General features: G+C 32.5%; 48 protein-coding genes, 7 tRNA genes and 1 pseudogene. 50 read left to right on the top strand and 6 right to left on the bottom strand.

Going from position 1 to position 45,656, the window contains the following annotated elements:
• Positions 1-58: 58 nt before the first annotated feature.
• The 24 genes from RWL86_RS04150 (at position 59) to RWL86_RS04035 (ending at position 17,150) form a co-directional block, all read left to right on the top strand.
• Positions 59-131: transfer RNA gene (locus tag RWL86_RS04150), tRNA-Phe, on the top strand.
• A gap of 3 nt (positions 132-134) precedes the next feature.
• Positions 135-215: transfer RNA gene (locus RWL86_RS04145), tRNA-Tyr, on the top strand.
• Positions 216-239: 24 nt separating this feature from the next.
• A tRNA-Trp gene (locus RWL86_RS04140) sits at positions 240-310 on the top strand.
• 13 nt (positions 311-323) lie between these two features.
• Positions 324-396, top strand: a tRNA-His gene (locus RWL86_RS04135).
• Between the two features lie 9 nt (positions 397-405).
• Positions 406-477, top strand: a tRNA-Gln gene (locus RWL86_RS04130).
• A gap of 18 nt (positions 478-495) precedes the next feature.
• Positions 496-566, top strand: a tRNA-Cys gene (locus RWL86_RS04125).
• 6 nt (positions 567-572) lie between these two features.
• Positions 573-656: transfer RNA gene (locus tag RWL86_RS04120), tRNA-Leu, on the top strand.
• 93 nt (positions 657-749) lie between these two features.
• Positions 750-1,655 carry a phosphotransferase gene (locus tag RWL86_RS04115; protein WP_314077310.1) on the top strand — a complete coding sequence of 302 codons (906 nt, stop codon included), beginning with the start codon at positions 750-752 and terminating at the stop codon, positions 1,653-1,655.
• A gap of 23 nt (positions 1,656-1,678) precedes the next feature.
• Complete coding sequence (locus tag RWL86_RS04110) at positions 1,679-2,362, top strand: methyltransferase domain-containing protein (RefSeq protein WP_314077311.1); 684 nt, start codon at positions 1,679-1,681, stop codon at positions 2,360-2,362.
• A 72-nt stretch (positions 2,363-2,434) separates the two neighbouring features.
• Positions 2,435-3,088, top strand: a complete 654-nt coding sequence (locus RWL86_RS04105; RefSeq protein WP_314077309.1) for an NAD(P)H-dependent oxidoreductase — start codon at positions 2,435-2,437, stop codon at positions 3,086-3,088.
• 607 nt (positions 3,089-3,695) lie between these two features.
• Positions 3,696-4,256 carry a sigma-70 family RNA polymerase sigma factor gene (locus tag RWL86_RS04100; RefSeq protein ID WP_314077308.1) on the top strand — a complete coding sequence of 187 codons (561 nt, stop codon included), beginning with the start codon at positions 3,696-3,698 and terminating at the stop codon, positions 4,254-4,256.
• A 95-nt stretch (positions 4,257-4,351) separates the two neighbouring features.
• Positions 4,352-5,395 carry a rod shape-determining protein gene (locus RWL86_RS04095; RefSeq protein WP_314077307.1) on the top strand — a complete coding sequence of 348 codons (1,044 nt, stop codon included), beginning with the start codon at positions 4,352-4,354 and terminating at the stop codon, positions 5,393-5,395.
• A gap of 18 nt (positions 5,396-5,413) precedes the next feature.
• Positions 5,414-6,262, top strand: a complete 849-nt coding sequence (gene mreC / locus RWL86_RS04090; protein WP_314077306.1) for a rod shape-determining protein MreC — start codon at positions 5,414-5,416, stop codon at positions 6,260-6,262.
• Complete coding sequence (gene mreD, locus RWL86_RS04085) at positions 6,262-6,846, top strand: rod shape-determining protein MreD (protein WP_314077305.1); 585 nt, start codon at positions 6,262-6,264, stop codon at positions 6,844-6,846. Before mreC ends, mreD begins: the two co-directional genes overlap by 1 nt.
• Positions 6,847-6,956: 110 nt before the next feature.
• Positions 6,957-7,295, top strand: a complete 339-nt coding sequence (locus tag RWL86_RS04080; RefSeq protein ID WP_314077304.1) for a YlbF family regulator — start codon at positions 6,957-6,959, stop codon at positions 7,293-7,295.
• 110 nt (positions 7,296-7,405) lie between these two features.
• On the top strand, positions 7,406-8,620 hold the full coding sequence (locus RWL86_RS04075; protein WP_314077303.1) for a DNA repair exonuclease: 1,215 nt from the start codon (positions 7,406-7,408) through the stop codon (positions 8,618-8,620).
• Positions 8,610-11,294: an AAA family ATPase gene (locus tag RWL86_RS04070; protein ID WP_314077302.1), complete on the top strand. Its 2,685-nt coding sequence runs from the start codon at positions 8,610-8,612 to the stop codon at positions 11,292-11,294. The genes RWL86_RS04075 and RWL86_RS04070 overlap by 11 nt, the downstream gene beginning before the upstream one ends.
• A 15-nt stretch (positions 11,295-11,309) precedes the next feature.
• Positions 11,310-12,266: an HD domain-containing protein gene (locus RWL86_RS04065; RefSeq protein WP_314077301.1), complete on the top strand. Its 957-nt coding sequence runs from the start codon at positions 11,310-11,312 to the stop codon at positions 12,264-12,266.
• 122 nt (positions 12,267-12,388) lie between these two features.
• Positions 12,389-13,753, top strand: a complete 1,365-nt coding sequence (locus tag RWL86_RS04060; protein WP_314077300.1) for an FAD-dependent oxidoreductase — start codon at positions 12,389-12,391, stop codon at positions 13,751-13,753.
• A gap of 10 nt (positions 13,754-13,763) precedes the next feature.
• Positions 13,764-14,198 carry an Rrf2 family transcriptional regulator gene (locus RWL86_RS04055; RefSeq protein WP_314077299.1) on the top strand — a complete coding sequence of 145 codons (435 nt, stop codon included), beginning with the start codon at positions 13,764-13,766 and terminating at the stop codon, positions 14,196-14,198.
• Between the two features lie 24 nt (positions 14,199-14,222).
• A complete protein-coding gene (locus tag RWL86_RS04050) occupies positions 14,223-14,492 on the top strand; it encodes a GNAT family N-acetyltransferase (protein ID WP_314077298.1) in 270 nt (89 codons plus the stop codon).
• 292 nt (positions 14,493-14,784) lie between these two features.
• Complete coding sequence (locus RWL86_RS04045) at positions 14,785-15,393, top strand: class I SAM-dependent methyltransferase (RefSeq protein ID WP_314077297.1); 609 nt, start codon at positions 14,785-14,787, stop codon at positions 15,391-15,393.
• Between the two features lie 11 nt (positions 15,394-15,404).
• On the top strand, positions 15,405-16,148 hold the full coding sequence (locus tag RWL86_RS04040; RefSeq protein WP_314077296.1) for a class A sortase: 744 nt from the start codon (positions 15,405-15,407) through the stop codon (positions 16,146-16,148).
• A gap of 15 nt (positions 16,149-16,163) precedes the next feature.
• A complete protein-coding gene (locus RWL86_RS04035; RefSeq protein WP_314077295.1) occupies positions 16,164-17,150 on the top strand; it encodes a LacI family DNA-binding transcriptional regulator in 987 nt (328 codons plus the stop codon).
• A gap of 8 nt (positions 17,151-17,158) precedes the next feature.
• Here RWL86_RS04035 and RWL86_RS04030 read toward each other — a convergent pair whose 3' ends face one another.
• A complete protein-coding gene (locus RWL86_RS04030) occupies positions 17,159-18,037 on the bottom strand; it encodes a cation diffusion facilitator family transporter (RefSeq protein ID WP_314077294.1) in 879 nt (292 codons plus the stop codon).
• Positions 18,038-18,234: 197 nt separating this feature from the next.
• Between RWL86_RS04030 and RWL86_RS04025 the strand changes: the two genes are divergently transcribed.
• From RWL86_RS04025 to RWL86_RS04015, 3 genes are all read left to right on the top strand, one after another.
• Complete coding sequence (locus tag RWL86_RS04025; protein ID WP_314077293.1) at positions 18,235-18,681, top strand: flavodoxin; 447 nt, start codon at positions 18,235-18,237, stop codon at positions 18,679-18,681.
• A gap of 54 nt (positions 18,682-18,735) precedes the next feature.
• Positions 18,736-18,966: a hypothetical protein gene (locus RWL86_RS04020; protein WP_314077292.1), complete on the top strand. Its 231-nt coding sequence runs from the start codon at positions 18,736-18,738 to the stop codon at positions 18,964-18,966.
• A gap of 163 nt (positions 18,967-19,129) precedes the next feature.
• Positions 19,130-19,657, top strand: a complete 528-nt coding sequence (locus tag RWL86_RS04015; RefSeq protein ID WP_314077291.1) for a low temperature requirement protein A — start codon at positions 19,130-19,132, stop codon at positions 19,655-19,657.
• 260 nt (positions 19,658-19,917) lie between these two features.
• Here the strand turns inward: RWL86_RS04015 and cadX are convergent, their stop codons facing one another.
• Positions 19,918-20,256: a Cd(II)/Zn(II)-sensing metalloregulatory transcriptional regulator CadX gene (cadX, locus tag RWL86_RS04010; protein WP_040802757.1), complete on the bottom strand. Its 339-nt coding sequence runs from the start codon at positions 20,254-20,256 to the stop codon at positions 19,918-19,920.
• 11 nt (positions 20,257-20,267) lie between these two features.
• Positions 20,268-20,882 carry a CadD family cadmium resistance transporter gene (locus RWL86_RS04005; RefSeq protein ID WP_314077290.1) on the bottom strand — a complete coding sequence of 205 codons (615 nt, stop codon included), beginning with the start codon at positions 20,880-20,882 and terminating at the stop codon, positions 20,268-20,270.
• Between the two features lie 28 nt (positions 20,883-20,910).
• On the opposite strand from RWL86_RS04005, the pseudogene RWL86_RS04000 reads away from it, so the two are divergent.
• Positions 20,911-21,040, top strand: a pseudogene (locus RWL86_RS04000) (FanG protein).
• Positions 21,041-21,076: 36 nt separating this feature from the next.
• Here the strand turns inward: RWL86_RS04000 and RWL86_RS03995 are convergent.
• Complete coding sequence (locus RWL86_RS03995) at positions 21,077-22,570, bottom strand: flavocytochrome c (RefSeq protein WP_314077289.1); 1,494 nt, start codon at positions 22,568-22,570, stop codon at positions 21,077-21,079.
• Between the two features lie 438 nt (positions 22,571-23,008).
• Here RWL86_RS03995 and trpX point away from each other — a divergent pair, with 438 nt between their 5' ends.
• From trpX to pepF, 7 genes are all read left to right on the top strand, one after another.
• A complete protein-coding gene (trpX, locus tag RWL86_RS03990; RefSeq protein WP_314077288.1) occupies positions 23,009-24,049 on the top strand; it encodes a tryptophan ABC transporter substrate-binding protein in 1,041 nt (346 codons plus the stop codon).
• A 178-nt stretch (positions 24,050-24,227) separates the two neighbouring features.
• The gene (locus RWL86_RS03985; RefSeq protein WP_314077287.1) at positions 24,228-25,118 is read left to right on the top strand and encodes an ABC transporter permease subunit; all 891 of its coding nucleotides are present in this window, start codon (positions 24,228-24,230) and stop codon (positions 25,116-25,118) included.
• A gap of 10 nt (positions 25,119-25,128) precedes the next feature.
• Positions 25,129-25,914, top strand: a complete 786-nt coding sequence (locus tag RWL86_RS03980) for an ATP-binding cassette domain-containing protein (RefSeq protein ID WP_314077286.1) — start codon at positions 25,129-25,131, stop codon at positions 25,912-25,914.
• A 135-nt stretch (positions 25,915-26,049) separates the two neighbouring features.
• A complete protein-coding gene (locus RWL86_RS03975) occupies positions 26,050-27,597 on the top strand; it encodes a ClC family H(+)/Cl(-) exchange transporter (protein WP_314077285.1) in 1,548 nt (515 codons plus the stop codon).
• Between the two features lie 52 nt (positions 27,598-27,649).
• Positions 27,650-27,931 carry a hypothetical protein gene (locus RWL86_RS03970; protein ID WP_314077284.1) on the top strand — a complete coding sequence of 94 codons (282 nt, stop codon included), beginning with the start codon at positions 27,650-27,652 and terminating at the stop codon, positions 27,929-27,931.
• A gap of 240 nt (positions 27,932-28,171) precedes the next feature.
• The gene (locus RWL86_RS03965) at positions 28,172-28,372 is read left to right on the top strand and encodes a cold-shock protein (RefSeq protein WP_006703068.1); all 201 of its coding nucleotides are present in this window, start codon (positions 28,172-28,174) and stop codon (positions 28,370-28,372) included.
• A 136-nt stretch (positions 28,373-28,508) separates the two neighbouring features.
• Positions 28,509-30,296 (top strand): oligoendopeptidase F, encoded by a 1,788-nt coding sequence (pepF, locus tag RWL86_RS03960; RefSeq protein ID WP_314077283.1) that lies wholly within the window; start codon positions 28,509-28,511, stop codon positions 30,294-30,296.
• 109 nt (positions 30,297-30,405) lie between these two features.
• Here the strand turns inward: pepF and zwf are convergent, their stop codons facing one another.
• Entirely contained in the window at positions 30,406-31,866 is a 1,461-nt protein-coding gene (zwf, locus tag RWL86_RS03955) for a glucose-6-phosphate dehydrogenase (protein ID WP_314077282.1), read from the bottom strand.
• A gap of 191 nt (positions 31,867-32,057) precedes the next feature.
• Here zwf and RWL86_RS03950 point away from each other — a divergent pair, with 191 nt between their 5' ends.
• Entirely contained in the window at positions 32,058-32,846 is a 789-nt protein-coding gene (locus RWL86_RS03950) for a DUF1189 family protein (RefSeq protein WP_314077281.1), read from the top strand.
• A gap of 38 nt (positions 32,847-32,884) precedes the next feature.
• Here the strand turns inward: RWL86_RS03950 and RWL86_RS03945 are convergent, their stop codons facing one another.
• Positions 32,885-34,216 carry a DEAD/DEAH box helicase gene (locus tag RWL86_RS03945; RefSeq protein WP_314077280.1) on the bottom strand — a complete coding sequence of 444 codons (1,332 nt, stop codon included), beginning with the start codon at positions 34,214-34,216 and terminating at the stop codon, positions 32,885-32,887.
• Positions 34,217-34,413: 197 nt separating this feature from the next.
• Between RWL86_RS03945 and RWL86_RS03940 the strand changes: the two genes are divergently transcribed.
• The 14 genes from RWL86_RS03940 to RWL86_RS03875 all read left to right on the top strand — a co-directional run bounded on the left by RWL86_RS03940 (position 34,414) and on the right by RWL86_RS03875 (position 45,529).
• Complete coding sequence (locus RWL86_RS03940; RefSeq protein ID WP_314077279.1) at positions 34,414-35,022, top strand: superoxide dismutase; 609 nt, start codon at positions 34,414-34,416, stop codon at positions 35,020-35,022.
• A gap of 365 nt (positions 35,023-35,387) precedes the next feature.
• On the top strand, positions 35,388-36,614 hold the full coding sequence (locus RWL86_RS03935) for a glycosyltransferase family 4 protein (RefSeq protein WP_314077278.1): 1,227 nt from the start codon (positions 35,388-35,390) through the stop codon (positions 36,612-36,614).
• The gene (locus tag RWL86_RS03930) at positions 36,611-37,483 is read left to right on the top strand and encodes an NAD(P)-dependent oxidoreductase (RefSeq protein ID WP_314077277.1); all 873 of its coding nucleotides are present in this window, start codon (positions 36,611-36,613) and stop codon (positions 37,481-37,483) included. Before RWL86_RS03935 ends, RWL86_RS03930 begins: the two co-directional genes overlap by 4 nt.
• 98 nt (positions 37,484-37,581) lie before the next feature.
• Positions 37,582-37,812, top strand: coding sequence for a YkuJ family protein (locus tag RWL86_RS03925; protein ID WP_006703055.1), 231 nt, complete (start codon positions 37,582-37,584; stop codon positions 37,810-37,812).
• 83 nt (positions 37,813-37,895) lie between these two features.
• On the top strand, positions 37,896-39,116 hold the full coding sequence (locus RWL86_RS03920) for a homoserine dehydrogenase (RefSeq protein ID WP_314077276.1): 1,221 nt from the start codon (positions 37,896-37,898) through the stop codon (positions 39,114-39,116).
• 3 nt (positions 39,117-39,119) lie between these two features.
• Complete coding sequence (gene thrB / locus RWL86_RS03915; protein WP_314077275.1) at positions 39,120-40,010, top strand: homoserine kinase; 891 nt, start codon at positions 39,120-39,122, stop codon at positions 40,008-40,010.
• A gap of 16 nt (positions 40,011-40,026) precedes the next feature.
• Positions 40,027-40,557 (top strand): YqeG family HAD IIIA-type phosphatase, encoded by a 531-nt coding sequence (locus RWL86_RS03910; protein ID WP_314077274.1) that lies wholly within the window; start codon positions 40,027-40,029, stop codon positions 40,555-40,557.
• Positions 40,550-41,665 (top strand): ribosome biogenesis GTPase YqeH, encoded by a 1,116-nt coding sequence (gene yqeH, locus RWL86_RS03905; RefSeq protein ID WP_314077273.1) that lies wholly within the window; start codon positions 40,550-40,552, stop codon positions 41,663-41,665. The genes RWL86_RS03910 and yqeH overlap by 8 nt, the downstream gene beginning before the upstream one ends.
• Before the next feature lie 15 nt (positions 41,666-41,680).
• Positions 41,681-42,007 (top strand): ribosome assembly RNA-binding protein YhbY, encoded by a 327-nt coding sequence (yhbY, locus tag RWL86_RS03900; protein ID WP_006703050.1) that lies wholly within the window; start codon positions 41,681-41,683, stop codon positions 42,005-42,007.
• 1 nt (position 42,008) lies between these two features.
• Positions 42,009-42,635, top strand: a complete 627-nt coding sequence (locus tag RWL86_RS03895; protein ID WP_314077272.1) for a nicotinate-nucleotide adenylyltransferase — start codon at positions 42,009-42,011, stop codon at positions 42,633-42,635.
• Complete coding sequence (gene yqeK / locus RWL86_RS03890; RefSeq protein WP_314077271.1) at positions 42,632-43,234, top strand: bis(5'-nucleosyl)-tetraphosphatase (symmetrical) YqeK; 603 nt, start codon at positions 42,632-42,634, stop codon at positions 43,232-43,234. The genes RWL86_RS03895 and yqeK overlap by 4 nt, the downstream gene beginning before the upstream one ends.
• The gene (rsfS, locus tag RWL86_RS03885; RefSeq protein ID WP_314077270.1) at positions 43,231-43,593 is read left to right on the top strand and encodes a ribosome silencing factor; all 363 of its coding nucleotides are present in this window, start codon (positions 43,231-43,233) and stop codon (positions 43,591-43,593) included. The genes yqeK and rsfS overlap by 4 nt, the downstream gene beginning before the upstream one ends.
• The gene (locus RWL86_RS03880) at positions 43,590-44,345 is read left to right on the top strand and encodes a class I SAM-dependent methyltransferase (RefSeq protein WP_314077269.1); all 756 of its coding nucleotides are present in this window, start codon (positions 43,590-43,592) and stop codon (positions 44,343-44,345) included. The genes rsfS and RWL86_RS03880 overlap by 4 nt, the downstream gene beginning before the upstream one ends.
• Before the next feature lie 8 nt (positions 44,346-44,353).
• On the top strand, positions 44,354-45,529 hold the full coding sequence (locus RWL86_RS03875) for a nucleotidyltransferase (RefSeq protein ID WP_314077268.1): 1,176 nt from the start codon (positions 44,354-44,356) through the stop codon (positions 45,527-45,529).
• The last annotated feature ends 127 nt before the right edge of the window (positions 45,530-45,656 follow it).

Raw genomic sequence — 45,656 nt, 5'->3', positions numbered from 1 at the left:
TGCCTGCCTGTCACGCAGGAGATCGCGGGTTCGATTCCCGTCGGGACCGCTTTTTCCAGGCTCGGTAGCTCAGTTGGTAGAGCATTTGATTGAAGCTCAAAGTGTCGGCAGTTCGATTCTGTCCCGAGCCATCTGGAGGGGTAGCGAAGTGGCTAAACGCGGCGGACTGTAAATCCGCTCCTTAGGGTTCGGCAGTTCGAATCTGCCCCCCTCCATTCATTAAATAGTTTTAACTATTTAGGGGTATAGTTTAAAGGTAGAACAGCGGTCTCCAAAACCGTTAGTGTGGGTTCGATTCCTGCTACCCCTGTTATCATATTATGGCGATCGTGGCGAAGTGGTTAACGCATCGGTTTGTGGCACCGACATTCGGGGGTTCGATTCCCCTCGATCGCCCTTTTTTCTTGGGGTATAGCCAAGCGGTAAGGCAACGGACTTTGACTCCGTCATTCGTTGGTTCGAATCCAGCTACCCCAGTTTTTTTTATATAGAAATGGCGGTATAGCCAAGTGGTAAGGCAGAGGTCTGCAAAACCTTTATCATCGGTTCAAATCCGTTTACCGCCTTTATATGCCGGCGTGGCGGAATTGGCAGACGCGCTGGACTCAAAATCCAGTGCCCGCGAGGGCGTGCCGGTTCGACCCCGGCCGCCGGTACTACGTTAAAGCTAGAGATGTTGTTAAAGCAGCATTTCTAGTTTTTTTATATATAAAATTTTGTGAATCGAGTCTATATAAAGGAGGTAAACAATGAAAATACTAGATCAAATTGATAAATATCCAAAGGAGTTAGTTTCAAAAGGATATTCTGAAGAAGTGAAGTACAAAGTTATAGCTGATAAGAAATACTTTCTAAAAATCTCTCCTCAATCTTTTACTATGAAGAAGGAGTTAGAATTGAAATATATTTCAGATTTAAAAAATGAAATGAAATTTCCAAAATTAATAGAAATTAAGTATGAAAGTGATTCAATTCTTAGTTTATATGAATGGATTGATGGTGTTGATTTTCGAGAATACGTGACTCAACTAACGGATAAAGAACTCTATCTATATGGTATTCAAGCAGGCGAATTTCTAAAAAAGATTCATTTGATTTCTATTGAAGAATACTCAGACAATTGGGAAGACTATTATGTACAGAAATCAATGAAGAAGATTGACTCTTTTAGAAGGACGAATATAAATTTTCCTGAAATTGAAACTTTTATTGATTATATTGTTACTCATCAGTATTTATTACAGGATAGACCAATTTCATTATGTCATGGGGATTATCATGTTGGGAATATGATGATTGATTTGGAAACAAAAGAACTTGTTATTATTGATTTTGGCTCTTTAGAAATCGGTGATCCTATGGAAGAGTTTAATCGCATGATTTGGAATGCACAATTATCTGAGGAGTTTGCAACTGGATTAATTAATGGTTATTTTAATGGGAAGAATATTCCTGATGACTTTTGGAAATTAATGACTTATTATATGGCTTGTGATGTTGTGGGGTCTATTCCTTGGGCAGTAAATTATGGAAATGATCAGTTGACAATTATGCTTGAAAGGGCAAAAATAGTATTAGATTGGTTTGATAATTTTGAGCGTGTGATTCCAAAGTTTTATAAAAAATCTAAGTCTAAAAAGGATGATAATTTATAGTGAATATTCAACAATACAAACAAATGTTAGAGCAACCTTGGGGAAAGATTCAATATGAAATTACTTTTGCCCAATTGGTTCATTTAAAAAATAAAAAAATTTTAGATTTTGGTTCAGGATTTGGTTTAGTAAGTCAGTTTTTAGGAGAAAATAATGAAGTTGTTGCGATTGAACCAGAGAAAGAAATGCTGTTTGCTTATCCTAATCATACTTATAAGAAAATTTTAGGTAGCTTAGAGCAAGTGGAAAAATTTGAATCGGAATCTTTTGATATTGTTTTGTGTCACAATGTGCTAGAGTATATCGAAGAAAATAATCGAGAAAACTATCTTGCTGAATTAAAACGTGTTTTAAAACAAGATGGAAAATTATCTATTATCAAACATAACCAGGTTGGTAAAATTATGCAAGCAGTTGTATTTTCTAATGATGTAGATCAAGCATTGGAGTTATTGAAAGGAAATGAATTTAGAAGCGTCTCATTTAATTCTGGTACAACTTATACTATTGATAAATTATTAGAGATGTCAAAAATGAAATTGGAAAACTATCAAGCTATCCGTACATTTTATAGTCTACAGATGAATGAAGTAAAAACGAAAGATAACTGGTTAGAAAAGATGACTGAAATGGAACTTGCAGTATGTGATTTGTATCCGTATAAAGATATTAGTTTCTTACAACATATATGGCTAGTGAAGGAATAGAAGTCAAAGTTTCTTGTAAGTACTACGATCGTATGGTAGTGTTTTATTAACGAATTTAAAGGAGAATTTTTAATGAATAGAAATGAAGTTATTGAATTACAACATAAACGTTTTGCAGTAAAGAAATATGATCCGAATCGTCGTATTTCAGATGAAGATTGGGATGCATTAGTGGAAGTAGGACGTTTAGCTCCATCATCTCTTGGATTTGAACCTTGGAAAATGCTTCTATTAAAAAATGAACAAATGAGAGAAGATTTGAAGGAAATGACATGGGGTGGAATTAATAGTTTAGAAACTGCGAGTCATTTTGTTATTTATCTTGCTCGAAAGGGAGTTACTTATGATAGCCCTTATGTTGCAAAGTTGATGAAGGAAGTAAAAAATCGTGATTATGATTCAACTTCACGATTCGCATCACGTGTGAAGAGTTTTCATCAAATAGATGCTGATTTAAATGATGAAAGAACATTATTTGACTGGGCTAGTAAACAAACATATATTCAAATGGCAAATATGATGTCTGCAGCAACACTTCTAGGAATTGATTCTTTACCGATTGAAGGGTTTAATAGAGAAAAAGTAGAATCTTATTTAAAAGAAAAAGGTTACTTAAATACGGATGAATTTGGTGTATCCGTAATGGCAAGTTTTGGATATCGTGATCAAGAGATTACTCCTAAAGTTCGTTGGAATAAAGAAGTAATTTATGAGGTAATTGAATAGCTTGTAATTCCAACTTTAAACTGTTTAGAGAAATAGTAGAATTTCTTTAGACAGTTTTTTTGATTTTCAGAATATTTTTTTCTCTTCAAAATAGTATAGTTTGTGAATCAAAATATCATTTAAATAGAGTATCAAAATTATTTAATAACCAGATTAATTCCGAAAAATATTCAATATTGTATGTTGCATTAAAATTATTTTCTATTTTTTATTTGTTTCTAAGAGATTTTCTGGGAAATTATCCAATTTTTTGCTAGAATTTGTGAAAACTTTGTGAATAACTACGGATTCACAAATAGAATTTCGTATTTTTGAAAATTTTAACAAATCTTAAGAAATTAAAAGAGTCAATTTTCTACCCCGCAAGAAATCAATGATAAAAAATGATATATTCTCATATTTTTTCAAAATATTATTTATAAGTTTCTTTTTGAAGAATACTTAGAAATGAAAACAATTAATGAAAGATATTGTTTCGGATTAATTACCCTTCAACTTTCATTTTCATAATTTCAACGGTAATATTTCTACAAAAATACAGAAATATTCTTGAAGCTTTTCATACAAATATTATAATTAAAGTGAAGAAAAAATAGGAGGGATTCATATGTGTAGTATAGAGAAATTAGTTTTGGAAATTCAAAACGGGAATAATGAAGAAGCTTTTCCTCTTTTAATAGGAAAGATTAAACCTTTAATGTATAGCATTTATTATCGTCATTTTTATTACTGTGTTGAATTAGAAGATTTTATTCAAGAAGCTAGTTATTTATTGTTTTACACGGCAAAGAAATTTGATTTCAAAAAAGGTAAAGTATTTATTTCTTATTATGAACGTGCGTTAAAAAACTATGCTATACAATTAGTACGTCATGAACATAGAGAAAGAGTTGTTCCCGGTTCTTGCTTATGTAAGTATGATATTTCTAATCTTAAGTATCATGTGTCTGTTGAAGAAGAATTTTTATTAAAAGAAGAAATTCCAAATTATTGGCATTCTCTATCTTCGTTTGAAAAAGCAGTATTATTTCATTATATGAAAGGATATACATTTGAAGAAATTTCTAAAAAATCAAATAAATCTTTATCAGCCATTAAGAGTGCATTTAATCGTTGCCATAAAAAATTCAAATTGTTTTACGACAAAATACAGGAAGAAGAAATGTAAAATGGTAGCTAACTTTACAGAAAACTTTCTCTAGATTACCACAGGGACTAATATTTATTATTGCTCTATTGTATGATATACTATACAAGGTATATATGGTGTCTTTTAGGACACAAAAAGGAGGACCAGTTGTGGTTGCATTAAGTTTAAGAGCACAAAATATTGGAATTGATTTAGGTACAGCCAATACAATTGTCTATCTTGAAAATGAAGGAATTGTGACACGTGAACCATCAGTTGTCGCAAAAAATACAATTACTGAAGAAATTATAGCCGTTGGGCAAAATGCATTTGATATGATTGGTCGTACACCAGAAAATATTGTGGCAGTTAGACCAATGAAAGACGGTGTTATTGCAGATTATAATACAACAACAGCTATGTTAAAATATTTTGTACAATCAATTGTCGGCCGTTCTTTCTTTAAACCGATTGTAATGATTTGCGTCCCAAGTGGAATTACGGATGTTGAAAAAAGAGCAGTATTAGATGCTACTAAATATGCAGGTGCTAAAGAAGCATATGTTGTTGAAGAACCATTTGCAGCAGCAGTAGGAGCAGGCTTACCAGTTCAAGAGCCAACAGGAAGCATGATTGTAGATATTGGTGGAGGAACAACAGATGTAGCAACAATTTCATTAGGTGGAATTGTTAATAGTCAATCTATCCGTATCGGTGGTGACGAATTAAATGAAGCGATTATTTTACATGTTCGTAAAAAATATAATTTATTAATTGGTGAAAGAACTGCCGAAGATTTAAAAATTCAATTAGGATCTGCTTCAGTTGAAAAAGCCTCTGCTTATGGAAGTATGCAAGTTCGTGGACGTGATATGGTTACTGGATTGCCAAGAATTATTGAAGTTGAAGCTGTTGAAATTGCAGAAGCAATGAGTGAAATTATTACGCAAATTATCGATGCCGTAAGAGACGTTCTTGAACAAACTCCACCAGAAATTGCATCAGATGTCATTGATCATGGTATCGTATTAACAGGTGGTGGTGCCTTGTTAAGAAATTTAGCCGAAGTAATTTCTGACTATACTCAAGTACCAGCCTTTGTAGCAAATGATCCATTGGATTGTGTAGCATTAGGAACTGGAAAAATTTTAGCAAATCCGCTATTAATGAAAAAATAATGAAAAGGAGACTGAACAGTGAATCCAATATTTTCGAATAAGAAATTAATTGGTTGGGTTTTAGGTGGAATTGTAACACTTTTACTCATTACCTTTTCACTCACTGTTGGTAGTACTATTGTTTCGCAAGGTGTCAATGATGTGACGAATATTTTAGGAAGAATGCTTGCGTATCCTGCCAATAGTGTGAATGATTTTATGGAAAGTATTTCTAATTTGACAAATACTTATCAAGAAAATCAGACGTTAAAACAAAAAGTAGAAACAATCTATGAATTAGAAGTTCAACTAAATGACTTAAAAAAAGATAATGAAAAAATGAAGGAAGCATTGAAGTTACAAGATACTTTAAACGACTATACTTTAATTAACGCAACAGTCATTGCAAGAAATCCAGATACTTGGAGAGATATTGTTACGATTAATAAAGGAGCAAATGATGGATTAATTCCTCAAATGTCAGTTATGAGTGATAATGGTCTAGTAGGTAAAGTATTAGATGTAAATCCTACTAGTGCAAGAGTTGCATTATTATCGAATAATGATAATACATTAGTTCGTGTTGCAGCGATGATTCAAGGAGAAAAAGAATCGATTTATGGAACATTAACAGGGTATGACCATGAAAAAAATATTTTAATTATGAGTCAAATTCAAGCAACTCAAGAAATTAAAGTTGGAGATAAAGTTGTTACATCCGGTTTAGGAGGCGTATCTCCAAGCTCGTTATATATTGGTACAGTTGAAGAAGTTGCAATGGATCGTTTTGGATTATATAAAGAAGTTCGTATTAAACCAGCAGCAGATACAAATGATGTTCGTTATGTAACAGTGGTGAAGCGAACAAGTGAAAGTAGGACTGAATAATGCATACTTCGAAGCGTATTTATTGGTTACCCATTTTGATGATTATTGCTTTCTTATTGGACGGAGTTATCATGAATCATTTTTCTGTATTTTTGATTGAATCGGGATATACTCTTGTTCCTAGAATTGTGGTAATTACATTAATCTTATTAACTTTTATTATTGACCATTCAAGTATGTTTTGGTTTGCAGTAATGGTTGGATTTATGTATGATAGCTACTATTCTGGTATTTTAGGAGTTTATATGGCAATTTTTGCTGTTATTATTCGACTAATCGGTCATATAAGAGGGAAAATTAGTATTAATCCATTTACGTTAGGATTAGCTTTAATTTTCTTATTAACGATTACTGAAACAGGAGTATATATCATTTATACATTAATAGGGATTCAACATCTTTCAGTACAACAATTTTTAGTCCAACGTTTAGGTTCAAGTTTAGTATTAAATCTTGTTCTGTATTATTTATTATATATCCCTTTGAAAAAATTTGCTTTATGGGTACAAGCTGGAATTTCTCATGAGAAAATCTCATTGCGTGCAACTCGTAGAAATCAAGGAAATTCTTATCATTATCATTAACAAGAAGTCGGCTATATGCCGGCTTTTTTATGTACGAACATATGTGCGAAAAAAGTAGAAGAAAACGTTATAGTTATGTTATAATAAGTTTGGAAAAAGGAGGTATGATGATGAGCAATTTATACGATACAGCGAATCAATTAGAACGTGAACTTCGTCAATCAGATGAGTTTGCTGCAGTGAAAGAGGCTTTTGAGGCAGTACAACAATCAGAAGAAGCAAAAGCTTTATTTGAAGAGTTCCGTGATATGAATGTAAAATTCCAACAAAAACAAATGAATGGTGAAGAATTGACTGAAGAAGATATGGATTATGCAAATGATTTATATCAAAAAGCAAGTTCTAATGAAGCTATTCAAACATTAATGCAAGCAGAACAACGTTTAAATGTGATGATGCAAGATATTAATCGCATTTTAACAACTTCATTGCAAGAATTATATCAATAATTACATTGATCGAAACGGTCTTATTGATTTTTAGCCTAATGAAATCAAATTCATAATGGACTAGAAGTGAATAGACCGTTTTTTTATTTTTACACATAAGGAGTTTTTTTATGATTCGCTTTATTCATTGTGCCGATATACATTTAGGAAGTCCATTTACAGGACTTCAACAAAAAGATAGTACGATAGCATCTCAAGCAATTGATGCTACAAAAAAAGCTTTTTTAACGTTAATAGAAACAGCTATTGAATCTCATGTTGATTTTATTCTAATTTCAGGGGATATATTTGATTCAAGCCAACAACATATCCAAGAAAAAATCTTTTTGAAAGAACAATTTCAAAGATTGACTCAAGCAGGTATTTATACTTATTTAATTCATGGAAATCATGATTATGGAAGGTTTAATGAAGAGTGGAATAACGAGTTTGTAAAAGTTTTTAAAAAGGACGTTTCAACGGAAATACTGACCACTGTATCTGGTGAAAGTGTTGCTATTAGTGGATTTAGTTATGAAACAAGATGGATAACCGAGCCGATGGCTTTGCAATTTCCAATGAAAAATGAATTAGTGGATTATCACATTGGAATGTATCATGGTCAAACACGTACAACATCCGATTCATCTGGCGCTTATGCTCCATTTAAAGTTAGTGACTTAGAAAAGCTTCATTATGATTATTGGGCTTTAGGACATATTCATAAAGCAATGGATTTAGATGATAATGGAAGAATTGCATATTCTGGAACAATTCAGGGAAGAAGTTTTAAGGAAGTTGGTGAAAAAGGATTTTATTTTGTGACTTTAGATAAAAATTTATCAATGAAAAAAGAATTTGTGTCTTGTCATTCAATCGAATGGATGGAAATGGTATTTGAGTGTGAAGAAATTTCGTCGGTAGAATTTATTGTAGCAGAGTTATATCGTCATATTGCAAAGAAAATGTGGAATTCGAACAAGATATATTTATTAAAATATGTTCTTAAAGTAAGTAGAGGATTTAATCAATCATGGTTGAAATTAATAGAAGATATATTACAAAAAGAAATTGAAAAGAACTACATAAATTTACATGTAATAGAAATGGAAATTGAATATCAATCCTTCAAAGAAAAGAATCAGTTATGGATTGAATTATTAGAGGATGAAGAAAGTCATCAAAATCGATTTCTCGAAATTCAAACGATTGCGATGCAACACTCATTGTTGGCAAAATATTTTTCAAAAGAAATGAGTAGCGAATCATTTCAACATAAAATCGTTCAAAGAGCAAAATGTTTAATTGAAACTAATAGGGAAGTAGGTGATGAAAATGTACATTAAGCAAATAGAAATTTATGGATATGGTAAATGGTCAAAAGTGAAAATGGATTTTCATTATCAACTACAAATATTTCAGGGGAAAAATGAATCGGGGAAATCAACGTTACGTTCTTTTATTCAACATATGTTATTTGGCTTTCCAAAGAAAATTGCTGGAAAATACCTATATGAACCGATAAATGGGGAAATGATGGGAGGAAAAATTTGGTTAGAAGACACAACTGAAGGTTCATTAGTCATTGAACGAATGATAAAAAATGGAAAATTATGTTTTCGATGCGAAACAAATTTAGGAAAAAGTTTATCAGAAGATAAATGGAAACAAATGATTTCTTCAATAGATGAGAAACAATATGTACAAGTTTTTGGATTTAATAAAGAGCAATTAGACCAATTTCATTTTTCTTCAATAGAGGAGATGGATCAGTTTCTCTATAGTGTGAGTGTAACGGGTAGTGAAGAATGGATGAAATTATCGACGAAATTACAAAAGCAAGCCGATTCAATCTTCACTCCTAAAGCAGTGAAAAGAGTGATCAATCAGCAATTACAACAATTAGATTTACAAATGGGGAAAATTGAAGAGTTAGCACAAAATAATGATGTATATGAAGAGATACTTCAAAAATCTGAAAAGATGAAGGAAGAAATCCAGAGTCTTTCACAGTTGATTCAGAAAAAACAAGAAGCAGAAAGAAAACTTCAATTATTACAATCTCATTGGAGCAGTTATGAAAAATGGATAGAGTTAAGAAATAAGATTCATTTTAATCAGGAAGACTCTTGGAATCCAGAGTGGAAATACGAACTAGAAAGAAGTCGAATGGATTCTGAATGGAATGAGCAACAACTTCAACAATTACAAAAGGATTATCATTTATGGAAAGAGAAACATCAAAATCAGCAACAATTAAAAACAGATGAAAGATGGTCTCAGTTATTAAATATTTCTTTGATGGAAGAAGAAATTGAAGAAAAGATACTGCTTAGAAAAAAATTAAAATTAGAAGTAGAAGAATTGCAACAAAATATTTTAAAAGAAGAAAAAATGTGGAACATTCATCATGAATTTCTTCCAATAGAAATACCAGAACATGAACTGGAACGATTAAAAGAAAAGATTCATTATGAAAAATCTCTGAAATTTGCAGAAATAGAATTAGATAGTCGAATAAACCGTCTAAAAGAAGAACAAGAAAAAATTAAGAGTCATTCTGAAAAACAAAATAGCAACTATCATCGATTGAATGTTAATGGATTGTTGATGTTTAGTGGAGTAGTGGTTATTCTTTCTTCTCTGATGTTATTTACAAATCCTTTGTTAAAAGCAATTGGAGGAGTCATTGGTTTAATGATCAGTTTATTCAGTTGGATATATGGAAAAAAAGCTGTCCATACGAATCAGGTTAAGGACTATTTCTCAAAAAGATTAGAAGAAATCTCTGTTGAATTAGCAGAATATACGTTACAAAGAACAAATAATAAAGAAAAACTCGAGGAAATTTCACAGGAATTAGTTAGTTGGAGAAATAACTATGGATATGCTGACTCCAAAATATCAGTAGAACAACTTTGTCAAGGAGATGTTTTAAAATCTCTTCGATACTTTGTTAAACAGGCTCAAACAAAAGAAGAATCACTTCGACAAATGGAAAAAGAATTCATGCAATTACAGAAGAATTGGCAGTGGGTTTTTGAAATAAAAAAAGAAGCTATTCCTCAAACGATTGAATTAGAATGGAAATTATTAAAAAAAATCATTCAAGAAGTTCAAAATTCTTACCAAACAGAAATGATTCAGATGAATGAAGGATTAAAATTACAAGAACAAATTCATCAATTGTATCACGAAAAACAAGTGTTAGAGGAACAATTAGTAGCATTATTGAAGACAGCGAAAGTTCAAAATATGGAGGAATTTTATCAAAAAGAAGCAAACTATGAAGCAAATCGATTGCTTATTCAACAATATACTCAAATCAAACAAGCATTAGAACCATATTTAGAAGAACTTAAAAAGTTACAAAATCAAGAAGAATTAGAGAAAAAAATGAAAGAGACGCATCAATCATTAGTCACACTTCTTCAAAAAAATCAAATTTTATTAGAAGAACAAGCAAAAAATCTACAACAAATTCAACATCTAGCAACAGATGGAACATATCATGAACAAGTGATTCAATTTGAATTATGGAAGGCAGAAGTAGAAGAACAATTAGTGGAATGGGCAAGTTCTTTATATGCTTCAAAATGGATTTTAGAAAGCTTACAAAACCAGTTACCGACTCAAACAGATGAAGTGATTAAAGTAGCGGGTCATTATTTTAATCGATTAACCCAAGGTAGATATCAAGCTATTCAAATGAAAAATATGAAAATAGCTGTACAAAATAATGAAAAACAGTGGTTATTTGCGAGCGAATTATCAAGAGGAACTTTAGATCAATTATTAGTGAGTCTTCGATTGGCATTTATCGGTAATCTATCTTCTAAAGTTCCATTACCGGTGTTAATCGATGATAGTTTCGTGAATTTTGATAGTGAACGTAAACAGATTATGTTACAATTAGTTAAAGAGCTTTCAAGTAAAGTACAAGTAATTTATTTTTCATTAGATGATGAGCCATTTACAATTGATGAAACAAAAGCTAATGTAATAAGGTTACAAAGATAGAAAGAAGAGGAATTCATGGTAAAAAAATTATATGATTATGCAGTAGATGAACCGTTGGAGTTGTTTTTATTAATAAAAACAGCTGATGTGAGATTAGCAAAGAATGGAAAACCATTTTTAGCTTTTACATTCCAAGATAAGTCAGGGCAAATGGATGGAAAATATTGGTCTGCAACTCCAGAAGAAATTGAACGTTTTTCATCAGGAAGTATTGTTTATCTTGTAGGTAAAAGAGAAATTTTTAATGGAATGCCACAAATTAAAATTACAGGACTTCGTTTAGCTAGACCTGAAATGGGAGAACCAAGTGATACTTCAGATTTCTTAGAACATGCTCCAATGAAAAGAGAAGAAATGGAAACAGAATTAAATGCAATTCTATTTGAAATTATTAATCCAGTGATGCGAAGAATTGTACATAAAATTTTAGGGAAGTATCAGCAAGACTTCTTCGAATACCCTGCAGCTAAACGTCACCATCATGCTTTTGCTGGTGGATTAAGTTATCATACTTTATCGATGTTACGCTTAGCTAAATCCATTGCGGAACAGTATCCAGAAGTCAATCGTTCATTATTATTATCAGGTGTTCTATTACATGATATTGGGAAGATTATTGAATTATCAGGAGCTGTTGGAACAGAGTATACTCTAAAAGGAAAATTAATGGGGCATATTGTTTTAATGGATGAAGAAATTACAAAAGCCTGTGAAGAATTAGATATTGATCAAAGTCATGAAGATGTTGTTTTATTAAAACATCTAGTATTAGCTCATCATGGTAAATTAGAATATGGTTCGCCAGTTCGTCCATTATTATTAGAGGCAGAGATTTTACATCATGTTGACTTAATGGATGCAAGTGTCACAATGATTACATCAGCTTTACAAAAAACAGAACCAGGACAATTTAGTGAACGAATTTTTGGATTAGACAATCGAACATTTTATAAACCACGTACCGTAGAGTAGAAAATAAAAGTCTGTTTATCAGACTTTTATTTTTTTTGAGCAAAACTATTTACAAAATTATAAAATAGGTATATGATACTAACTGTAATCAAAAATATTACATTTAAAGAAAGGTGATTCATATGTCAAAAAACGTAAAAAATATTATTATCGGGTTTGGTAAAGCAGGTAAAACAATTGCTGCTTACTTAGGAACACAAGGAGAAGAAACAGTCTTAATTGAAAAATCTCCTGTAATGTACGGTGGTACATGTATTAATGTTGGATGTATCCCAACTAAAAAAATTGCAACAGCAGCAGCTCGTAAAAAATATAGCCAAGAAGATGCAGCTAGTTATTATAAAAAATCAATTCAAGAGAAAAAAGCTTTAATTGCAGCTTTAAATCAAGCAAACTATCAAAAAGTAAATTCAGCTCCAAATGTAACAATTGTAGATGGATTTGGACGTTTTGTAGATGAACATACAGTTGCTGTAGATACAGCTAATGGAGTAGAAGAATATGTAGCAGAAAGAATCTTCATTAATACTGGTGGTACTCCATTTATCCCACCAATTGAAGGATTAAAAGTTGGAGGACCAATTCATACAAATGAAACAATTATGAATTTAGAAGAATTCCCAGAATCAGTTGTTATTGTTGGTAGTGGATTTATCGGATTAGAATTTGCAGCAACATATGCACAATTCGGTTCAAAAGTAACAGTTGTAGATGTATTCGATGCATTTATTCCTCGTGAAGATGATGATGTTTCTGCAGCAGTTAAAGAACGTTTAGAAGAAATGGGCGTTACTTTTGAATTAGGAATTTCTGTTAAAAAAGTTGAAACAGAAGGTAACAAAGCAACTGTTTACTATGCTAAAAATGATGAAGAAAAAGTACTTGAAGCAGATGCAGTTTTAGTAGCAACTGGTAGAAAACCAAATATTCAAGGCTTAGACTTAGAAAAAGCGGGTGTTGAATTATCTGAACGTGGAGCAATTAAAGTAAATGAATTTTTACAAACAAATAAACCACATATCTTCGCATTAGGTGATGTAAATGGTGGACCTCAATTCACATTTATTTCACTAGATGACTTCAGAATCGTGAAAAATTTCTTATCAGGAAATAAAGAATATTCAACTAAAGAACGTTCATTAATTCCTACTTCAACATTTATTAGTCCTACATTATCAAGTGTTGGTTTAAATGAAAAAGCAGCGCAAGCAGCAGGAATTCCTGTGAAAGTTGCAAAATTACCAATGGCTGCTGTTCCAAAAGCAAAAATTTTAGGGAACCAAGTTGGATTCTACAAAGTTTTAGTACATGAACAAACAAATGAAATTGTTGGGGCAACATTATTTGCGGAAGAGTCTCATGAAGTGATTAATATTATTGCTACTGCTATTAAAGCTAAATTACCTTATACAGCTTTACGTGACCAAATCTTCACTCACCCAACAATGGCAGAAGCATTAAATGATGTATTTGGATTAATCAAATAGAGGATACAAAATGGGAAACGACTTTATAGTAATTATCCATTGTTTAACATATTTATCTGTTCATCATGATAGAAGATTTTCTAGTCAACAATTAGCGCATAATGCATGTAGTAATCCTGTTATTGTTCGAAAAGTGATGAGTCTAGCATCTTCTAAAGGGTATGTAGATGTTGTAAATGGAGCTAATGGAGGATATAAAATTCAAGTAGATCCAAAGGAGATTTTATTAGGAGATTTATTTATTTTAGTAGGAGAAGATCAACGATTGAAGAAACAATATCAATCAACTTTAGACGAAGTATGTTTGGTAGCGAATCATATATGTGGAGTTTTTTCAGACTTACAAGAAGAACAAATTAAAAATCAAATAGATTTTTATCAAAAACAGAGTATACTAGATGTTGTACAACGGTTACAAAAAAAGTCTGAACAAATCGAAGTTTAGGATTATATTGAAGGAGTGAGTTGAATGGAATTTGTAAAAGAAGAAAATGCATTTAGACATTATAATGCTGTAGGTGAAATGGACGCTGAAATTACCTTTCAAGTGGAAAAAGATGTATTGATTGCTGATCATACTTTTGTAGATCCAACTTATAGAGGACAAGGAATTGGGAAATTACTAGTCGATAAATTAGCGGATTATGCAAGGGAAAATCAGAAGAAAATCCATCCAACATGTCTATATATCGTTAATTTATTTAAAAAATATGATGAATATACCGATATAAAAATATAAAAAAAGTTAAAATTCATAAAAACAACATAAAAAATTCATACTTTCTTCATAATTAACCTTTATGATACAGCCATACCCAATAAAACACCTAAGGTTTACTTCTCCCAAATAAAAAATGAACTCCCAACATTTTTTATTAGTAAACCCTCCTAACCTTTTCCCGTTGTTAGAAATAGCAACGGGTTTTTTGGTATTAAAAATCGTTATAGAATGATTAAATTTTAATCATAAGTGTTGGAAGTTTGGAAAAGAAATAGTATAGTTAATTATTATAGAAGAAAAAGGAGAATTTATGGCAAATCATTATTATACAAAAAATCCAGATAGCATTAGCCAACAAAAACATTGGACATATCGCTTAAAAGGAAACACTCTTTCTTTTACAAGTGATAATGGAGTTTTTTCAAAAAATACCGTTGATTTTGGTAGTGAATTATTAGTTGAGTCTTATGATATTCCTGAGCAGTTTCAAAAGGCAAGTTTATTGGATATTGGCTGCGGTTATGGTACGATGGGACTTGCTTATGGAAAAGCTTATCCTGAACTATCCATTGAGATGATTGATGTTAATGAACGTGCTTTATTATTAGCAAAAGAAAATGCAATAAAAAATGGAATTCATAATGTCGAAATTCATGAAAGTAATTTATATGATGCTGTAAAAAAATCTCAATATGAAATCATTATTAGTAATCCGCCGATTCGTGCTGGAAAAACAGTTGTTCATACAATTTTAGAAAAAGCATATGATTATTTAGCTGAAAATGGACAATTAGTCATTGTTATTCAAAAGAAACAAGGAGCTCCAAGTGCTCAAAAGAAAATGGAAGAAGTATTTGGTAACTGTGAAAGAATTCAATGGGATAAAGGATATTGGATTTTAGTAAGTACAAAAATTTAAAGGAGATTGTTATGACAAGAACAGAAGAGATGAAAAAGAAAAAAAGAAAAAAAGGCTTTAATTGGAGAATATGGCTGGCAGGACTATTATTCATTATTGCCGGGGTACTATTTGCCGCTGGACCAATTCGTTCCTATATGCTAGCACAATTCCAACAAGAACATACACAACAATTAAGTAAAGTAACAGCAGCCGAAGTAAAAGAAAATGAGACTCAAGAAGCGGAGTTTGACTTTTCAACGGTTGAACCTTTAGATTTACAATCAGTTGTAAAAGCTAAAATGGATACTTCTAAGTTTTTAACTTTAGGGGCAATTGCTGTTCCAAGTGTAAAGTTAAATTTACCAATTTATAAAGGAATTTCTAACCCAGTATTATTAGCTGGAGCTGGAACAATGAAACCTACTCAAAAAATGGGAGAAGGTAATTATGCATTAGCGAGTCATCACTATTTTTCAGATGAACGTTTATTATTCTCTCCATTAATTAAATTAAAAGTTGGCGATAAAATCTATTTAACAGATATGGAATATGTCTATGAATACGAAACAACAAGTATTGATTTAGTGGAAGCTTATCAAGTAGAAGTGATTTATGATGTGCCAGGGAAAACGGAAATTACTTTAATTACATGTGATGATTTACAAGCATCTCATCGTTACAGTTTTAAAGGAAAATTCGTTTCAAAAACACCAATTAGTGATGTAACTGAAGATGTAAAACAAGCATTTAATATTGATTTTACAACATTATAAAGGTAGGTGGAGTGATTGGCGACTATTCAAGATATTGCGAAAAAAGCTGGTGTAACGAAGAGTACCGTTTCAAGATATTTAAATGGCGGATCGATTAGTTTAGAAACAGCGCAAAAAATTGAAAAAGTTATTAAAGAAGAAAATTATACGCCAAGTCCATTTGCTCGAAGCTTAAAAGCAAAATTTAGTTCTATGATTGGTGTGATTGTACCAAGAGTAGATTCAGCTGCCACTGCTCAGACATTAATGGGGATTGATGAAGTTGTTGAAGAATTAAACTATGAATTCATTATGAATAATGCCCGACAAGATAGTAAAAGAGAAATTAAAGCCATTGAAACTTTTGCTCGAAATAAAGTCGCCGGTATTATCTTAATTGCTACAGAGATTACTTCGGAACATATTAAAGCTATAAAAAAATGTCCGGTTCCTGTTGTCATTGTGGGGCAAGAACACGAGGAAATTCATAGTGTGGTGCATGATGACTATCAGGCAGGTTTTGAGTTAGTTCAAAAACTTGCAGAATTAGGTTATTATGAATTAACTTATGTGGGAGTTTCAAAACGAGATTATGCAGTTGGAGTTGTTCGTAAAGAAGGAATTTTCTCAGGAGCAAAAGCTCATCAATTTGAAAAAATTGAACAGCTAGAAGGAGATTTCTCATCTCAAAAAGCGTTGAACATCGGGATGGAATTATTTAAAGATCAAACACATTCTTTAGTCATTGCAGCAACTGATAAGATTGCAGTAGCTTTAATGAAAGCCGCTCAACAATGTGGTAGAAAAATACCTGATGAAGTTGCGATAGCTGGTTTTGGTGGATATGAAATTGGACAATTTATGAATCCGACATTAACTACGGTTGAATATCAGTTTAAAGAAGCTGGAAGAGTCTCGATGAAAGTTTTAGAAAAATTAATTCGAAATATTCCTTGCGAGATGAAAACCACGATTCCAGTTCATGTAAAATTAGGAGAAAGTACAAAAAAAGCTAGAAATTAGGGGAATTCCTAATTTCTAGCTTTTTTATAAGGTTCAACGTGAATATCTATGAAATTGATTCCGAAGTGTTCAGCAACTTCTGTTTCGATTTCCTCTGTTATTTCATGACTTCTCCATACTGTTAAATTAGGATCCATACAAACCGTTAAATCTAAATAAATATTAGAACCATATCGTCTAGCTTTCAATTCTTCAATACTTTTAACTTCTGGGTGGGAAAGTATGAGAGGTTTATATTCTTTCATTTCTTCTGGTTCGAATCCGTCCGTTAATTGGAAGGTACTTTCACTGAAAACATCATAAGCAGTTTTTAAAATCATTATTCCAACAATAAATGCCATCACTCCATCTAACCATGAGATTCCTAAGCTTGCTGCAAAAATAGCAATAGAAGTAGAAATACTTGTTAAGGCATCACTATAATTATCTTTTGCTGCTGCTCTTAAACCGATGGAATTTATTTTTTTAGCTAGCGAATGGTTAAACCGATAAACTCCATAAATAATCGTACCAGAAATAAATCCTACTATAGCAGTAATAATTGATGGAAGTTCGGGAGTTGGATTCATGATAGTATGCCAAGCATTTCTAATAACTTCTATCCCGATAATACACATAATGAAAGAAGTCATTAAACTCGCAATAGTTTCAAATTTCCAATGTCCATAGGGGTGATTTTTATCAGCAGGTTTTTGTGAAATTTTTAATCCGATAAATACTAAAACGGAAGATAAAACATCTGTTAAATTATTTAAACCATCTGCAAAGAGCGCTTGAGAGAAAAATAATTTTCCAAATACTAACTTACTAGTGGAAAGTAGGATATAGGTGATGATGCTAAGGATAGCTCCTCTTTCTGCCTGCTTTAATCGTTGAGTAGCGTTCATGTTATTTCCTCAATTCTGTAAAAAGTTATTATAAAATTATAACAAAAAAAGAGTGAAAATAAAAAGAAAATGCTATAGAAGGTAGTTTTATCTGAAAAGATGTATGAAAATGACATAAGAAATCTTTTCTTATGACTATCTCTTGAGGAATTCTTTTGGTATAATAAAATCAATTGAAACGAAAGAGAGTGAAGTAAATGGCAACAGCATTAATTGTATATGCTAGTTTAACAGGGAACACAGAAGAAATTGCAGATATTTTAGCAGAATCATTAGAAGAACAAGGAGTAGAAGTAGATATTAAAGAATGTACTTCCGCTACAGCAGATGAATTTCATGACTATGATATTTGTGTGGTCGCAACTTACACTTATGGTACAGATGGTGATTTGCCAGATGAAATCGTTGATTTTTATGAAGAATTAGAAGAAGAAGATTTAACAGGAAAAATCTATGGAGCATTAGGTTCTGGAGATACATTCTATGATAAATTCTGTCAATCCGTATTAGATTTTGATGAACAATTTGCTAAAACAGGTGCGACAAAAGGTGCAGAAAATGTATTAGTTGATTTAAATGCGGAAGAAGAAGATGTGAAAAATATCGAAGCTTTTGCGAAAAGCTTAGTAGAAAAATTAGGATAGAAAAGAAGGTAACAGTTTGGAAAAGAACTGTTACTTTTATTTATGGAGAAAAAGATGTATCAGACAATTGAAGGAATTGCGGAATATTTAGAAGTAGATATTGCGTATGTATTATATTTAATTCGTGAAAAACAAATTTCTACGATTACAGTGGATGATGAAGTTCTCATTAATCGATCTCAATTTAACTTTTTTATAAAGCAACGTCAAAAAATGATTGAAGAATACCAAAAATACTTAGATGAACCGATTCCGGAAGATATTGATATTAAGGATGAGGATTAAAAGAGGTGTTGTATGAAAGGGAAAAAAGTTTCGAACTATGAATTGTTTTTTGATTTAGTGTTTATTCTTACGACAAGTGGGGTTGTTGGGAGTTTACATATATCGTAAGTTTTGAAAGGATTCTAAGTTTTGTCGTTTCTACTTTATCTATTTGGCACATTTAGTGGAACGAATGCAATTAATTACGATTTTAACAGTGGGAGAACTGGTTATTGCTATTATTAAAACGTATCCATTGTCAGAACATTTCCTTTTGTCAATTCTTACATTTGTAATGGTTGGATTTTTATTCGTTTCTTATGTTTATCAAACGGCTATTCGAATGAATCATCATCAAGAAGTTGCAGCAGCACCGTTAGTGTATTTACATATTGCTATTTTAATTGCTATTAACATTATAACGGCTGGAGTTGAGATGTATTATGAGGGGCAGTTATTAAATATAGGAGTCTCAATGATTCTAATTGGAATTACGGTTTTTTATTTATGTTTATATGGAACAACGCGGTATAACAAAGATGAAGTGCAATTAACAAAGGGAATTATAAAAGCCTATATACTGGTATATTTGATTTTTACAACACTTGCAATTATCTTTAACAGAAATACAGAAATTTTTTATTTAGCTTTGGCGATACAGGCCGTTTTAATGGTTTTTATTTCAGTAGATTATAGAAGAGAAGAAGAGTAAAAAGAGATGTATCAGACAATTGAATGGATTGTGTAAGTGTTATATTTAATTCGCAAAGAAAATTTCTACGATTACAGTGGATGATGAAGTCTTCATTATAAAGTGACTCCAAAAAGTCTAACTTTTTGGGGTCACTTTGCTTTAAATTATTCTTTTTTCTTAAACATTTGATACAAGTAGGTATTTCTTGTGAGTAATTTTCATCAAAAAATTTCATAGAGTGGCTTCCTAGAATCATGGAAAAGTAGTAAAAATAGTTGTTATCCTAGTTGATTAAAAAAATCCCTGATTTCCTCATCTTTTATAAAATAATATATAATTTTCCCCTCTCTTCTAGTGCCCAAGATGTTTTGATTGGCTAGTTTACGAAGATGGTGGGAGGCAGATGCCATACTGAGATTTAGTAAACAGGCTATATCACAGACACAGAGTTCTTCAACAGCAAGGAGATAAAAGATGATATTTATCTGTTTATTATCGGTAAATTTTGATAAAATGCGAAGTGATTTTTGGACTTTTTCCTTTTCAAGGTAGTTCGTTGCGGTTGTAACATTTTGTTGATTTATAACATCCACTTGGCAGATACTATCTTTTTTCATAATTTTTTCTCCTAGCCGAACACAGTCCTTAGCATGTCAAAGCTGTTGTTTTCAATCAGGATATACATCCCCAATCCTAAATAAACAACGGCAATAAACCATCTGCTATATTTTTCCAAAGTTTCTCCAACAGAAGGGACTTGTGCCAATTTTTGGGCAGAAAAAACCAAGAGATAAATCATGACTAGAAAGGTAAGTAAAGCCACTATCAAATTCGCTAAATTTAAGGTAATAAAATATGGGACAAAAACACCAATATTGTCAGCACCACAACTTGCAAAAGTAATCATAGCGACTAGAAAAATCAGGTTTTTATTATCTTTGCGCAAACCATCTTTTGCAATAGCTTCTCCATCAGAATCTCCTAAAAGCAAAACTTTGAGTCCTAGGAAAATTGGAATCAAACCGAGCAAACCTAAAATCTCTTTACTAGGAATATAATTTAAGACAAATGCAAAAAGTAAACTTAGCAATATTAGACTAACAGAGCCTAGAAATTGTCCTAAATAGATGTTAATGATGTCTTTTCTGCTTTTTCTTTTGGCAAAAAATAACATTAGGATAATAAGTAAGTCTACGGCTGTCCCAGAATAAAGGATTATTGAAGTAATAACATTTTGGATCATAAAACACCTCATTCAAATATATTTTTGAATGTATTTTAATATTAAACTTTGTAGATGTCAACTTTCAACTCCACCAAGATATAGATAAGAAGTTGGTGTACCAAACATTAAAAAGCCCTGCCATCGAAATGATAGCAGGGCTTAACTTCAATATCTAAATGATATATTTATCTAAAAAAGATAGAGTAAATCAATTATTTTAAGTAAGCAGCGGCTTGTGCTCCAGCTTGACGTCCAAAGATGATGATGTCAGCTACAGCGTTACCACCGATACGGTTAGCACCGTGAACTCCACCAGTTACTTCACCAGCAGCGTATAATCCGTTGATAACAGAACCGTCTTCTTTTAATACTTGAGCGTTTGTATTAATTTTCAAACCACCCATTGTATGGTGAATACCAGGTGCGATTTTGATTGCGTGGAATGGACCAGTTGTTAAGTCGTGATCCATAGCAGTTGAACGACCAAATTCGCTATCTTTTTTATCAGCAACAGCTTTGTTCCAAGCTTCTAAAGTTGCTTTTAAGTTTTCAGCAGGTACACCAATTTCTTTAGCTAAACCTTCTACAGTATCAGCAGTTTTTACTAAACCACGTTTTTGATAGAATTTAACAGCTTTAGCACGATCAGTTAATGCATTATCTAAAATTAAGTATGCATATTTTTCTGGTAATCCGATAATTGCTTGAGATACTTTATCACGAGTTTCCATTTCATTGAAGAAACGTTTACCGTCTTGGTTAACAAGGATTGCACCTTCACCACGAACTGATTCAGAAATTAATGTTGAAGTTGATTGTTCAACAGTAGGGTGAATTTGAATTTCTCCCATATCTACAGTTGCAGCACCGATTTCTTTGGCTAATACAACACCGTCACCAGTTGAACCTTTTTGGTTTGTTGTTACAAATCCGTTTAATTCAGGTTTGTATTCAGTAACCATTTCCATATTTGCACCGAAACCACCAGTTGTTAAAACAACAGCGTTTGAAGCAATTGTTTTTTCTTTTCCATCGATAGTAACGTTAACACCAGTAACTTTACCATCTTTTTCGTTTACTTTGTTTACAACAGCATTTACGAAAACTGGGATTTCACGTTCTGAAGCATTACGTAATAATCCAGCTACTAAGTATTCCCCTACAGCTGAACCATCAGCAGGACGGTGAGTACGTTTTTCGCTCATACCACCAGTAGTTGTTAAGTTACTTAATGTAATTCCCATAGAATCTAACCAATCAATGGCTGAAGCAGAGTTGTCTACTAAGTAGTGTAATAATTCAGGATTGTTTGTTCCATGTCCACCTTTTAAAGATTCTTCGTAGAATTTATCGTTTGAATCTTTAATACCTTCAGCTTCTTGGAATTTAGTTTGAGAGGCATTCATCCCTGCAGAAGATTTAGTTGTATTTCCTCCTGCTGTTGCCATTTTTTCTAAAACAACTGGGTTTTTACCAGCTTCTTTAGCTTGGATAGCAGCTGATAAACCAGCACCACCAGAACCAACGATTACAACATCATAGCTGTCTTTTAATGTTGAAGGATCCGCATATTTTTGAGCAGATGCACTAGCAACAGCTTCTGTTTTAGTCGTCTCCTTTGTTGTTTTTGTAGTACTACTATTTCCGCAAGCAGATAATAATAGAACTGAGGCGAAAGCTAAACTAGCCATAAGACTTTTTTTCATCTCTATTCTCCTTTTTGTGAATAATTTTTTTTGCCTTAAATATCCTATCATAATTTTCATAAATTTTCAATATTTGATAAAAATGTTGCAAAAAAATGAAAAAAAGTTGTTGACATTTGATATAAAACGGTGCATAATAACGACATCAAACGAAAAGGAGTTAGGAACATGAACCAAGTATTAGTATTACAATTAAATACTCGTTGGCAAAGCCACTAGATACAGGTTGTTCTTAACGTACATTTTGTACATATAGATACAACCTTCATTGACGTGAAATTGTATCTATGTGGAAATTTAAACATGAATGAACTCGACCACGTAGATTCTCATAAAAATGAACCTACGTGGTCTTTTTGTATTAAGAGACCATAAATGGTCTCTTTTTCTTTATCGAGTTCATTCGAAAAAGTTTTATTTACATTGGAGGAATTTATTATGAAAAAAAATAAAGGAATTTTAGGATTTGCATTAGCATTATTAGTCGTATTATTAGGATCATTAGTTTACAACACAGTACAAAAATCATCTCAAAAAACAACAAATACACAGCAAGTAGCACAAACAACAACACAAGATAAAAAAGTGAAATTAGGGGTATTACAATTATTAAGCCATCCAGCGTTAGATGCAATCTATCAAGGAATTCAAGATGAATTAGCTAAAGAAGGTTATGAAGCTGGTAAAAATTTAGAAATTGACTTCCAAAATGCACAAGGGGACCAAAGTAACTTAGCATCAATGAGTGAAAAATTAGTTTCTAATAAAAATGATGTCATTGTTGGGATTACAACACCTGCAACATTATCATTAGCAAATGTAACAAAAGATATTCCAATCGTAATGGGTGGGATTACTTATCCAGTAGAAGCAGGATTAATTAAAGATGAGAAAAAACCAGGAAACAACATTACTGGGGTTAGTGACCGTACACCAATTAAACAACAATTAGAAATTATGAAACAAGTGATTCCAACATTAAAAACAGTTGGTATTTTATATACATCAAGTGAAGATAACTCAGTAAAACAAGCTAAACAAGCAGAAGAAGATGCTAAAGCTTTAGGATTAGAAGTAAAAGTTGCGACAATTGCAAATACAAACGATATTCAACAAGTAACAGAAAGTTTAGCAAGCCAAGTAGAAGCAATCTTTGTTCCAATCGACAATACAATTGCAAGTGCAATGGCAACAGTTGTAAAAGCAACAGATGCTAAAAAAATTCCAGTATTCCCATCTGCAGATACAATGGTTGCTGACGGTGGAGTGTTAGGTTTAGGGGTTGACCAATACCAAATCGGTGTAGAAACAGCTAAAATGGTAGTAGAAGTATTAAAAGGTGCTAAACCAGCTGATACACCAATTAAATTAGCAAATGAAGGTGTCATCTACTTAAATGAAGAAAAAGCGAAAGAATTAGGAATTACAATTCCAGCAGATATTGCTCAAAAAGCACAAAAAGTTACTGCTAAAAAATAATTTTAATCAAAAAGTCTAGAGGGTTAAACATTATTGTTGAGGGAGAGGATAGAAAGTTCTCTTCCCTCAATGATTTATAAAATAAATGACATATAATGATAGCTAATACCGTTTGTATAAGGTATAGTTATCTAAGGGATTTTGATACATATAGATTTGACAGAAAAGGAAGGAAAATATGGATTTAGTTATTTCAGCGATTTCTCAAGGGATACTTTGGGGAATTTTATCATTAGGTTTATTTATTAGTTTTAGAATTTTAAATATTGCAGATATGACAACAGAAGGGAGCTTTCCATTAGGAGCAGCAACTTGTGTCATGTGTATTCAACACGGTGTACATCCTCTTCTAGCAACATTTATTGCGATGTTTGTAGGCGCCTTAGCAGGATATGTTACAGGATTTTTAATTACTGTTTGTAAATTACCTAGCTTATTAGCCGGAATTTTAACAATGACAGGGTTATTATCGGTGAATTTAAGAATTATGGGTCGTCCAAATTTATCCTTATTAAATTATAAAACGATTTTTAGTTTTTTAGAAGGAATGGAGTTACCGAAGTATTTTGATATTATTTTAATCGGAATTGTATTTGTCGGAATTTTAATTGCAGCGATGTATATCTTTTTCGCAACTGAAATTGGTCAAGCATTAATTGCTACAGGGGATAATGAAAAAATGGCCATTTCTCTAGGGATTAACACAAATCAAATGACAGTATTTGGCTTAATGTTATCCAATGCGTTAATTGCGATGGCGGGAGCTGTTTTAGCCCAAAATAATGGCTATGCAGATGTGAACTCTGGTTTAGGAACAATTGTTATTGCCTTAGCAGCGATTATTATTGGAGAAGTAATTTTTGCAGATGAATCATTCGTAGGAAGATTAGTATGTATTATTTTTGGTTCGATTATTTATCGTTTATTACAAGCATCTATTTTACGATTAAATATTTTTGATCCAAATGATTTCAAATTATTATCTGCAGCATTAATTGCTATTTGCTTAACAATTCCGCAAATTAAACAAGCGATTTACAAAATTAGTCATCGTAAAAGTGTACAATAGGAGGTAGAAGATGGATATTAGAATTGAAAATGTTCATAAAACATTTTACCCAAATACAAATAGAAGTCATGATGCGTTAATCGATATGAACTTGACGATTCACAAAGGGGATTTTATTACTATTGTTGGAGGAAATGGTGCAGGAAAATCAACCTTTTTAAATGCCATTTCGGGAAGTTTTCCATTAGATAAAGGACATATTTATATGGGAGAATCAGCGATTGAACAAACAGCTGAATACGAAAGAGCCAAATATATTAGTCGTGTTTATCAAAATCCTTTACAAGGAACAGCACCTCGTATGACCGTTGCTGAAAATCTTTCTTTAGCTTTAAGAAGAGGACTAAAACGTGGATTGAAAAAAGGATATACTGCTGAAGAATTAGAACAATTTAAAGCATTATTAACTCCTTTACAATTAGGATTAGAAGAACGATTAGATGCAGAAATTGGATTATTATCTGGTGGACAAAGACAGGCAGTTTCATTATTAATGGCTACATTACGAACTCCTGAATTATTATTACTAGATGAACATACTGCTGCACTAGATCCAAAAACACAACGCAAAATTATGCAATTAACAAAGGAAATTATTGAAGAGAAAGAATTAACTGCTTTAATGATTACGCATAATTTATCAGATGCATTAAGATATGGAAATCGTTTAATGATGATGCATCGTGGAAAAATTATTCGAGTGTTCGAAAAAGATGAAAAAGATGCATTAACAGAAGAAAAATTATATCAATTAATGGCAGAATTAGACGAATCAGATTTCAATCAAGAATCTTAATGAGAAGAAAGCAGACATTTGTAATAAGTGTCTGCTTTTTTATACAGAAATTTTTTATCATTTTAGATTTACAGTTTTTATTCTAATGGAATTTGGTATAATAGAAATAATTAGAAATTGAAAGGATGTTTTAAAGTGGGATTGTTTAATAGTAAACAATTTGGGAAAAGCAGTTATATTGCAATAGGGGCTATTATAGGAATACTAGTTGGAACAACTGTTAGTTTATTCCGGTTATTTCTTGGGAAAACATTAGAAGGAGTTGTTGTTGTTTATTCTTATTTGCAAGAAGCTCCTCAATGGCTACCGGTATGGATTGTTTTTTCTATGATTATGGCTGTTATTTTAGGACAAATTGTTAAAAGTGAGCCGGATATTAAAGGAAGTGGGATTCCACAAGTAGAGCTACAATTACAAGGTAAGATGGATATGAATTGGTGGTCTGTTTGTTGGAAAAAATTCGTTGCGGGATTTATTTCAATTGGTTCAGGCTTGCTATTAGGAAGAGAAGGCCCATCGATTCAATTAGGAGCTTCTGTTGCTCAAGGGGTAGCGGAAGGATTAAAAAGTAATCGAGTTCAAAAAAATATATTTATTTCAAGTGGGGCGGGAGCAGGATTAGCAGCAGCGTTTAACGCACCAATTGCTGGGTTAATGTTTGTATTAGAAGAAGTTCATCATACATTTAGTCCATTAGTTGCTTTAACAACATTAACAGCTGCTATCGTTTCGAATTTCGTATCGTTAAATATTTTTGGAGCTCGTCCTTCTTTAAATTTAGGAAATGATCAAATCTTTCCAATGAGCCATTATGGTTATGTTATTTTATTAGGAATTGTTTTAGGTTTATTTGGATGGGTTTATCATCATTATACCTTGCAATTACCAGCGATTTATGGAAAATTATTTCCGTTTATTCCAAATTATTACTACTGTATGGTTGCCTTTATTGCCATTATTCCATTAGGTTTATGGAATCCACACGTATTAGGTGGAGGTGGCGAAATGATTTTAGAATTGCTTCAAGAAAATCATACCGTACAATTTTTAGCATTTTTATTTATTCTTCGATTATTTTATTCAATGCTTTCATACGGGACAGGGTTACCAGGGGGGATTTTCTTACCGATTCTTTCACTTGGTGCGCTACTAGGATTAGTTTATGCAGAAGTATTAATTCAATATTTTGGAGTGGATCCTAGTTTACGAGTAAGTTTTGTTTTCTTTGCAATGGCGGGGTATTTTTCAGCAATTGGGAAAGCTCCTTTAACAGCTTTATTACTCGTAACAGAAATGGTTGGAGGATTAAACCAATTAATGCCATTGGGAATTTGTACGTTGACAGCTTATATTGTAGCTGACTACTTGAAGATGGGTCCAATTTATGAAATTTTAGCAGAACGTTTAGATTCAGAACATCCGCATGAAACAAAAGGGAAACGAACAACATTTGAAGTACCGGTAATGGTAGAAAGTCCTTTAGTAGGAAAAATGATTCGAGATATTCCGTGGCCAAAAGATATCGTTATTGCGACTGTAAGAAGAGGAGCAAAAGAAGAAATTACCCGTGGAGATACAATTATGCGACCTGGAGATATCCTCATCGTTGTATGTGATGAAGGATTAGTTGGCGAAAGATTTGAAACAATGACACAATTATCCAAGGGATTACCGTTTTCTTAAACTTTATGGTATACTTCCTATGATAAATGGAAATGAAGGGGGATAGAAGGAAATGGCTGAACATAACCTAAGTCCACAAAATGATGAATTGAAAGAATTTGGAGATTCATTTGCAAAATATTCACGTAAAAATACTAGTTGGCTTTATTTATTATTCATCATCATTGTATTATTTGGTGTCGTTTATTTATTTAATACGGTGTCTAAGCGTACAAAAACACCAATTGAGGCTTATCGAGAAGAGTTTATTCAATTAAAAGAGCAAATTCAACAGCAAGAGTTGAAAATTGAACAGTTGGAACAACAAATCAAACAATTATCTGAAAAACCATAACGTTTTAAATGAAAAGAGTGAAAATTTTTCGTATTTTTTCACTCTTTTCATTATTTTATTAAGGAATCATTTGAGAGCTTTTCTAAATTTGTTCGGAAATAGACTTGTAAAAGGCTTTCAATTGTGCTATACTGACTATAGTGTTTTTGTTAGGGAAATAAATGGGATTTGAGAACTCCTTTTTGAACCACAGGCAGAAATATGAATAACCGTGCTTTTGGCACAAGGAGGAAAATGTTCATGGAACAAGGTAAAGTAAAATGGTTTAACGCAGAAAAAGGTTTTGGATTTATTGAACGCGAAGACGGAAGTGACGTATTCGTACACTTCTCAGCTATCCAATCAGAAGGATACAAATCATTAGACGAAGGCCAAGCTGTTGAATTCGAAGTTGAAGAAGGCGCACGTGGTCCTCAAGCTGCTAACGTAGTAAAACTATAATTTTATCAATTAAGAAAGAGGTTAGGAATTTCCTAGCCTCTATTTTTTTGTTTCATTAGCAATTTACTGGAATTATTTTTTTGACAGGTTTTCTAATTCGGTCTACAATAGGACTATTCTATAAAGAGGTGGTAACATGAAAGAAAGAACAGAAGTTCCAGTAGAACAAACATGGGATTTAACATTATTATTCAAAACAGAAGAGGATTATAAAAAGTCTATTGAATACTATAAACAATTGGTAGAAAATTTCTGTAAAACATTTGAAAATCAAATCAATACTGTAGAAGCGATTCATCAAAGTCTGGCAGATTATCGTGAAATTTTAGAATTACGTGGAAAAATTGTTCAATATGCAAGTTTAGCAGTCAATGCTAATACAAAAGATAGAGAAGCACAAAATCGTTTAGCACAAACGAGAAAAGTAGTAGCAGAATATGATGCAAAATTAAGTTTCTTCTCTCCAGAATTAAGCCAATTAGAGGAAGAGTTATTAGCAGAAGCTTCAAAAAATCCAGAAAATAATATTTATCTGGAAAGATTATTAGAAGATAAACAACATTTATTATCAAAAGAAGTAGAATCTGTATTAGCAGCGTTAGGAAACACATTAGATTTCCCTTATCAAAACTATAATGATATTAAATTCAAAGATATTCAATTCCCTAATTTTGAAGTAGACGGAAAAGAATTTGAAATGACATATAATAGTTTTGAAAAACGTTTAGAGTCAGCTGAAGATACAAGTGTCAGAAGAAAAGCTTTCGAAGTGTTTTCAAATACATTACGTAAATATGAACATAGTACTGCTTCTGCTTATAATGCTCAAGTTCAAAAAGAAAAAACAATGGCTACTTTAAGAGGATTTGATTCAGTTATTGATTATTTATTAGATCGCCAAAAAGTTTCTAGAGAATTATATAATCGTCAAATTGATTTAATTATGGAACATTTAGCACCTATTATGAGAAGCTATGCTGGGTTAATTGGAAGAATTTATCAGTTAGATGAAGTGCGATATGAAGATTTGAAATTAGAAGTAGATCCTCATTTTGCACCAAAAGTGAGCTATGAAGAAGCAAAAGCTTATATTTTAGATGGGTTAAAACCATTAGGAGAATCTTATCTAGCAATTATGAAGAGAGCTTTTGATGAAAGATGGATTGATTATGCAGAAACGATTGGAAAACGTACAGGAGCATTTTGTGCGTCCCCTTATGGAGCAAATTCATTTATTTTAATGTTCTTTACGGAAAGTATGAATGATGTAATGACATTAGCGCATGAATTAGGTCACGCTGGACATTTCCAATTAGCGCATCAACATCAAAATATTCAATTATCAAGACCATCAATGTATTTTGTTGAAGCACCATCTACTGCTAATGAGTTACTAGTGGAAAATTATTTATTGCAAAATGCAACAGATGCTAGAATGAAACGTTGGATTATTTCGCAAATTATTGGTAAAACTTATTATCATAATTTTGTGACGCATTTATTAGAAGCGCATTATCAAAGAGAAGTGTATCGATTAGTCGATGGAGGTAAAAATTTAGATGCAGAAACATTAAATCAAATTTATCGCCAGACATTAGAACAATTCTGGGGAGATTCTGTGGTGTTAACAGAGGGTGCGGAATTAACTTGGATGAGACAGCCACATTATTATATGGGATTATATTCTTATACGTATTCTGCTGGATTAACAATTGGAACTCAAGTTGCTAAAATGATTCAAGAGAATCCTGATAAAGCAGAGGATTGGGTTGAAGTTCTTAAAATGGGTGGTTCTAAAACTGCAGAAGAGCTTGCTAAGGCTGCAGGGGTAGATGTTTCTACGGATGAGCCATTGAGAAATACAATTGAGACAATTGGAGACTATGTACAAGAATTAATTTGTTTAACGAATAGACTTGACTGAGGTAGTACTAGGACGGCAGCAGCCCTGCGGTCTCATGCTCGTACTACAGCGTTATATTAGTTCCATTAAAAAAGAGTTAGGGGGAATCCTCTAACTCTTTTTGTTATGTCTATTTTTGTACCCAACAACGTCCGTCTTGAGCTAATAAATCAAAACTTTTTTGTGGTCCAGATGAACCTGCAGGATAATTAGGGAATTGTACAGATGACTCATTATCCCATGCTTGACGAATACGATCCACAAATTTCCATGATGCAGCAACTTCTTCCCAATGAGTGAAGTTCGTCATATCGCCTTCCATACAGTCTAAAATTAAACGTTCATAAGCTTCTGGACTACTTAAACCAAAATTCTTATCAAAGATTTTTTCTAAATGACTTGTTTGTAATCCGTATGAATTTCCTACAGCTTTTGAATTGATAACAAAGCAGAAGCCTTCTTTAGGAGTAATATGAATAGAAATTCGATTTGAAGGGCATTTTCCTTTTGTTTCATGTTCAAATAATGGTGAATCAGCTTCTTTAAACACAACATCAATCACAGTTGTTTTAGAATCTAGGCTCTTACCTGTACGAACATAAAATGGAACATCTTTCCAACGCTCATTATCGATAAAGACTTTACCAGCTACATAAGTTTCCATATTAGAATCGTCCGAAACATTTTGATCTTGACGGTAACCAGGTAAGCTATCATCTAAAGAAGGACCGTATTGACCACGAACAAAATTTTTAGCAACTTCTTCAGGAGAATAGTGACGTAATTGTTCTAAAACATTAATTTTATTTTGACGAACTGCTTCAAATGATTGAGGTGGTTCCATAGCGACTAATGCTAAAATTTGTAAAATATGGTTTTGAACCATATCTCTTAAAGCACCACTTGTTTCATAATATCCACCACGTTCTTCAACACCTACTTGTTCAGCTAGTGTAATTTGAACATTATCAATATGATCACGATTCCACATCGTTTCGAATACACGGTTTGCAAAACGAACAGCAGTAATATTTTGAATCATTTCTTTTCCTAAATAGTGGTCGATACGATAAATTTGATTTTCATCAAAAGAATGACGTAGTTGTTCATTTAAAATTTGAGCTGATACATAATCTTTCCCGAATGGTTTTTCAATAATTAAACGATTATAGCCTTTCTCTGTTAATAAAGCTTCGTCTTTTAAATGTTGAGTAATCGTTCCGAAAAATGAAGGAGCCATTGCTAAGTAGAAAATTCTATTTCCTTCGATGCCATATTGTTGGTCTAATTTTTCAGATAATTCTTTTAAGACAACATAATGATGAGTATCCGTTACATTATGTGCTTGATAGTAGAAGTGACTAGCGAATTCTTCTGCTTGAGTGATATCTTCTGTTAAACTTTGAACAGATTTTACAACAACTTCACGAAAATGTTTATCCGTCCATTCGCGTCGAGCTGTACCAATGACCGCAAAATGGTTGCGGATATATCCTTTTTGAAATAAACGAAATAGTGCTGGGTATAATTTACGACTTGCTAAATCACCTGTTGCACCAAAAAAAGTAATTAATACTTTTTGTTCTTGCATAATGAATGCCTCCTAGTTCAGATTTCTTTTCCAGTGTAAAATATAAAGGGAAAAATGTCTAATAATTGAACTGAAAATGAAATTTAATTTTGAAAAGGAAAGATAGCGTTGAAATAAAGGGCATTTCTTGCAAGAAGGAAGTAAAATGTGTTAGATTAAACACAATAGTTCAATTCGTAGGAGTGTATCAAATGACCATAAAAGAATTTTTGAGGATAGCAATTTTCAACCCAACACAATTATGGAAAATTATTGTAAAACCAATGAAGTCCTCAAAACGTGTATTTTTCTTATTAACTTTATTATTAATGTTGCCAGGGATGATTCAAATGACTGGATTATTTCACTCATTAGGGCAGGATTTAGTAGAAATTAGTCAACAATTACCAGAGTTTGAAGTAAAAAATCAGCAATTAATTACTCAAGAAAAGAATAAGGGCTTTGTTTACAAAACAGATAGTGTCATCTTTGTCTTTGACGAAAGTGGAAAGACAACGAGTGAAGATTTGTTAAATGAAACATCTTCCACAATTCCTGTATTTGCCTTATTAAAAGATGGTTTTTATTTAGAAACGAGTATTAATCATCAAAAAATTGAGCTAAGCCAGTTAGAAAATATGAATAAATCATTTTTCAAAGATATTGCTGCTACTTTCCAACAAACAATATGGTTAAGTTTACTCATTGTTTTTGTCATGTATTTTCTTTTTAATACGGTGTATTTATTTATTATTTTATGGATTGTTTCTTTTATCGTAAAAGTGATAGCTGTGTTATTTATGAAAGTATTTATTCGATTCCCAAAACCGATTGGTTGGCAAGTAGTTCTAGGAGCAGCTGTTTTACCTGTATTGATTTATACATTCATTGATCTTTTAGGAATTCGATTTATTGGACCAGGAGAGTTTATCTTCTTGGCAACTTCTTTTAATTGGGCTTTAGGCATACGAGAATTTTTAAAAAATAATCGACCATCATAAAAAAGCTGGAGAATTTTTTGTTCTCCAGCTTTTTGTCATTATTTAGTACTTTTTTTTCTTGATGATTGACGATTTTGTTTTTTTCGTTCAATTCTTTGTTTTTGTTTAATTTCATGAGTTAGTTTTTTCTTGTATCCAGGTTTGACATTTTTTTTCGCTTTTTTAATCATTCCTTTTAAGCGAGGATCTAAGTCAGAACTTTGGGTATTTTTTCTTTTTTCACGACGAGAGCGGTCATAACTTTCCACTAATTCACCATTTTTTAATTCCAATGTTTCAAAAGAAATTCCTTTTGATTCAAGTGTTTGAATGGCATGTTCTTGGTTAGGTGTGTAGAAAGTGATGGCTTGTCCAGCTAAACCATTTCGACCAGTACGTCCAACACGATGAATGAAAAATTCTAATTCACTAGGAATTTCTAAGTTAATGACATGAGAAACTCCTTCAATATCAATTCCTCGAGCTGCTAAATCTGTTGCAACTACATATTGATATTCCATTTGTTGAATTTGCTTCATCACACGACGACGTTCACGGGCAGGAATATCTCCATGAATGGTTGCCACTTTTAAATTTTTCCCACGTAAAAATGTTGTAACTTCGTCCGCTTTTTGTTTTGTATTTACGAAAATTAACATTAAGTATGGATGTCCTAATGTAATTAATTCAAATAATACTTCTAATGGATTTTGTGTTTTCGTCACTAATAATTGATTCGTAATCGTTGGTGAAACTAATTGCTTATTTTCTACATGAATAATTTTTGGATTTCCAAGATATTTTTTAAGGAATGGTTTAATTTTATCTGGAATCGTTGCAGAAAATACAGACATTTGTAAATCTTTCGGCATTCTAGAAGCAATTTCATCAACTGTTTCTAAAAATCCTAAGTCAAATGTCATATCTGCTTCATCGACGACCATCATTGTTGCCGTTTGAACAAGTAGAGCATTTTCTCGCATTAAATCAAAAATTCTTCCTGGAGTTCCAATAACGATATGAGGAGCAGTTTGTTGTAATTTTTGAACTTGACGAAGTTTATCAGTACCACCGACACATTTTTCTAACAAAATTGGAGTAGGAGCTTCTTCAATTAATTGAGAAGTTACTCGTACTAATTGTTCGGCTAATTCACGACTTGGAACAGTAATAACTAATTGTAACTCTTGTTTATCTGGGTTGATTTTATGAATTAGTGGTAGTAAGAAACTATGACTTTTTCCACTTCCTGTTTGGGATTGTCCGATAACAGATTCTCCTTTTAATAATAAAGGAATAATTTTTTCTTGAATTTTAGTTGGAGTAGAAAATGATAATTTTTCTAATGCCGTTTGTAAAAATGGTTGTAATTGATAATCTGTAAATTTCATGTTTTCATCTCTTTTCTATAATCTAATTTGAAGCGTTGTTATTATACCATAGTTTTTAATGATTTTAAAAAGAGAACCGTTAAATAATAGAAAAATCATAAAAAAGTAAGCAAAAAAATTGCGTTTACATATCAAAGAGTGTTATTCTTTAAATATCAAACAGTACGTATAACTGTACTATATAGGAGGAATTAATTATGACTTATGAATTACCAAAATTAGCGTATGAGTTCTCTGCATTAGAACCTAACGTGGATGCTTTAACAATGGAAATCCACCATGACAAGCACCACAATGCTTATGTAACAAACTTAAACGCAGCTGTAGAAAAACACCCAGCTTTATTTGAAAAAAGCGTGGAAGAATTAGTAGCAGACTTAGCATCTGTACCAGAAGATATTCGTGGAGCTGTTCGTAACAATGGTGGTGGACATGCAAACCACAGCTTATTCTGGACAGTAATTTCACCAAATGGTGGTGGTCAACCTACTGGCGAATTAGCAGCAGCAATTGATAAAAAATTCGGTGGTTTTGATGCATTCAAACAAGCATTCTCTCAAGCGGCAGCAACTCGTTTCGGTTCTGGTTGGGCTTGGTTAGTTGTTTCAAATGGTGAATTAGAAGTAGTTTCTACTCCAAACCAAGATAACCCATTAACAGATGGTAAAACTCCAATTTTAGGATTAGATGTTTGGGAACATGCTTATTACTTAAACTACCAAAACCGTCGTCCTGATTACATTGCAGCATTTTGGAATGTAGTTGATTGGAATGAAGTAGCTCGTCGTTATGAAGCTGTAAAATAATTTTTAAGAAATTTTGATTTGTTAACTCTTTGAGATTCCAGTGGGGAAGCTTGGAGAGTTTTTTTAGTATAGGAAAGTTTTTAATAGACTTCCCGGGATATAGTAGCTGGGGACGGCAGCAGCCCTGCCGGTCTCATGCCTAAAATTCGAGCCTAAGGTCTCGAATTTTCCCGTAATAAAAGCCAGTGTGGCTTTTATTACTAAAGCTACTATGGGAAGTCTTTGTTTTATGTCATATGAGATGCGTTTGTTTACGATTTTTCTTCTACTTCGTGACAGATATTGGACTATCGTATATAATAGAGATACGTGTGAAAGAATTAGAACGAATAAAAAGAAAAATAGAGATATTTAAGGAGGAACTTATGCGAGTAGGGATTTTTACAGACACCTATTTCCCTCAAGTCAGTGGTGTTGCTACGTCTGTGCGAGTATTGAAAGAAGAATTAGAACGTCTTGGACATACGGTTATTATTTTTACAACAACCGATCCAAATGCTACGATGCCTGAGTGGAATATCGTTCGCTTGGGAAGTATTCCATTGTTTTCATTTAAAGAAAGAAGAATTGCTGTTCAAGGTTTTATTGAAGCTTATAAAGTTTCTCAAGAATACGAATTAGATATTATTCATACGCAAACAGAATTTAGTTTAGGACTACTTGGGAAAATTTTAGGAGCAATGCTTGGGATTCCAACAATCCATACATACCATACGATGTATGAAAAATATTTACACTATATTGCGAATGGAAAAATTTTAAGACCAAGTCATGTGGCATATATTTCTAAAAACTTTTGTAATCAAACTCGTGGAGTGATTGCACCAAGCCAAATGACCAAAGATAAGTTATTATCTTATGGGGTTACTCAAGAAGTTCGTGTTATTCCAACAGGTGTTGAAATTCCAAAATTAAATCCACAGGCTGCAGAAGAATTACGTGAGAAGTTAGGGTATACAAAAGAGGATAAAGTACTTTTATCGTTAAGCCGTTTATCGAAAGAAAAAAATATTGCTGCGATTTTAGATGCAATGCCTACAATTTTAGAAAAAGATTCAACTGTGAAATGTTGTATTGTTGGTGGAGGACCAGAAAAAGAAGAACTTGAAAAACAAGTGGAACGTTTAGGGATTACACCTTATGTACAGTTCGCAGGTGAAGTGGAGCATCATCAAGTGTCTCAATATTATCAAATGGCAGATTTATACGTGAATGCTTCTGAGTCTGAAAGCCAAGGATTAACTTATTTAGAAGCTTTAGTGAATAAAATACCAGTTATTGCGAAGAAAAATGATTATTTACAACAATTTATTACAAAACCTGAGTTAGGAATGTTGTTTGAAAAAGATGAAGATATTGCTTCTAGCGTGTTAACTTATTTAGAATGTTGCAATCAATCTTCTCATCAAGTTGAAGAATTACAAAATCAATTATTAGAAGAAATTTCTTCTGTAACTTTTGCTAAAAGAGTAGAAGCATTTTATCAAGATGCGATTGATACGTATCAACACGATAAAGAAAATACAAAAACATGGTTAGAAAAGATGAATTTCTTCAAAATCTATGACGATGATAAGGAGACTGAAGAATGAAGAAAATAGGATTTATTGGAACGGGTGTAATGGGTTCTTCTATGGTGAAGCACTTATTAAATGTCGGTTATCCAGTTACAGTTTATAATCGTACAAAAGAAAAAGCACAAGCAGTTATCGATGCCGGAGCTACATGGGCGGATAGTCCAAAAGAAGTAGCAAGTCAGTCTGATGTTGTGCTAACAATTGTAGGATATCCAACAGATGTAGAAGAAGTTTACTTTGGAGAACAAGGGATTTTTCAGGGATTACAAGAGGGGATGGTACTGATTGATTTGACAACAAGTACGCCTTCTTTAGCGAAGAAAATTGCAGAAGAAGCTGAAAAATTCTCTTGTGAGGCGCTAGATGCTCCAGTTTCTGGTGGTGATTTAGGAGCTAAGAACGGAACATTGTCAACAATGGTTGGTGGTAAGGAGTCTGTTTTAGAAGAAGTACGTCCAATTTTAGAGACTTTTTCAAAAACAATTACGTTACAAGGAACCAATGGAGCTGGTCAACATACTAAAATGGCGAATCAAATTATGATTGCTGGAACAATGACAGGCTTAGTTGAAATGTTAGTGTATGCAAAAGCTGCAGAATTAGATTTAGAAAAAGTACTACAAACAGTTGGAGCGGGAAGTGCAGCGAACTGGTCATTATCGAATTACGGACCTAGAATTTTAAAGAAAGATTATAGTCCAGGATTTTTTGCAAAACATTTCTTAAAAGACTTACGAATTGCAGTGGAAGAATCTGAAAGAATGGGATTATTTTTACCAGCCACTTTACAAGCAAGAAAATTATATGAGACAGTTTGTGACGATGGCTTCGGAGATTTAGGAACTCAAGCTCTTATTCATTTGTATTGGACACTTCCTGAATAAATTTATAAAAAAGTATGATTTTTAAAGGGATTTTCATATAATCTAAAAAAGTTTTATGGTAGAATAGAAATTAAGAAAGCTGAAAGGGGTAAAGCAACATGAAACCTTCACAACTAGTTGCAATTGTGCAACGTCTACAAACAATGGCGGACCAAAGCACGGATATTGAAATTCGTCGTTTTGAAAAAGATGGTGTTGAAAAATGTGTTGTGACATTTAATCAAGAAGCAGATAGCTTTGAGTTAGAAGATTGTGAGACAAAACAAACATTCCAATTTGATGATATCGATTTAGTCGCAATTGAAATTTTTGAACTATTACAAGATTAATGACTTTGTGATAAACCACGGCGCCTATACAATGTGTGCTGTGGTTTTTCAATATTTATACATAAGAAAAAGTGGGGATTACGATGAAAGTAGAAAAGATTGGATTATTAGGATTTGGCACAGTTGGTAGTGGTGTCTATCATATTTTAACAAAAAATCAAGCATCAATTGAAAAGAAAACAGGAGTTTCATTACAAATTGAAAAAGCTCTTGTAAAAGAACCTGAACTATTTGCTGATAAAATTTCAGGTATTACATTTACTTCGGATGTAGACTATATTTTAAATGATGAAGAAATCTCTATTATTGTAGAAGTTTTAGGCGGAGTGGATTTTGCTTTTAACTGTGTGAAGAAAGCTTTAGAATCAGGAAAACATGTCGTAACCGCTAATAAAGATTTATTAGCAAAACATGGTGTTGAATTATCTCAAATTGCTAGAGAAAACAATGTGTATTTATATTATGAAGCAAGTGTTGGGGGCGGAATTCCTGTATTACGTCCATTAGTAGAACATGTTTCAAGTAATGAAGTAGAAGCGATTTACGGAATTGTAAATGGAACAACAAACTTTATTTTAACTTCTATGAGTCAACAAGGATTATCTTATGAAGAAGTGTTAAAAACAGCTCAGGAAAAAGGCTTTGCTGAAGCAGATCCAACAAGTGATGTAGAAGGTTATGATGCTACTTATAAATTAATCATTTTAACAAGATTAGCATTTGGAACTAATGTTTCATTCGATGCGATTCCTAAAAAAGGCATTACACAAGTGACTAAAACAGATTTACAATTAGCTAAACTTGCAGGTTATATGATTAAATTATTAGCAAGTGTTGTCGCAAATGGTGAAGAAGTATACTTAGAAGTACGTCCTTATTTTGTAAGTTTAAACCACTTATTAGCTCAAGTTGCTTATGAAAATAATGCCATTTCTGTAACAGGTGATGCTTTAGGAGAAATTTTACTATACGGAAAAGGTGCAGGCTCACATCCAACTGCAACAAGTGTGGTAGCTGATGTCATGATGATTGCAACACAACAAAATCGTAATGCAAAAGTAGTTTCATTTGAACCATTGACAGAAGCGACTAAAGTTCATACAACAACAGCTCCATTAAAAGATTATGCTGTTGTCATTGAAACTAGTAAACCAGAAGAGTTTGATGGAGTTGTGTTACCAAATCAAGCAGTATTAACAAGATTTACTCAAATTTCAGAAGCTGAGTTAGAAGAAAAAGTTTCCGCATATCAACAAGTAGACGGTGTAGAAGCAGTTAGAATCTATCCTGCGTTGGAGGCATAATCAATGAAAATTATTGTACCCGCAACAACTGCTAATATTGGATTAGGATTCGATTCCATTGGGATTGCAGTTGATTTATATTTAACATTAACGGTTGTAGAAGCTAGTAATGAATGGAAAATTGAACATCCATTTGGAAAAGCCGTACCAAGTAATCAAGAGAATTTAATTATTGAGACAGCTTTAGCAGTTTGCCCAACCTTACAACCTCACCATTTAGTGTGTGAAAGTGATATTCCAATGACAAGAGGATTAGGAAGTAGCTCTAGTGCGATTGTTGCAGGAATTGAATTAGCAAATCAATTAGGAAAATTAAATTTAACTCCGCAACAAAAAGTTGAGTGGGCAACAAAATTAGAAGGGCATCCAGATAATGTAGCTCCTGCTATTTTAGGGGGATTAGTCGTTGCGACTTATGATGCAAAAAGCCAAGAAGTTGACTATTTACAAAAAGAAATCCAATCTGATATTCAAGGGATTGCGTTAATTCCAGATTTTGAATTATCTACAAAAGCAAGTAGAAAAGTTCTTCCTAGTGAATTTGTATATTCAAAAGCGGTACAAGCAAGTAGTCGTTCAAATGTATTAGTTGCAGCACTATGGCAAGAAGATTGGGAAAATGTTTCTAAAATCGTAGAAAAAGATTTATTCCATGAACCATATCGTGAAACATTAATTCCATTTTTAACACCGGTACGTAAGCTTGCAAAAGATAAAGGAGCGATTGGCACGTACTTAAGTGGAGCGGGTCCAACCGTGATGGTGTTATCTTCAAAAGAAAATGCACCAAGTATTGCCCAATGTTTACAAGAACATTTACCAAGTGAATTAGGAAACTATAATATTCAAGTATTAACCGTCGATCAAGTAGGCGTTCGAGTTGAAAAAAGATAATAGATAGAGGAGAAATATGTCCATTAAACTAACACCAACGTGGTTTATCAAAGATTATTTATCCATTTCCATTGAGTTTTTAAAAAAACAATCGATAAAAACAATTTTTGCAGATATTGATAATACATTAGTGGAGTGGAATGAATTAGATACAAATGAAGCTTTACAAGTATGGGTTCAACAATTAAAAGAAAACCAGATTCAAATTATATTAGTGTCTAATAATCGTAAAAATCGTATTGAAAGAGTGGCTGAACAATTAGGCGTTCCGTACGTTTTTCCAGGACTAAAACCACTTCATAAAGGATTTAAAGAAGCATTGAGTCAAACGACTGCAACAAAAGATGAAATTGTGATGATTGGAGATCAGTTATTGACAGATATTTTAGGGGCAGGAACTTTTGGAATTAAAACGATCCTTGTTAAACCTTTAAAGTTATCAGATGCTAAGAAAACAAGAATCAATCGATTTTTTGAAAATGTAATTCTAACGATATTATATGGAAAAAATTACTCAGAGAAATGGGAGGAGAAAATCCATGACTGAAAACCACTACTTTTGTATGGGATGTGGCGCAACGATTCAAACAGAAAATCATGAAGAAATCGGCTATACTCCTACAAGTGTATTGACAAAAATGTTAGAAAAAGAAGAACCCGTTTATTGTCAACGTTGTTTTAGACTTAGAAATTATAATGAATTACAACCTGCTTCCTTAAGTGATGATGATTTCTTAAAAATGTTATCTTCAATTGCAGAAGAAGATGCTTTAGTTGTTTATGTTGTCGATTTATTTGACTTATATGGCAGTATGATTTCAGGGCTGAAACGTTTTATTGGAGATAATCCAGTATTATTCGTTGCCAATAAAGTGGATTTATATCCAAAATCAGTGAATCGTAATCGTTTGAAAAACTGGATTGAACGGTTTGCGAAAGAATATGGCATTCGTCCAGTCGATACAATTTTAGTGAGTGCGAATAAACGGATTCAAATTGACGAATTATTAGATAAAATAAATGAATACCGTCAGGGGAAAGATGCTTATGTAGTAGGGGTAACGAATGTAGGTAAATCTACTTTAATTAATAAATTAATTCAAAGCATCGGTGGAACAAAAGATGTGATTACAACTTCTCAATTCCCAGGAACTACATTAGGACAAATTGATATTCCATTTGATGAAAAATCAAGCTTAATTGATACTCCGGGAATTATTCACCGTCATCAAATTGCACATTATTTAGCGGAAAAAGAAGTGAAAAAAGTATTGCCTCAAAAGGAATTACAACCAAAAACTTTCCAATTAAATGCAGAACAAACGATTTTTATTGGTGGACTTGTTCGAGTGGATTATACAAAAGGGGAAAGAAATTCCTTAACATTTTATACTCCACAAACCATTGAATTACATCGTACAAAATTAGAAAAAGCAGATGAGTTTTATGCAAGACACAATGGAACGATTTTAACACCTCCTACAGGAGATAATGTTAAACAATATCCAGCTCTACAGAAGACAGTCTTTTCAATAAAAGAAAAATCAGATATCGTGATTGCAGGTTTAGGATGGATAACGATTCAAAAGCCAGGAACTATTGAAGTTTGGAGTCCAAAAGAAGTAGACGTCATTAAACGTCCATCGATTATATAAGAAGGAGGGATTGGATTGGAATTAAAGGGAAAAGAAAGACAATTTTTCAAAAAAGAAGCACATAGTATTAAGCCGATTTTTCAAATTGGAAAAGGCGGTTTAAGTGAAGAAATGATTCAACAAATCCAATTTGCGATTGAAAAACGTGAATTAATTAAAGTCAGTTTATTACAAAATACAATGGAAGAACCTCAGGAAGCTGCTGAAGTATTAGCAGAACAAACAGGTAGCACGATTATTCAAGTCATTGGACATACGATTGTATTGTATAAACAAGCTAGAAATCCAAAAAATCGTGATATTTCGATTCGATTTGCAGAATTTGTAAAAAGAGGGCGATAATATGATGCAATCCATCAAGCTTTGTCCAAAAGTGAAACAAAATGATTTTAGTGGAAAACAAAAGCGTGTTGGAATTTTAGGAGGAAGTTTTAATCCACCTCATGTAGCACATTTAATTATGGCAGAGCAAGCAAGAGTTCAGTTGAATTTAGACAAAATCTATTTTATGCCAAGCCATATTCCACCTCATGTTGATGAAAAGAAGACGATTGATGCTAATTATCGAGTAGAAATGACACAATTAGCGATACGAGATAATTATCATTTTGAACTTGAAACGATTGAATTAGAACGACCAGAAAAAAGTTATAGCTTTGATACGATTCAACTATTAAAAGAAAAGAATCCAGATGTGGACTATTACTTTATTATCGGTGGTGATATGGTGGATTATTTACCAACTTGGCATCGAATTGATGAATTAGTCCATGAAGTTCAATTTGTAGGAGTTTGTCGTCCGGGTTATCCAATAGAAACTCCATATCCAGTATTATGGATTGAAGCGCCTCAAATGGAAATTAGTTCAACACAAATTCGTAAAAATGTGTTATGGGGGCAAAGTATTCGTTACCTTGTTCCAGAAAGTGTAGAAGAATATATTTTTGAGAAAGGACTGTATCAAGAATGACAGTTTTAGATTTTTCTCCGTATTCTTCTTTGAGTCGTGAAAAAATTTTACATCAAGTGCGCTCTCAAATGAGTCAAAGAAGATTTGACCATTGTTTAAGAGTGGAAAAGAAAATCATGGAATTAGCAACATTATATGGAGCAGATGCTACAAAAGCTTCTTTAGCAGCGTTAATTCATGATTATGCAAAAGAAAGACCCTTAGAAGAATTACAAGAATTAGTGGTCAAAAAACAGTTGTCAGAACAACTACAAAATCAATCTTCTGAAATTTTACATGGACCAGTAGGTGCAGAAATTTTAAAAGATGAATTAGATATACAAGATGAAGAAATTTTAGATGCTATTCGTGAACATACGATTGGTGGAACAAAAATGACTCTATTATCCAAATGTTTATTTGTAGCAGATGCCATTGAAGATGGAAGAAATTATCCAGGAGTAGAAGAAGCAAGACAAATTGCTAGTCATAATATTGATGAAGCAGTTCGATATTTAGTAAGACATACTTTGCAGTATTTAATTGAAAAAGAAGTGTATATTTATCCTGGAACATTAGAAGTTTATAATTATTTAGTAATAGAAAGAGGAAACGTATGACAGAAAATCGTAGTAAACAATTATTAGATGTAGTATTAAAAGCAGCAGATGATAAATTAGCACAAGAAATCGTTGCATTAGAAGTGGGACACTTAACGCCTGTGGCAGATTACTTTGTCATTACTCACGGAAAAAATGAAAAACAAGTACAAGCAATTGTCGATGCAATTGAAGAAGAAGTACATAAAGAAGGCTTTGAAGTGAAAAGCATCGAAGGAAAAGACAATGCACGTTGGATTTTAATGGACTTAAATGATGTTATTGTACATGTATTTTACTATGAAGACCGTGAATATTATAATTTAGAAAAATTATGGAATGACGCACCAATCGTTAATGTTGCGAGTGAAAAAGAATGACCTATCAAACTTTTGCACATGTATATGATGAAGTAATGGATCATGAACAATACCAATTATGGGTGAAATTTACAAAAGATTCTTTTAACACGTATACGGATCGAAACATTCAAAAAGTCATGGAATTAGCTTGTGGAACGGGTGAAGTTTCGACTTTACTAACAGAGGCAGGCTATCAAGTGACTGGAGTTGATTTATCTAGCGAAATGTTAGATATTGCCAAAGAAAAATATCAACAAGATTATCCTTCGATTGATTGGGTTCAAAAAGATATGCGTGATTTAAAAGGATTAGAGACTTTTGACGCGATTACATTATATTCTGATTCACTTTGTTATTTAACAGAGTTTGAAGATACAATCAAAGTATTTAAATCTGTTTACAATCATTTAGAAGAGGATGGATTGTTTTTATTTGATGTGCATTCTTTGTATCAAATGCAAGAAGTATTTCCAGGATATCAATATCATTATACGAGTGAAAATTTAGCGTTTTTATGGCAAAGTTATGAATTAGAGGAACCTGGAAGTGTAGAACATGTCATCGATATGTTTGTTCGTGATGAATCTCAGACGAGTAAAGCATTATTTGAGCATTTTCAAGAAGTGCATGTGGAGCAAACTTTCCCTATGGAATGGTACCAAGAAGCACTTGAAATGGTAGGATTTAAAAAAGTATGGATAAAAGCCAATTTTGGTGAATCAGAAGTGGAAGAAACTTCTCCACGTTGGTTTTTTATTGCATTGAAATGAGGAATTACATGAAAGCTTGTGGAATTATTGCAGAATATAATCCATTTCATAAAGGTCATCATTATCAAATCGAACAAATTAGAAAGCAAACAGATGCGGATGTCATTGTTGTTGCGATGAGCGGGAATTTCGTTCAAAGAGGAGAACCAGCCATTGAGAACAAATGGCATCGTGCAAAAATGGCTCTAGAAAATGGGGCGGATTTAATATTAGAATTACCAACACTTTCAAGCGCACAAGCCACAGATTGGTTTGCAGCTGGAGGCGTTGGTATTTTGCATACTGCAAAATGTCAGGAAATTGCTTTTGGAGTAGAAGATTCAAGAATAGATTTTCAAGTAGCATTTGAGGAATGGAATTCATTGCAAAGACAAATGAAAGAACACGTCACGAATGACGAGATGAAATCTCTCACTTATGCCAGTCGACTTTCACTCATTTCAAAAGAGAATTTTGGAGAAAATAGTCCACTTTATCGATTAATACAACAGCCAAATCAACAATTAGGATTTGCCTATGTAAAAGAAATTTTGTCTAGAAATCTACCAATGGACTATTTAACGATTGAAAGAAAGGGAAATGGGCATCTAGATGCGAAAATCCAAGAGGAACAGTTTGCTAGTGGAACTGCATTACGGAAGCAACTATTAAAGTCTGAAAGAAATCCAAGTTTATATGCTCAATTACCTTATTTAGAAGGAGTTTCTTCAAATGAATATCGAAATAACTGGGAACAATATTGGACGTTATTGAAATACCAATTAGAACGAAGTAGTGTGGATGAATTAAGAACGATCTATCAAATGGATGAAGGAATGGAGTATCGATTCAAAAAATGCCTGCCTCAAGCAAATTCGTTTGATGAATTTATTCAATTGTTGAAAAATAAGCGTTGGACTTGGGCGAGATTACAACGATTATGTATATATGTGTTATTAGGAATCACAAAAGAGCAAGTGACACAATATTTTGAAAGTATTCGTGACCCAAAAGAAGTAACTGTTTTAGGATTTACTAAAATAGGAAGAGAATATTTAAAAACTTTACGAGAAGAAGAAACAGAATTTATTACAAATTATGCTCATCCTTCATTAGAATTACAAAAGAAATTTGATAACATTTATGATATAATGAATCCATCTGGGTATTTATCTGCTCAACAATCGATGCCTGTGATGAAATAGTGCGAAAGAAAGGATAAAAGTGAATGAAGAAAAAGTCTCTAAAACATTCATAGCATAAATGATTTCTTTCAAAATGTCAAGCGCAAGTTAAAATGTCCCGAAAAAATTAGTTTAGTACAGGTGTGCG

The sequence above is a fragment of the uncultured Granulicatella sp. genome, from assembly GCF_963515095.1.
Taxonomy (GTDB): domain Bacteria; phylum Bacillota; class Bacilli; order Lactobacillales; family Aerococcaceae; genus Granulicatella.
The sequence above is the reverse complement of the archived record's forward strand: the minus strand, read 5'-3'. Positions and strand labels throughout refer to the sequence as shown.

Excerpts from the sequence above, each read along its gene's own strand:
- RWL86_RS04055 (WP_314077299.1), top strand. The coding sequence starts at position 13,764 with ATGGGAAACGACTTTATAGTAATTATCCATTGTTTAACATATTTATCT.
- mreD (WP_314077305.1), top strand. The coding sequence starts at position 6,262 with ATGCATACTTCGAAGCGTATTTATTGGTTACCCATTTTGATGATTATT.
- RWL86_RS04100 (WP_314077308.1), top strand. The coding sequence starts at position 3,696 with ATGTGTAGTATAGAGAAATTAGTTTTGGAAATTCAAAACGGGAATAAT.
- RWL86_RS03930 (WP_314077277.1), top strand. The coding sequence starts at position 36,611 with ATGAAGAAAATAGGATTTATTGGAACGGGTGTAATGGGTTCTTCTATG.
- RWL86_RS03985 (WP_314077287.1), top strand. The coding sequence starts at position 24,228 with ATGGATTTAGTTATTTCAGCGATTTCTCAAGGGATACTTTGGGGAATT.
- RWL86_RS03940 (WP_314077279.1), top strand. The coding sequence starts at position 34,414 with ATGACTTATGAATTACCAAAATTAGCGTATGAGTTCTCTGCATTAGAA.
- RWL86_RS03875 (WP_314077268.1), top strand. The coding sequence starts at position 44,354 with ATGAAAGCTTGTGGAATTATTGCAGAATATAATCCATTTCATAAAGGT.
- RWL86_RS03995 (WP_314077289.1), bottom strand. The coding sequence starts at position 22,570 with ATGAAAAAAAGTCTTATGGCTAGTTTAGCTTTCGCCTCAGTTCTATTA.
- RWL86_RS03910 (WP_314077274.1), top strand. The coding sequence starts at position 40,027 with ATGTCCATTAAACTAACACCAACGTGGTTTATCAAAGATTATTTATCC.
- RWL86_RS04060 (WP_314077300.1), top strand. The coding sequence starts at position 12,389 with ATGTCAAAAAACGTAAAAAATATTATTATCGGGTTTGGTAAAGCAGGT.
- cadX (WP_040802757.1), bottom strand. The coding sequence starts at position 20,256 with ATGAAAAAAGATAGTATCTGCCAAGTGGATGTTATAAATCAACAAAAT.
- RWL86_RS03970 (WP_314077284.1), top strand. The coding sequence starts at position 27,650 with ATGGCTGAACATAACCTAAGTCCACAAAATGATGAATTGAAAGAATTT.
- yqeK (WP_314077271.1), top strand. The coding sequence starts at position 42,632 with ATGACAGTTTTAGATTTTTCTCCGTATTCTTCTTTGAGTCGTGAAAAA.
- RWL86_RS04005 (WP_314077290.1), bottom strand. The coding sequence starts at position 20,882 with ATGATCCAAAATGTTATTACTTCAATAATCCTTTATTCTGGGACAGCC.
- RWL86_RS04095 (WP_314077307.1), top strand. The coding sequence starts at position 4,352 with ATGGTGTCTTTTAGGACACAAAAAGGAGGACCAGTTGTGGTTGCATTA.
- RWL86_RS04040 (WP_314077296.1), top strand. The coding sequence starts at position 15,405 with ATGACAAGAACAGAAGAGATGAAAAAGAAAAAAAGAAAAAAAGGCTTT.
- RWL86_RS03950 (WP_314077281.1), top strand. The coding sequence starts at position 32,058 with ATGACCATAAAAGAATTTTTGAGGATAGCAATTTTCAACCCAACACAA.
- RWL86_RS03895 (WP_314077272.1), top strand. The coding sequence starts at position 42,009 with ATGATGCAATCCATCAAGCTTTGTCCAAAAGTGAAACAAAATGATTTT.
- RWL86_RS03965 (WP_006703068.1), top strand. The coding sequence starts at position 28,172 with ATGGAACAAGGTAAAGTAAAATGGTTTAACGCAGAAAAAGGTTTTGGA.
- RWL86_RS04050 (WP_314077298.1), top strand. The coding sequence starts at position 14,223 with ATGGAATTTGTAAAAGAAGAAAATGCATTTAGACATTATAATGCTGTA.
- RWL86_RS04025 (WP_314077293.1), top strand. The coding sequence starts at position 18,235 with ATGGCAACAGCATTAATTGTATATGCTAGTTTAACAGGGAACACAGAA.
- rsfS (WP_314077270.1), top strand. The coding sequence starts at position 43,231 with ATGACAGAAAATCGTAGTAAACAATTATTAGATGTAGTATTAAAAGCA.
- RWL86_RS04065 (WP_314077301.1), top strand. The coding sequence starts at position 11,310 with ATGGTAAAAAAATTATATGATTATGCAGTAGATGAACCGTTGGAGTTG.
- RWL86_RS03980 (WP_314077286.1), top strand. The coding sequence starts at position 25,129 with ATGGATATTAGAATTGAAAATGTTCATAAAACATTTTACCCAAATACA.
- RWL86_RS04070 (WP_314077302.1), top strand. The coding sequence starts at position 8,610 with ATGTACATTAAGCAAATAGAAATTTATGGATATGGTAAATGGTCAAAA.
- RWL86_RS03935 (WP_314077278.1), top strand. The coding sequence starts at position 35,388 with ATGCGAGTAGGGATTTTTACAGACACCTATTTCCCTCAAGTCAGTGGT.
- RWL86_RS03880 (WP_314077269.1), top strand. The coding sequence starts at position 43,590 with ATGACCTATCAAACTTTTGCACATGTATATGATGAAGTAATGGATCAT.
- RWL86_RS04115 (WP_314077310.1), top strand. The coding sequence starts at position 750 with ATGAAAATACTAGATCAAATTGATAAATATCCAAAGGAGTTAGTTTCA.
- thrB (WP_314077275.1), top strand. The coding sequence starts at position 39,120 with ATGAAAATTATTGTACCCGCAACAACTGCTAATATTGGATTAGGATTC.
- RWL86_RS04105 (WP_314077309.1), top strand. The coding sequence starts at position 2,435 with ATGAATAGAAATGAAGTTATTGAATTACAACATAAACGTTTTGCAGTA.
- RWL86_RS04020 (WP_314077292.1), top strand. The coding sequence starts at position 18,736 with ATGTATCAGACAATTGAAGGAATTGCGGAATATTTAGAAGTAGATATT.
- RWL86_RS04045 (WP_314077297.1), top strand. The coding sequence starts at position 14,785 with ATGGCAAATCATTATTATACAAAAAATCCAGATAGCATTAGCCAACAA.
- trpX (WP_314077288.1), top strand. The coding sequence starts at position 23,009 with ATGAAAAAAAATAAAGGAATTTTAGGATTTGCATTAGCATTATTAGTC.
- pepF (WP_314077283.1), top strand. The coding sequence starts at position 28,509 with ATGAAAGAAAGAACAGAAGTTCCAGTAGAACAAACATGGGATTTAACA.
- RWL86_RS03920 (WP_314077276.1), top strand. The coding sequence starts at position 37,896 with ATGAAAGTAGAAAAGATTGGATTATTAGGATTTGGCACAGTTGGTAGT.
- RWL86_RS04080 (WP_314077304.1), top strand. The coding sequence starts at position 6,957 with ATGAGCAATTTATACGATACAGCGAATCAATTAGAACGTGAACTTCGT.
- RWL86_RS03925 (WP_006703055.1), top strand. The coding sequence starts at position 37,582 with ATGAAACCTTCACAACTAGTTGCAATTGTGCAACGTCTACAAACAATG.
- RWL86_RS03945 (WP_314077280.1), bottom strand. The coding sequence starts at position 34,216 with ATGAAATTTACAGATTATCAATTACAACCATTTTTACAAACGGCATTA.
- RWL86_RS04075 (WP_314077303.1), top strand. The coding sequence starts at position 7,406 with ATGATTCGCTTTATTCATTGTGCCGATATACATTTAGGAAGTCCATTT.
- RWL86_RS04030 (WP_314077294.1), bottom strand. The coding sequence starts at position 18,037 with ATGAACGCTACTCAACGATTAAAGCAGGCAGAAAGAGGAGCTATCCTT.
- zwf (WP_314077282.1), bottom strand. The coding sequence starts at position 31,866 with ATGCAAGAACAAAAAGTATTAATTACTTTTTTTGGTGCAACAGGTGAT.
- yqeH (WP_314077273.1), top strand. The coding sequence starts at position 40,550 with ATGACTGAAAACCACTACTTTTGTATGGGATGTGGCGCAACGATTCAA.
- RWL86_RS04110 (WP_314077311.1), top strand. The coding sequence starts at position 1,679 with ATGTTAGAGCAACCTTGGGGAAAGATTCAATATGAAATTACTTTTGCC.